The 42,958-nt window shown below is 61.7% G+C and carries 38 protein-coding genes, 1 pseudogene and 1 riboswitch; of the genes and pseudogenes, 26 read left to right on the top strand and 13 right to left on the bottom strand.

All coding sequences use genetic code 11. The features are described from left to right. Positions 1–435 (top strand): annotated as a pseudogene (locus tag DYL59_RS27080) (glycosyltransferase family 2 protein); the annotation flags it as partial. Positions 436–486: 51 nt separating this feature from the next. After that, entirely contained in the window at positions 487–1,572 is a 1,086-nt protein-coding gene (locus tag DYL59_RS27075; RefSeq protein ID WP_135291899.1) for a glycosyltransferase, read from the top strand. On the opposite strand, the gene DYL59_RS27070 is transcribed toward DYL59_RS27075, so the two are convergent. Then, positions 1,561–2,127: a BUD32 family EKC/KEOPS complex subunit gene (locus tag DYL59_RS27070; protein ID WP_193557585.1), complete on the bottom strand. Its 567-nt coding sequence runs from the start codon at positions 2,125–2,127 to the stop codon at positions 1,561–1,563. The two genes, DYL59_RS27075 and DYL59_RS27070, sit on opposite strands and share 12 nt — an antisense overlap. A 147-nt stretch (positions 2,128–2,274) precedes the next feature. Between DYL59_RS27070 and DYL59_RS27065 the strand changes: the two genes are divergently transcribed. The 6 genes from DYL59_RS27065 to DYL59_RS27040 all read left to right on the top strand — a co-directional run bounded on the left by DYL59_RS27065 (position 2,275) and on the right by DYL59_RS27040 (position 9,175). Further along, the gene (locus tag DYL59_RS27065; protein ID WP_135291897.1) at positions 2,275–3,453 is read left to right on the top strand and encodes an O-antigen ligase family protein; all 1,179 of its coding nucleotides are present in this window, start codon (positions 2,275–2,277) and stop codon (positions 3,451–3,453) included. 8 nt (positions 3,454–3,461) lie between these two features. Then, positions 3,462–5,270, top strand: a complete 1,809-nt coding sequence (msbA, locus tag DYL59_RS27060) for a lipid A export permease/ATP-binding protein MsbA (protein ID WP_135291896.1) — start codon at positions 3,462–3,464, stop codon at positions 5,268–5,270. Positions 5,271–5,422: 152 nt separating this feature from the next. After that, positions 5,423–6,127: a sulfotransferase family 2 domain-containing protein gene (locus DYL59_RS27055; RefSeq protein WP_135291895.1), complete on the top strand. Its 705-nt coding sequence runs from the start codon at positions 5,423–5,425 to the stop codon at positions 6,125–6,127. Further along, entirely contained in the window at positions 6,120–6,728 is a 609-nt protein-coding gene (gene cysC / locus DYL59_RS27050; protein WP_135291894.1) for an adenylyl-sulfate kinase, read from the top strand. The genes DYL59_RS27055 and cysC overlap by 8 nt, the downstream gene beginning before the upstream one ends. A gap of 103 nt (positions 6,729–6,831) precedes the next feature. Next, on the top strand, positions 6,832–8,256 hold the full coding sequence (hldE, locus tag DYL59_RS27045) for a bifunctional D-glycero-beta-D-manno-heptose-7-phosphate kinase/D-glycero-beta-D-manno-heptose 1-phosphate adenylyltransferase HldE (protein ID WP_135291893.1): 1,425 nt from the start codon (positions 6,832–6,834) through the stop codon (positions 8,254–8,256). Beyond that, a complete protein-coding gene (locus tag DYL59_RS27040) occupies positions 8,249–9,175 on the top strand; it encodes an NAD-dependent epimerase/dehydratase family protein (RefSeq protein ID WP_135291892.1) in 927 nt (308 codons plus the stop codon). Before hldE ends, DYL59_RS27040 begins: the two co-directional genes overlap by 8 nt. A gap of 146 nt (positions 9,176–9,321) precedes the next feature. On the opposite strand, the gene DYL59_RS27035 is transcribed toward DYL59_RS27040, so the two are convergent. The 4 genes from DYL59_RS27035 to DYL59_RS27020 are packed head-to-tail and all read right to left on the bottom strand — an operon-like array spanning position 9,322 to position 12,699. Continuing rightward, on the bottom strand, positions 9,322–10,281 hold the full coding sequence (locus DYL59_RS27035; protein WP_135291891.1) for a metal ABC transporter ATPase: 960 nt from the start codon (positions 10,279–10,281) through the stop codon (positions 9,322–9,324). 42 nt (positions 10,282–10,323) lie between these two features. Continuing rightward, entirely contained in the window at positions 10,324–11,136 is an 813-nt protein-coding gene (locus tag DYL59_RS27030; RefSeq protein ID WP_135291890.1) for an aldo/keto reductase, read from the bottom strand. Then, positions 11,133–12,308 (bottom strand): NAD(P)/FAD-dependent oxidoreductase, encoded by a 1,176-nt coding sequence (locus DYL59_RS27025; protein ID WP_135291889.1) that lies wholly within the window; start codon positions 12,306–12,308, stop codon positions 11,133–11,135. The genes DYL59_RS27030 and DYL59_RS27025 overlap by 4 nt, the downstream gene beginning before the upstream one ends. A 55-nt stretch (positions 12,309–12,363) precedes the next feature. Beyond that, positions 12,364–12,699: a DMT family transporter gene (locus DYL59_RS27020; protein WP_024073051.1), complete on the bottom strand. Its 336-nt coding sequence runs from the start codon at positions 12,697–12,699 to the stop codon at positions 12,364–12,366. 103 nt (positions 12,700–12,802) lie between these two features. Here DYL59_RS27020 and DYL59_RS27015 point away from each other — a divergent pair, with 103 nt between their 5' ends. Together DYL59_RS27015 and waaA are read left to right on the top strand one after the other, a co-directional pair. After that, positions 12,803–13,693: a LysR family transcriptional regulator gene (locus tag DYL59_RS27015; RefSeq protein ID WP_135291888.1), complete on the top strand. Its 891-nt coding sequence runs from the start codon at positions 12,803–12,805 to the stop codon at positions 13,691–13,693. 23 nt (positions 13,694–13,716) lie between these two features. Further along, positions 13,717–14,994: a lipid IV(A) 3-deoxy-D-manno-octulosonic acid transferase gene (waaA, locus tag DYL59_RS27010; protein WP_135291887.1), complete on the top strand. Its 1,278-nt coding sequence runs from the start codon at positions 13,717–13,719 to the stop codon at positions 14,992–14,994. Positions 14,995–15,115: 121 nt separating this feature from the next. On the opposite strand, the gene DYL59_RS27005 is transcribed toward waaA, so the two are convergent. Further along, positions 15,116–16,555 carry a TolC family outer membrane protein gene (locus tag DYL59_RS27005; RefSeq protein WP_135291886.1) on the bottom strand — a complete coding sequence of 480 codons (1,440 nt, stop codon included), beginning with the start codon at positions 16,553–16,555 and terminating at the stop codon, positions 15,116–15,118. A gap of 195 nt (positions 16,556–16,750) precedes the next feature. Then, a riboswitch (TPP riboswitch) is annotated at positions 16,751–16,856 on the top strand. Positions 16,857–17,008: 152 nt separating this feature from the next. Between DYL59_RS27005 and thiC the strand changes: the two genes are divergently transcribed. Continuing rightward, on the top strand, positions 17,009–18,898 hold the full coding sequence (thiC, locus tag DYL59_RS27000) for a phosphomethylpyrimidine synthase ThiC (RefSeq protein WP_135291885.1): 1,890 nt from the start codon (positions 17,009–17,011) through the stop codon (positions 18,896–18,898). A gap of 146 nt (positions 18,899–19,044) precedes the next feature. Continuing rightward, the gene (gene cytX / locus DYL59_RS26995) at positions 19,045–20,334 is read left to right on the top strand and encodes a putative hydroxymethylpyrimidine transporter CytX (protein ID WP_135291884.1); all 1,290 of its coding nucleotides are present in this window, start codon (positions 19,045–19,047) and stop codon (positions 20,332–20,334) included. Here cytX and DYL59_RS26990 read toward each other — a convergent pair. Next, positions 20,303–21,040 (bottom strand): RsiV family protein, encoded by a 738-nt coding sequence (locus DYL59_RS26990; RefSeq protein ID WP_135291883.1) that lies wholly within the window; start codon positions 21,038–21,040, stop codon positions 20,303–20,305. The two genes, cytX and DYL59_RS26990, sit on opposite strands and share 32 nt — an antisense overlap. Positions 21,041–21,232: 192 nt before the next feature. Between DYL59_RS26990 and DYL59_RS26985 the strand changes: the two genes are divergently transcribed. The 8 genes from DYL59_RS26985 (at position 21,233) to DYL59_RS26950 (ending at position 30,183) form a co-directional block, all read left to right on the top strand. Next, on the top strand, positions 21,233–21,850 hold the full coding sequence (locus DYL59_RS26985; protein ID WP_122485475.1) for an NUDIX domain-containing protein: 618 nt from the start codon (positions 21,233–21,235) through the stop codon (positions 21,848–21,850). Then, positions 21,841–22,290 (top strand): DUF1249 domain-containing protein, encoded by a 450-nt coding sequence (locus DYL59_RS26980; protein ID WP_135291882.1) that lies wholly within the window; start codon positions 21,841–21,843, stop codon positions 22,288–22,290. Before DYL59_RS26985 ends, DYL59_RS26980 begins: the two co-directional genes overlap by 10 nt. 97 nt (positions 22,291–22,387) lie before the next feature. After that, positions 22,388–23,203, top strand: coding sequence for a 3',5'-cyclic-AMP phosphodiesterase (gene cpdA / locus DYL59_RS26975; RefSeq protein WP_135291881.1), 816 nt, complete (start codon positions 22,388–22,390; stop codon positions 23,201–23,203). A gap of 204 nt (positions 23,204–23,407) precedes the next feature. Then, positions 23,408–24,016, top strand: coding sequence for a YqiA/YcfP family alpha/beta fold hydrolase (locus DYL59_RS26970; RefSeq protein ID WP_135291880.1), 609 nt, complete (start codon positions 23,408–23,410; stop codon positions 24,014–24,016). Between the two features lie 45 nt (positions 24,017–24,061). Beyond that, complete coding sequence (gene parE, locus DYL59_RS26965; RefSeq protein ID WP_135291879.1) at positions 24,062–25,966, top strand: DNA topoisomerase IV subunit B; 1,905 nt, start codon at positions 24,062–24,064, stop codon at positions 25,964–25,966. Beyond that, complete coding sequence (locus tag DYL59_RS26960; RefSeq protein WP_135291878.1) at positions 25,966–26,961, top strand: esterase-like activity of phytase family protein; 996 nt, start codon at positions 25,966–25,968, stop codon at positions 26,959–26,961. The genes parE and DYL59_RS26960 overlap by 1 nt, the downstream gene beginning before the upstream one ends. 70 nt (positions 26,962–27,031) lie before the next feature. Further along, positions 27,032–29,296 (top strand): DNA topoisomerase IV subunit A, encoded by a 2,265-nt coding sequence (gene parC / locus DYL59_RS26955; protein WP_025999681.1) that lies wholly within the window; start codon positions 27,032–27,034, stop codon positions 29,294–29,296. Positions 29,297–29,472: 176 nt separating this feature from the next. After that, positions 29,473–30,183, top strand: coding sequence for a PqiC family protein (locus DYL59_RS26950; protein ID WP_167496722.1), 711 nt, complete (start codon positions 29,473–29,475; stop codon positions 30,181–30,183). A 220-nt stretch (positions 30,184–30,403) separates the two neighbouring features. Here the strand turns inward: DYL59_RS26950 and DYL59_RS26945 are convergent, their stop codons facing one another. Further along, positions 30,404–31,909, bottom strand: a complete 1,506-nt coding sequence (locus tag DYL59_RS26945) for an AhpA/YtjB family protein (RefSeq protein ID WP_135291876.1) — start codon at positions 31,907–31,909, stop codon at positions 30,404–30,406. A gap of 133 nt (positions 31,910–32,042) precedes the next feature. Between DYL59_RS26945 and serB the strand changes: the two genes are divergently transcribed. Beyond that, positions 32,043–33,257 carry a phosphoserine phosphatase SerB gene (gene serB, locus DYL59_RS26940; RefSeq protein ID WP_122485466.1) on the top strand — a complete coding sequence of 405 codons (1,215 nt, stop codon included), beginning with the start codon at positions 32,043–32,045 and terminating at the stop codon, positions 33,255–33,257. A gap of 141 nt (positions 33,258–33,398) precedes the next feature. Here serB and asd read toward each other — a convergent pair whose 3' ends face one another. Genes asd through DYL59_RS26925 form a run of 3 tightly spaced genes read right to left on the bottom strand, consistent with a single transcriptional unit; the run spans position 33,399 to position 36,685 of the window. After that, positions 33,399–34,259: an archaetidylserine decarboxylase gene (gene asd / locus DYL59_RS26935; RefSeq protein ID WP_135291875.1), complete on the bottom strand. Its 861-nt coding sequence runs from the start codon at positions 34,257–34,259 to the stop codon at positions 33,399–33,401. 17 nt (positions 34,260–34,276) lie between these two features. Beyond that, a complete protein-coding gene (locus DYL59_RS26930) occupies positions 34,277–35,092 on the bottom strand; it encodes a rhodanese-like domain-containing protein (protein WP_135291874.1) in 816 nt (271 codons plus the stop codon). Between the two features lie 57 nt (positions 35,093–35,149). Further along, positions 35,150–36,685, bottom strand: coding sequence for an HDOD domain-containing protein (locus tag DYL59_RS26925; protein WP_135291873.1), 1,536 nt, complete (start codon positions 36,683–36,685; stop codon positions 35,150–35,152). 167 nt (positions 36,686–36,852) lie between these two features. Between DYL59_RS26925 and motA the strand changes: the two genes are divergently transcribed. From motA to DYL59_RS31465, 3 genes are all read left to right on the top strand, one after another. Next, positions 36,853–37,704 carry a flagellar motor stator protein MotA gene (motA, locus tag DYL59_RS26920; protein ID WP_010213623.1) on the top strand — a complete coding sequence of 284 codons (852 nt, stop codon included), beginning with the start codon at positions 36,853–36,855 and terminating at the stop codon, positions 37,702–37,704. Positions 37,705–37,707: 3 nt separating this feature from the next. Then, positions 37,708–38,724, top strand: a complete 1,017-nt coding sequence (gene motB, locus DYL59_RS26915) for a flagellar motor protein MotB (protein WP_135291872.1) — start codon at positions 37,708–37,710, stop codon at positions 38,722–38,724. 66 nt (positions 38,725–38,790) lie between these two features. Beyond that, complete coding sequence (locus DYL59_RS31465; RefSeq protein WP_167496721.1) at positions 38,791–39,186, top strand: hypothetical protein; 396 nt, start codon at positions 38,791–38,793, stop codon at positions 39,184–39,186. Between the two features lie 138 nt (positions 39,187–39,324). Here DYL59_RS31465 and rsgA read toward each other — a convergent pair whose 3' ends face one another. Continuing rightward, positions 39,325–40,356, bottom strand: coding sequence for a small ribosomal subunit biogenesis GTPase RsgA (gene rsgA, locus DYL59_RS26905; RefSeq protein ID WP_048727582.1), 1,032 nt, complete (start codon positions 40,354–40,356; stop codon positions 39,325–39,327). 108 nt (positions 40,357–40,464) lie between these two features. On the opposite strand from rsgA, the gene orn reads away from it, so the two are divergent. Further along, positions 40,465–41,007: an oligoribonuclease gene (gene orn / locus DYL59_RS26900; protein WP_003171343.1), complete on the top strand. Its 543-nt coding sequence runs from the start codon at positions 40,465–40,467 to the stop codon at positions 41,005–41,007. 173 nt (positions 41,008–41,180) lie between these two features. Continuing rightward, positions 41,181–41,798 (top strand): trimeric intracellular cation channel family protein, encoded by a 618-nt coding sequence (locus tag DYL59_RS26895; protein WP_193557586.1) that lies wholly within the window; start codon positions 41,181–41,183, stop codon positions 41,796–41,798. Here DYL59_RS26895 and queG read toward each other — a convergent pair. Beyond that, positions 41,795–42,859, bottom strand: a complete 1,065-nt coding sequence (gene queG / locus DYL59_RS26890; RefSeq protein WP_135291871.1) for a tRNA epoxyqueuosine(34) reductase QueG — start codon at positions 42,857–42,859, stop codon at positions 41,795–41,797. The two genes, DYL59_RS26895 and queG, sit on opposite strands and share 4 nt — an antisense overlap. Positions 42,860–42,958: the final 99 nt, after the last annotated feature.

Here is a 42,958-nt window from a genome sequence, read left to right as displayed (position 1 = left end):
ACGGTTCTGGAATTGCGCCCGGATATTCTTCAGGTGTGGCTGCGTAACTTTGTCTACGATTTACAGGTACACAGCCCTTATATCCGCCTGGGGCCGCGTGAACTCATTGGCGCGGTGCCCTGTTACCCACTGATTTCCGATAAGCCGGAGTGGCAGGCATTTTCCCTGAACCCCGGTTTACGGCGGCTCAGGGAGTACGCCTTATGTGCCCCTTATGCGGGGTTCGAGGGGGAGAAGGGGTTGTCCCGGCGTTATGCCGAGTTGAACTTGACGGCCGTGACCCTTGAGGGGGATGCGGTGCTGCATACCGGTTTTGGTTTGCACGTGTCGACGTCGGCCGAGCGCTTGAACAAGGCACGGCGCAAGCGGCGTGAGCGGATCAAGCTGGTGGTGATGCTGTTGGTGGGCATCGGCATTGGCTGGTTTATCGATTGAACGTTTCACCCCCCACGCCTCCAGAACGTCGCAGAAGGTCGTTATCCGTCAATGAGCATCCTTAACATCATGTGGGCCGGTGGCGCTGCATTTGCTTCAGTGCAGAAGGTTCATCGGCAAGTGCTTGCCAGTTTCGATTGCGGTGCACCGGTTTATCACTGGTTGCTGCAGGGTGGTGCGCAAGAGGGTGAAGAGGCGGTCGAGTGGAAGCTCTCGTCCGCCCAACTCAAGGGCCGTCACCTGTGGAAATTGCTGATTCCACGCATGCACGCGCGGTTTAGCCGGGCCCTGCCGCTGGACGTCAAGGTGGTGCTGCTCGATGGCATCGGCGTTGCGCGGGCGCTGCTGCCGGTGCTCAAGGCCTTGCCCGAAGTGCGGGCCGTGGTGTTGTTTCATGGTGAGACGCGCCTGCGTAGCACTGATCGGCAGTTGTTCGCACAGTTTTCAGAGGCCCGGCTGACCGTGGCGGCGGTGTCCCAAACCCTGGCCGCGTCGCTGCAACAAGGTTTGCAGCGGCCGGTAGCCGTGCTGCGCAGCGCCTTCGACCCAGATGCTTTTCGCGCCGCGATGCTGCCCCGTGACCAGGCGCGTGCGCGACTGGGCGTATCCCCCGGCGATGGGCCGGTAGTGGGGGCCGTGGGCCGGTTGGTGGACAGCAAGGGGTTCGCCTGTTTGCTGGACGCCTTTGCCCGTGTTTTGGTGCAACGGCCTGGTTCACGGCTGGTGATCGTGGGCGAGGGAGAGGGGCGCGCAGCCCTTGAGGCGCAGATCGAAGGCTTGGGGTTACAGGGCAAGGTGTTCCTGCCTGGGCATTTGGACGAAGCGGCGAGCTTGTATCGTGCGTTCGACTGGATGGCGATTCCGTCGTCGTCGGAGGGCCTGGGGTTGGTGCTGCAAGAGGCGGTCATGGCCGGGGTGCCGGTGTTGACCAGCGAGCTGGCGGTGTTTCGCGAGCAATTGGCCGACACCGGCTGGTACGCGCCGGTCGATGACGTCCAGGCGTGGGCGCAATTGCTGGAGCGCGCCTTTTGCGCGGATGCCGGCGCCGTGGTGGCTGCTCAGTCAGAGGCCTTGGCGCCGGAACAGGCCTGGCAGGATTTCACCACCACAGCCCGTCAGCTGCTATCAACCCGGTAGCAGCGCTTGCTCCAGTGCCTGCATTGGAAAGCGTTCGTTCAGCTTCTCGCGCGCAATATAGCGGGCGAAGTGCTGCAGGTTACGCCTGACCAGTGCCGGGCTCAGCGGGGCGCGCAAAAAGCGCATGTCTGCCACGTCAATCAAGCCCATCTGGTTGTCGGGTGTCACCACCACATTGCCCAGGTGCAGTGAGCGGAAGTAGATGCCCGCTTCATGCAACCGGCGAATCAGTGCCACCAGCGGTTCAAGGTTGTGCTGCCAGTCGAAGCCTTCCTGGTTGGACAGCTGGCGCAGGGTCTCGCCCGGCAACGGACGGTACAGCACGGCTGTCATGCCGGGTGCGTCCAACTGATAGCTTGCAAGGACGGTCAGGGTGGGAATGCCGCGTTTTTGCAGTTCAAGCGCGTTGTCGATGAAGCGCTTGGAGTACGGGCGAAACAGGGCAGATGAAAAAAACCGTTTGCGGCGAAACAGTTTAAGAATGTTCCCGTCCGTCAGCAGGTAGACTTTGGGGCCGTAGCTGTCCTTCTCCAGGATTCTGGCGTCGGCAATCATCGTATTTAAAGCGGCTTGGGGAAGCCTTGAGCATTGCATCGTCGAAAAGCCTTGTGGAAGTCGCGGGCGCAGTGATCGGCAATGATGCCGAAAAGTTAGAACTTTAACCATGCCGGGTTGGCAGGTTAGCCGTATTAGGAGCGGGTGATGCAAGCAAGTCGTTGGGCGCAAGGGTGGATGTGTTTTGGGTTGCTTTGGTTTTTATTGGCTATCGCCTTCGCGCCAACCAACAAGATTTATCAACAAGGCTTGACGCTGTTTCTCTGGCTGCCGGCCATGGTGTTCGCCTGGTCGGCCCGTGAGCGGCTCAAGGAGGTTTGGCGCCAGCAGCGTTGGACTTTTCTGATGATCGGCCTACTGGCGGTCTGGGGGTTGGTCAGCTTGTCGTGGACCAATACCGAAGACCCTTCGCGTGAGACCAAGCGCCTGCTCTATATCGGTGTGTTCCTGCTGTTTTTCCCCGTGCTGGCTAACGGTCAAAGCGAACGGGTGATCCGCGTGATGCAATGGGGCGGCTTTGGGCTGGCCTTGTCGTCGCTGGTGGCGATCATCAAGTTCTACGGTGTGGAGCACAACCCCTGGTCTGCCCGCCTTGAAGGCCTGGGTCAATTGGCGCACCCGATCTTGGGCGCCTATGTGATTGGCCTGGCAGCGGTCTGGTTACTGCACTGGGTGCCGCGTGGTCGTTGGATGCAGGTGGGGTGGGTGCTGTCCGTCGGGTTCCTGGGCCTGTTCGTGGTGCTGAGCCAAAGCCGTGGCGCTGCAGTTGCATTGCTGCTGACGGTGGTGGCCATGCCTGCCTGGTGCCGTGATCGGCGTACCGCTGTACTTGCCATCGGTGCGGTGGTGGCGGCGCTGGCGGTGTTCTTCGCCATGCAATCGCTGATGCTGGCCCGTGGCGTTTCCTACCGACCACAGATATTCATGGCCGCCCTGCAGATGATTTCTGAGCGCCCTTGGACCGGCCTGGGGTTGGGCGGTGACTACAAAGTGTTTGCCGAAGGCCTCTATTTTGATCATTCCCATAACCTGTTCACCCACGTCGCTATCGAACTGGGCCTGCCGGGTCTACTGCTGTGGTGCGGTTTGTGGTTCGGCGTGCTGTGGCAAGCCTGGAAAGCCCGCGACACGCTCTACGGCAAGGGCATCATCGGCATGTGGGTGTTCTCGTTCCTGGCCATGCAGTTCGATGCGGCGAGCCTGACCGGCACCCCGCGGGCCGAGTGGTTCATCTCGTGGCTACCGGTCGCGCTGGCCAGTGTGTTGGTCTGGGCTCGGGCCAAACCTGGCGCTTGTGATAAAGTTGCCGTCCTACCTAATCAGTGAGCTCAACAATGAGTGATGCACCGCCTAAAGCGGAACAGGAATCCAGCCTGAAAATTTATTTCAGGCTGCTGGGCTATGTGAAGCCGTATATCGGCATGTTCCTGGTGAGCATCGTCGGTTTCGTGATTTTCGCGTCCACCCAGCCCATGCTGGCCGGGATTCTCAAATACTTCGTTGATGGCCTGAGCAACCCGGACGTGGTGTTTTTCCCCAGCGTCCCCTACCTCAAGGACCTGAAACTGCTGATGGCCGTGCCGCTGTTGATCGTGTTGATCGCCGCGTGGCAGGGGCTGGGGTCGTTTCTGGGCAACTACTACCTGGCCAAAGTCTCCCTGGGGCTGGTCCACGACCTGCGGGTGCAGCTGTTCAACAAGCTGTTGGTACTGCCCAACCGCTATTTCGACACCCACAGCTCCGGGCACCTGATCTCGCGCATCACCTTCAACGTGACCATGGTCACCGGCGCCGCCACCGATGCGATCAAGGTGGTGATTCGTGAAGGCCTGACGGTGGTGTTCCTGTTCGGCTACCTGCTGTGGATGAACTGGAAGCTGACCCTGGTGATGCTGGCGATCCTGCCGGTCATCGCCATGATGGTGGGCAGCACCAGCAAGAAATTCCGCAAGCAAAGCAAGAAAATCCAGGTGGCAATGGGCGATGTGACCCACGTGGCCTCGGAGACGATCCAGGGCTACCGCGTGGTGCGCAGCTTCGGTGGGGAAACCTACGAAGAGCAGCGCTTTGCCAAGGCCAGCATGAGCAACACCGAAAAACAGATGCGCATGACCAAGACCGGTGCGGTCTACACCCCCATGCTGCAACTGGTGATCTACACCGCCATGGCGGCGTTGATGTTCCTGGTGCTGTTCCTGCGCGGCGATGCGACTGCCGGTGACCTGGTGGCCTACATCACGGCGGCGGGCCTGCTGCCCAAGCCGATCCGTCAGCTGTCGGAAGTCAGTTCGACCATCCAGAAGGGCGTCGCCGGTGCCGAAAGCATCTTCGAGCAACTGGACGTCGAGCCAGAAGTGGACACGGGCACCGTCGAAAAAGACCGGGTCAGCGGCCGCCTGGACGTGCGCAACCTGAGCTTCACCTACCCCGGCACCGAGCGCGAAGTGCTCAAGAACATCAGCTTCACCGCCGCGCCGGGCCAGATGGTGGCGCTGGTCGGGCGCTCGGGCAGTGGCAAGTCCACCCTGGCTGCGCTGATTCCCCGGTTCTATCACCATGAAACCGGCCAAATATTGCTCGATGACGTGGAGATCGAGGACTACCGCCTGCGCAACCTGCGCCGGCACGTGGCCCAGGTGACCCAGCATGTGACGCTGTTCAACGACACCGTGGCCAACAACATCGCCTACGGCGACCTGGCCGGTGCGCCGCGTGCAGACGTCGAAAAAGCCGCCGCAGACGCCTATGCCATGGACTTCATCGCCGAGCTGCCCAAAGGCCTGGACACCGAAGTCGGTGAAAACGGCGTGCTGTTGTCCGGCGGCCAGCGCCAGCGCTTGGCTATCGCCCGTGCACTGCTGAAAAATGCCCCGCTGTTGATCCTGGACGAAGCGACCTCGGCGCTCGATACCGAGTCTGAACGTCATATCCAGGCAGCGCTGGACAAGGTCATGAAGGGCCGCACCACCCTGGTGATTGCCCACCGCCTGTCCACCATCGAGAAAGCCGACCTGATCCTGGTGATGGATCACGGCGAAATTGTCGAGCGTGGTACACATGTTGAACTGCTGGCGATGGGGGGCTATTACTCGCGCCTGCACGCCATGGGGTTGGATGAGCCGGCAACGGCCAACATCACCTGACAGGACGGGGCGCGCAATGCGCCCCGTTTTTTGTATCGAGCCCCTTACAGGCTTGACCAAAGCTAAATAGTTCGCTGCCTATCGTTTGCTATGTTGGCCTTCTCGATTCGAATGACGAACGAGAGGGCTAACCTTCTTGCGTGGGTAATGGAATGTTGCAACGTCTGTTCTGGAAGCTTCTTCCCAAACCTCAGCGGGTGTTCTTGCTGGGGCGTTTGTCGGTGGTGGATCGCCAGGCGGTGAACAAATCCCTGTCGGCACTCACCATGCTGCCGTCGGCGTTCGAGCGGCATAACTGCGTGTTTATCCATGTCCCCAAGTGCGCCGGCAGCAGTGTCTGTTCGGCGCTGCTCGACGGCCGCTGGCCGGGTCACTTGCCGTATTACTGGTACGAACAGCAGTTTCCCCGGCACTGCGCGCGCAGTTTCAAGTTTGCCTTCGTGCGTGACCCGCTGGAGCGCGCCTACTCGGCGTACGCGTACCTGCGCAACAACACAATGGGCGAGCGTGACCTGCAAGCCCAGGCGCTGGTGGCCCATTACCGCGACTTCGACCACTTCGTTTCCGGCTGGCTGCACCCGGACAACCTGCGTCGCCAGTTGCACTTTGCGCCCCAGACCGACTTTCTGGTCGACCACATGGGCCAGATGGCCATGGACTTTCTTGGGCGCCAGGAGTCGTTGCAGCAAGACTTCCAGCATCTGTGCGAGCGCCTGGGCGTGGACACCTCCCTGCCACATTTGAATGTTTCCCTGGAGCGGCGCAGCGAACCGGTCAGGGACTTTTGCACCCTGCGCACGCGCCGCCTGGTCAGGCGTGCCTATCAACGTGACTACGAGGTCCTGGGTTATGAATAGCCAGTCGCTGTCTGCCGCTTCGGCTTCGATCCGCCCCTTCGCCTTGTCCCTGTCGGTGGCTGCACGGGCCGCGCTCAAACAGCAGCAACCCTGCTGCCTGTGGCTTACCGGGTTGTCCGGTTCGGGCAAGTCGACGTTGGCCAATGCCCTGGAGGTGCAACTCAACGAACAGGGCCGGCACACCTTCGTACTCGACGGCGATAACCTGCGCACGGGTTTGTGCAATGACCTGGGCATGACAGATGCGGCGCGCAAGGAGAACATCCGGCGTATCGGCGAAGTGGCGCGGTTGATGGTGGATGCGGGTTTGATCGTGATCGTCTCAGCCATTTCGCCGTTTCGCCTCGATCGGGCAACCGCCAGGGCATTGTTCGGGCCGGAGCAATTCTTTGAGGTCTACATCAGCACGCCGTTCGACGTGTGCGCGCGGCGCGACCCTAAGGGGCTTTACCGCCTGGCGCTGGAAGGGCGCATCAAAGCGTTCACCGGCCTAGACAGCCCCTATGAGGCGCCGGTCAACGCAGACTGCGTGATCAATACCGACGAGGTCCAACTTAAGGACGCCGTGGAGCATATTCTGGCCGCTTTGTTTAAAAAGTGATCAGTTGCGTGGCCCGATGTCTTACAGATAAAGCTCTGGAACTAGGCAGCGCTCACCCTGTGCTAATATCGCGCCCCTGTTCATTTTGTATGTGGGTTGCTCCATGAAGTTGTCCATGCCGCGATTCGATCAAGCCCCTGTCTTGGTGGTCGGCGATGTCATGCTCGACCGTTACTGGCATGGTGGTACCTCACGGATTTCCCCTGAGGCGCCGGTACCGGTAGTCAAGGTCGAGCAAATCGAAGACCGTCCAGGCGGCGCTGCCAACGTTGCCCTCAATATTGCCGCCCTCGGCGCCCCGGCCTCCCTGGTGGGGGTGACCGGCGACGACGAAGCCGCCGACAGCCTGGCCAACAGCCTGCGCGGCGCCGGCGTGCGCGCGCTGTTCCAGCGCATTGCCCACCAGCCGACCATCGTCAAGCTGCGGGTCATGAGCCGCCACCAGCAATTGCTGCGTATCGATTTCGAAGAACCCTTCGCCACCGACGCCCTGGCCCTCAGTGGCCAGGTCGACGAACTGCTCGAAGGCATCAAGGTGCTGGTGTTGTCCGACTACGGCAAAGGCGCCTTGAAGAATCACCAGGCGCTGATCCAGGCTGCCAAGGCCAAGGGCATCCCTGTGCTGGCCGATCCCAAGGGCCGCGACTTCTCGATTTATCGCGGAGCCAGCCTGATCACCCCGAACCTCAGCGAGTTCGAAGCCATCGTCGGCGGTTGCGCCGATGAGCACGAACTGGTGAGCAAGGGCGCTGCGCTGATGGCCGACCTCGACCTGGGCGCCCTGCTGGTGACCCGTGGCGAGCATGGCATGACCCTGCTGCGTCCGGACCACCCGGCGATGCACCTGCCGGCGCGGGCCCGTGAAGTGTTCGACGTTACCGGTGCCGGTGACACCGTGATCTCCACCCTGGCCGCGTCCATCGCCGCCGGTGAAGAACTGCCCCATGCCGTGGCCCTGGCCAACCTGGCGGCGGGCATCGTGGTGGGCAAGTTGGGCACTGCGGCCATCAGCGCGCCTGAACTGCGCCGTGCGATCCAGCGCTCCGAAGGCTCCGAGCGCGGTGTGCTGACCATCGAACAATTGCTGCTGGCGATTGACGATGCGCGCGCCCATGGCGAAAGCATCGTGTTCACCAATGGCTGTTTCGACATCCTGCATGCCGGCCATGTGACCTACCTGGAGCAAGCCAGCGCCCAAGGCGATCGCCTGATCGTCGCGGTCAACGACGACGCCTCGGTCAGCCGCCTCAAAGGCCCGGGCCGTCCGATCAACAGTGTTGACCGTCGCATGGCGGTGCTGGCCGGCCTGGGCGCGGTGGACTGGGTGATCAGCTTCCCGGAAGCGACCCCGGAAAACCTGCTGGCCCAAGTCAAGCCGGACGTGCTGGTCAAGGGCGGTGACTACTCGGTTGACCAAGTGGTCGGTGCCGATATCGTCAGCGCCTACGGCGGCAAGGTTAAAGTGTTGGGCCTGGTGGAGAACAGCTCGACCACGGCCATTGTCGAGAAGATCCGTGGCAATGACTAAGTGGGTTCTGATCACAGGCGGTGCGGGCTTTATCGGCTCGCACCTGGTGGACGCGTTGCTCGCCAAGGGCTATGGCGTGCGGGTGCTGGATGACTTGTCTACCGGCAAGCGCAGCAACCTGCCGTTGGATAACCCGCTGGTCGAATTGCTCGAAGGCAACGTAGCCGATGCCGAACTGGTGGCGCATGCCGCCGTCGGCGCAACCGCCGTGGTGCACCTGGCCGCAGTGGCCTCGGTGCAAGCCTCGGTGGATGACCCGGTCAGCACGCACCAGAGCAACTTCGTCGGTACCCTGAATGTCTGCGAAGCCATGCGCAAAGCCGGCGTGAAACGCGTGGTGTATGCCTCCAGCGCCGCGGTGTATGGCAACAACGGCGAAGGGGCCTCGATTGACGAAGAGACCACCAAGGCACCGTTGACGCCCTATGCGGCCGACAAACTGGCGGGCGAGCACTACTTTGACTTCTACCGTCGCCAGCATGGCCTGGAACCGGTGATCTTCCGCTTCTTCAATATCTTCGGGCCGCGTCAGGACCCGTCATCGCCGTATTCCGGCGTGATCAGCATTTTCAGCGAACGTGCCCAGCAGGGCCGGCCGATTGCCGTGTTTGGCGATGGCGAGCAAACCCGTGACTTCATGTACGTGGAAGACCTGGTGGACGTGCTGGTGCAGGCTATTGAAGCACCGGACGCACCGTTGGGCGCGATCAACGTCGGCTGGAACCGCACCACCACCCTCAAGCAGGTGTTGCAGGCCTTGGAAGAAGTGGTCGGCAGCTTGCCCGCCGTGACTTACGGGCCAGCGCGTTCGGGGGATATCAAGCATTCGCGGGCGAATAACCAGCGGTTGCTGGCGAGTTTCACACTGCCCGAGCCCACGCCGCTAAAGGTCGGCCTGGAGCGCCTGCTCAACGGCTGACGCGATCTAAATGTGGGAGGGGGCTTGCTCCCGATAGCGGCGTGTCAGTACCAGATAGGCTAACTGACCCGACGCCATCGGGAGCAAGTCGAATCGTCGCACCGCCCCTCCCACATTTGGACATATGTTGGGCTCAAGATTTGCCCTTATTGGCTGGCCTTCTTCTTCGGCGTTATCTTGCGCAGCACGCGCTGTGCCAGGCGCTTGAGCTTGGACTCTTTTTCCGGCTCCGCCAAACCTTGCTGGCGCAGCCAGTCCTTCCAGCGAATCCGTTCATCGCGCACCAACCAACCCTCTTGCTGGGCGAAGCTTTCGGCCAGGTACAAGCCGCGCGTGCTGGCCGGGTACAGCTGATCCTTCTTGACGGTATACAGCTCGGCCAGCGGCTGGCCGTCTTTGAGTGGCATCAGGTACAGGTCTGGACGCTGGCGGTCCAGGCGCGCTACCAACTGATCACCTTCCAGCCGTTCATCCACATGAAACAGGCTCAGGGACTTGGCTTCCTTGGGCACTTCCAGGCGCAGGTCGTAAATCAGCTGCAGGGAGGCGGTGGGCAGGTGCACGTAGGCCCGTGGGCGTTCGATCAACTGGGTGGTGGCACAGCGCACCGGGCGCGCCGCACCAGACAACGGACTGAGGCGAAACGGCAGCGCTTCGCGGTAATGCAGTGCGGCGGAGTAGGGCGCCGGTAGCCAGGTGTCGTTGAAACGCCCGCCCAGCCAGCCCTCCGGCGTTTCCAGCAGGCACTCTTCGGCAATCTCCTGGATGGCGGTGTGCAGCGGCAGGTTCAGTTCGTGGGCCGGGACGTACCCGGAGATCAGTTTGAGCACCACATCGCCACGGTCCTGGCGGCGTTGGCGCACCAGTACCCAGTAATCGCGGTTCTGCCAATGCAGGGTCAGGCGCACCGAAACCCCGAGGTTTGCAAGCTCCAGGGCGAAGCGCTCAGCGTCCGGCACCTCGACCGGTTTACGGCGTTGCAGGGTCTGGGCGAAATTGAGCGGCATGCCGACGCTCTGGTAGCTCAGGCCTTCGGGGGTGGCTTCGACGTGCAGCGGCAGTGTCTTGAAGTTGCTGGGGTTTTTTCTTATGAGCGTTCGCGGCATGTCGGCTCCTTCCTTGCGACGGGGGCGGCCGCGTCGGCGGCATCAGAGTTGACGAATGACCTTGGCAGCAGTCGCCACGTTATGGGCCAGGTGCAGCGGATTAATGGTCCCGACAATAGCACTGGCAACACCCGTTTGCGCAAACAACAACATGAAACTGGCATGTATTGGATCCACGCCGGGTTCCAAGCAAACATGGCCACTGGCCAGGGCTTTTTTTACCAGGATGCCCTTGCCGTGGGCTGCCGCATAGTCAATGACGGCTTTCTCGGCCCGTTCGTTCAAATTGTAGGTGACCATCGCGCAATCACCCTGTTCCAGAGCCTTTACACCGCCCTCGACGGTTTTGCCGGAGAACCCGAAACCACGGATCTTGCCTTCCTGTTTCAGCGCCGCCAGGGTGTGGTACACCTCGCAGTCGTTGAGGATGTGCAGGTCGTTGCCGTCGGAGTGCACCAGTACCAGGTCGATAAAATCAGTTTCAAGCCGTTTCAGGCTGCGCTCAATCGACAGACGAGTGTGGGCCTCGCTGAAGTCATGGCGGGACACGCCGTTTTCGAACTCTTCACCCACCTTGCTGACAATCACCCAGTCCTTGCGCTGGTCACGCAACAGCGGGCCCAGGCGCTCTTCGCTCATGCCATAGGCGGGCGCTGTATCGATCAGGTTGATACCCAGCTCGCGAGCCTGGCGCAGCAGCATGCGAGCCGCGTCGTCATCGGGGATCTGGAAGCCATTGGGGTATTTCACCCCCTGGTCCCGACCCAGCTTGACGGTGCCAAGGCCCAGCGGTGACACCCAAAGGCCCGTGCTGCCCAGGGGGCGATGCAGGTCGTGCAAGGTTGGCAGGCTCATGGCAACAGTTGCTCCCAGGCAGGTACGCCGATGGCGGGTTTTGGCAACTCGGGCAGCGGCTCGGTGGCGCTTGGACGGATGCCGTCACGTTCGAGGCTGTTGATCACTCGGTCGGCGAAATCGGGCGCAAGGGCCAGTTTGGTCGGCCAGCCCACCAGCAGGCGGCCCTCTTCAAAGACAAAGGCGTTGTCGGGACGGGTCAGCCCTGTTTGCAGGGGTTCGGCGCGGTCGACGCGCAGGGTGGCCCACCGGGTTTGGCTCATATCGATCCACGGCAGCAACTGCGCCAGCTCTTTTTGTGCGGTGGCGATCTGTTCTTCGGGTGTGCGCGCTACACCGTCAGCCTCGGCAATATCGCCGCCCAGGTACCACACCCAATTGCCATCTGCGGCGGGGTGGGTGGTGACGGTGATGCGCGGCTTGGTGCCGCCGCCCAGGCAGTGGGCGTACAGCGGCTTGAGGCCTGGGCCCTTGGCAATGATCATGTGTAGCGGGCGCTTTTGCATGGCTGGCTTGCTCAGGCCCAGTTCGGTCAGCAGGTCTGCGGTGCCACCCCCTGCGCTCAAGACGATGCGCTGTGCGCGAATGTCGCGGCCGTCCACCTTCAGTCCCACCAGCTTGTTGCCTTCGAGCAGTGGTTCGATGTGTTGCCCGGCGAGCAAGCCATCGCCGGCCAGTTGCGCCAGGCGTTCGATCAGGCTTGGCACATCGACCACCAACTCTGCCAAACGGTAGACCTTGCCCTTGAAGCGCCCGTCTTGCAGGGCCGGCGGCAAATCGTCGCCCTTGACCTGGTCCACACGGCCGCGCACGGCCTTGCTGGCGAAGAAACTGGTGAGGTTGCCGGCGATAGTGCCCGGGGACCACAGGTAATGGGCTTCGGACAGCAGGCGCACGCCGGTCAGGTCCAGCTCGCCGTTGCCCGCCAGGGCCTCGCGCCAGCGGCGCGGCATGTCGGCAATGGCTTCGGAGGCGCCGGTGAGGGCGCCGTGCAGGGCGTATTTTGCACCGCCGTGGATGATCCCCTGGGACTTCACGCTTTGCCCGCCGCCCAAGGTGGCGCTTTCCACCACCACCGTGGAAAACCCTTGGCGACGCAGGCGTGCGTTCAGCCAGAGGCCGGCAACCCCGGCGCCGACAATCAGGACGTCGGTGGAAATAACGGATGGCATGGGCGACCTCAGTGTTCAAGACAAGAGGCGCAGTATACAGGCTGTTGAGGGGTGGTCAGTGCCCGGCGGTTTTCGAGAACAGCTGAATCACCACCACGCCCAGCACAATCAGGCCCATGCCCAGCATTGCCGGCAGGTCGAGCTTCTGACCATAGATAAACAGCGCTGCGATACTCACCATCACGATGCCCATCCCGGCCCACACCGCGTAGGCCACGCCCACCGGCACAGTGCGCACCACCAGGGTCAGCATCCAGAACGCCACACCGTAGCCGACGATCACCAGCAGCAAGGGGATAGGCGTGCTCCAGCCCTTGATGGCTTTCATGGATACGGTGGCGATCACTTCCGAGCAGATGGCGATGGCCAAGTAGTAGTAGGCAGGGTTCATGGGGTAATCCTCGGTGTGATGCGCGTTTGATAAGGTCGGCATTTTAGGGCTTTGTCAGATGGGGTAAAGTCATTACCTATCCGAATAAAAGATGGGTTGAGCCATGAGCGTGCAATGGAACCTGGAGCAGATGCGCCTGTTTGTCAGCGTCGCCGAACAGCGTTCGTTTTCGGCCGTGGCGCGGGCGCAGCGCAAGGCGCAGTCGGCAGTGAGCAATGGCATCGCCTTGCTGGAGGCTGACCTTGGGGTAAGCCTGTTCGAGCGTAGCAGTGGTCGTCAGCCGCGCCTGACCGAAGCGGGCTCAGTGCTGCTGGAAGAGGCCCGGGAAGTGCTGCGCCAGTGTGAGCGCCTGAACGGCCGGGCGCTGTCGTTGATGCGTGGCGAAGAAGCCTGCCTGCGCCTGGCCCAGGACGAGGCGATGCTGTACCAGCCGGTACTCGATAGCCTGGACGCCCTGGCGGGCCAGTTTCCCAACCTGGAGGTGCAGATTTCCAGTGCCGCCCAGGGCGATGTCGCACGCAAGCTGGTTGAGCGCAAGGCCGACCTGGGCATGTTGTTCTACCACGACCAGATCCCCGAAGCGCTGGAGCGTCGGGTGGTGGGCAGTGTGGAGATGGTCACTGTGTGTGGCCGCAACCATCCGCTGGCCCGGCAAAAAACCGTGGACTGCCAGGGCTTGGCGCAATATCGGCAGTTGCTGATGTCGACCCAGACCAGCGTGTATCCCGGCAGCGAAGCCGCCAGTCCGCAGGTCTGGCGGGCCGACAGCTTCTACGTGCTGGCCGAATGGCTGACGCGAGGCCTCGGTTGGGCTTGGTTGCCCCGGCATGTGGTGCAATACCCAACCTATCAGAACCAGATGGTCGAACTCGACAGCGAATGGACCCCGCCTGCCTTGGTGGTGGAGCTGGTTTGGCGCCGTGATGAACCCCTTGGGCCGGCCGCGCGCTTTTTGGCTGAACGTTTTGCCGAGTGCCTGCGGGCGATTGACTGAAAAAGCCGATAAACTCCGCCGCCATGAATAGAACTCTCTACAGCTGTCTGTTTTACCTGGCGCTGCCGTTGGTGGCTTTACGTCTGTGGCTGCGCGCGCGCAAGGCGCCGGCCTATGCCAAGCGCGTCAGCGAGCGGTTTTCCTACGGCCTGCCGGTGTTGCAGCCGGGCGGGATCTGGGTGCATGCGGTGTCGGTGGGCGAGAGCATTGCCGCCGCGCCCATGGTGCGTGGTTTGCTGGAACGCTATCCGACGCTGCCGATCACGGTCACCTGCATGACGCCCACCGGGTCCGAGCGTATCCAGGCACTGTTCGCCAATGAGCCACGCATCCAGCACTGCTACTTACCTTACGACTTGCCGTGCGCTGCCAAGCGTTTTCTGGATCGAGTGCAGCCCAAGCTGGCGGTGATCATGGAAACCGAGTTGTGGCCCAACCATATCCACGCCTGTGCCCAACGCGGCATTCCGGTAGCACTGGCCAATGCGCGGTTGTCGGCGCGCTCGGCCAAGGGCTATGGGCGTTTCGCCAAACTTACCGCGCCAATGCTGGCCGAAATGAGCCTGTTCGCCGTACAGACCCAGGCCGAAGCCCAGCGCTTCCTCAGCCTGGGCGCCCGCCCTGAGGCCGTGGAAGTCACTGGCTCGATCAAGTTCGACCTGACCATCGACCCCGAACTGCCCGTGCGCGCCGCCGCGTTGCGTGACCAGTGGGGCGCCAGCGAGCGCCCGGTGTGGATCGCCGCCAGTACCCATGAAGGCGAAGACGAAGTAGTACTCGCGGCCCATCGCCAGTTGCTCGATAGCTACCCCAACGCCTTACTGATCCTAGTGCCGCGTCATCAGGAGCGATTCGGCCCGATGTTCGAGCTGAGCCAGCGCGAAGGGTTTGCCACCGTGCGTCGCTCCACAGGCGAGCCGGTTACCGCGCAAACCTCGGTGTTGCTCGGCGATACCATGGGCGAGTTGCTGTTTCTCTATGCGCTGGCCGACAGTGCTTTTGTCGGCGGCAGCCTGGTGGCGACCGGTGGGCATAATCCGCTGGAGCCGGCAGCGTTGGCAAAACCTGTGATCATGGGGCCCCATGTATTCAACTTCCTCGAAATCACCGCGATGATGCTTGAGGCCGGGGCGTTGAGGCAGGTGGATGATGCTGAGGGGCTGGCCGAAGCGGTGCGGCAGTTGTTTGAGCTGCCTCAGGATGCGGGCAAGATGGCGCAGGCAGGGTTGAAGGTGATGCAGGCTAATCAGGGGGCTTTGAAGCGTCTGTTGGATGGCCTCGGCAGACTGCTGACCCACTGACAACAGAGGTCAAATGTGGGAGGGGGCTTGCTCCCGATTGCGGTGTATCAGCCACCAGATGCAGTGACTGACACTCTGCTATCGGGAGCAAGCCCCCTCCCACATTGGTTTTGCGGTGTGCTTAATAGCTTGGGCGGGCCTTGAGTTGCTCGGCAGCTGCCTTGGCCAAATCCGGCGGCAAGAAGTCCCGGTCCGGGTTGTAGTCCGCCTTTAGATACCGCGCCAAATCCTGCAAATCCCCCGGGTTCAACGTCCCCGCCGCCTGCTTCAAGCGCAGGTTGTCGAGGATGTAGTCGTAGCGGCTGTTGTTGTAGTTGCGCACCGACGAGTACAGCTGGCGCTGGGAATCGAGCACATCGACGATGTTGCGCGTCCCCACCTGGTAACCGATTTCCGTGGCTTCCACGGCGCTCTGGTTGGAGATGATCGACTGGCGGCGCGCCTGCACCTGTTCCACGTCGGTGTTAACCGCACGGTGCAGGTTGCGGGTGTTTTCCACCACCTGGCGGCGCAGGCCTTCGCGTTGCTGCTCGGTCTGGTCCAGGCGTGAGTAGGACTCGCGCACCTGCGAACTGGTGAGGCCGCCGCTGTAGATCGGGATGTTCAGGCGCAAGCCGACGGTGCGTTGTTCCACGTCGCCCCGATACGGCGTGCCAAAGGCATTCGGGTTGCTAAAGCCCAGCGCGTCGTTGTCACCGCGTTCGTACTGCGCCACCGCGTCGAGGGTTGGCGCGTGCCCGGCCTTGCGTTGCTTGAGGGTTTCTTCGGCGGCGGTGACGGCGTAGTTGCTGGCGAGCAAATTCAGGTTCTGGCGGCCGGCGGTTTCGACCCAGGATTTGGCGTCGTTCGGCAGCGGCGGCAGCACTGGCAGGGAGTGGACGATGCCCTGGATCGAGTTGTACTGGCGGTTGGTCAGGGTGATCAGCGCTTCAAAGGCGTCTTCCACCTGGCGCTGGGCCAGGATCCGGTTGGCGCGGGCAGTGTCGTAGCTGGCCTGGGATTGCAGCACGTCGGTCTTGTCCGAAAGGCCGACGTCAAAGCGCTCGTTGGACTGGTCCAGTTGGCGCTTGAACGCATTTTCTTCGGCCTTGGTCGAGGCCAGGTTGTCCTGGGCGCGCAGCACGGCGAAGTAGCTTTCGGCGCTTTGCAGGATCAGGTTCTGCTCGGTGGCCGACAATTGCAGGGCGGCCTGCTCGTTGGTGGCTTCGGCGGCCTGCAATTGGAACCAGCGGTCAGCGCGGAACAGCGGCTGGCTCAAGGTCGCCCGCCACGAATGCGCATCGCGGTTGGCCGTGGCCGACGGCTGGGAGATCTGGGTGCGTACATTGTTGCTGTCGGCGCCGGCCGACAGGTTTGGCAGCAGCCCGGCGCGGGCCTGGGGCACCACTTCTTTTTGCGCGCCATATTGGGCGCGCGCGGCCGCCAGGTCGGCGTTGTTGTTCACCGCTTCCTGATAGACGCTGACCAAGTCAGTGTTGGCGGACAAGGGCGCTTCTGCTGCCCAGACCATTCCGTTGGTCGCACAAGACACGGCAAGCGCCAGTGAGAGTTTGCGCAGCATGAGGCGTTCCCTGAATAAATATTACGGCGATAATTTGTCGGCCAAGGCTACGGCGACAGTTCCAGAGCGTCAAGCCTTGAAGCCGTAGCCGAGTGTAGTGGCGCGATCACGGCACAACAATCCTGCAATTACGCCATTCATCACGCTGAATGAACCGCCATTGGCAATTTGCCTGCGCCATGGTCTAGACTGGCCGCGTTCTTGTCGGGGTGCCTTGTTGGAAGGCTGAGATCGGTAAATACCGGATCCCGTTGAACCTGATCAGGTTAGCGCCTGCGTAGGGAACAAGATTTCTCGTCACCCGGCGAGTCCTCTTGTGCTTCGTCCGGGTTGTTGTTCATTTATTGAACAGCTCTCGTGCGCCAAGCACAGCACTGGTTTCAGTGCGTCCATCCGTCACAGGTTCGCTCCGACAAAAATCCACCGCCTGGATAAAAAGTTGGAGAGCCCGTGATGACGACAAAACTAAAAAATACCGTGCACCTGAGTGAATCGGCCAAGGTCGATTCCGGCTCCGTGCAGCCCTTTACCCGCTCGCAAAAAATCTACGTGCAGGGCACCCGCCCGGACATTCGCGTGCCGATGCGCGAGATCAGCCTGGACGTGACCCCCACCGATTTCGGCGGTGAAATCAATGCGCCGGTGGTGGTGTACGACACCTCCGGCCCCTACACCGACCCCAATGTGATCATCGATGTGCGCAAAGGCCTGGCCGATGTGCGCTCGCCGTGGATCGAAGTGCGCAACGACACCGAACGCCTGTCGGGCCTCAGCTCGCACTTTGGCCAGCAGCGCCTGAGCGATGCCGAACTGACCGCGCTGCGCTTCGCCCATGTGAAGAACCCGCGCCGCGCCAAGGCCGGTGCCAACGTCACGCAGATGCACTACGCGCGCAAAGGCATCATCACCGCCGAGATGGAATACGTCGCCATCCGCGAAAACATGAAGCTTGAAGAGGCCCGCGCCAGCGGCCTGCTGGACCAGCAACACGCTGGCCATAGCTTTGGCGCCAGCGTGCCAAAAATCATCACCCCGGAATTTGTGCGCGAAGAAATCGCCCGTGGCCGCGCCATCATCCCGGCCAACATCAACCACACCGAACTGGAGCCGATGATCATCGGCCGTAACTTCCTGGTGAAGATCAACGGCAACATCGGTAACAGCGCCCTGGGTTCGTCCATCGAAGAAGAGGTGGCGAAACTGACCTGGGGCATTCGCTGGGGCTCGGACACTGTAATGGACCTGTCCACCGGCAAGCACATCCACGAAACCCGCGAGTGGATCATCCGCAACTCGCCGGTGCCGATTGGCACCGTACCGATCTACCAGGCCCTGGAAAAAGTCGGCGGTGCTGCCGAAGACCTGACCTGGGAGCTGTTCCGCGACACGTTGGTTGAGCAGGCCGAGCAGGGCGTGGATTACTTCACCATCCACGCCGGTGTGTTGCTGCGCTACGTGCCGCTGACCGCCAAGCGTGTGACCGGCATTGTGTCCCGTGGCGGTTCGATCATGGCCAAGTGGTGCCTGGCGCACCACAAAGAGAACTTCACCTACACGCATTTCGACGAAATCTGCGAAATCATGAAGGCCTATGACGTCAGCTTCTCCCTCGGCGACGGCCTGCGCCCAGGCTCGATTGCCGACGCCAACGACGCCGCCCAGTTCGGCGAACTGGAAACCCTCGGCGAGCTGACCAAGACCGCCTGGAAGCACGACGTGCAAACCATGATCGAAGGCCCTGGCCACGTGCCGATGCAGTTGATCAAGGAGAACATGGACAAGCAGCTTGAATGCTGCGACGAGGCGCCGTTCTACACCCTCGGCCCGCTGACCACCGACATCGCGCCGGGCTACGACCACATCACTTCCGGCATCGGTGCCGCGATGATCGGCTGGTTCGGCTGCGCCATGCTCTGCTACGTCACGCCCAAGGAGCACCTGGGCTTGCCGAACAAGGATGACGTGAAGACCGGGATCATCACCTACAAGATCGCGGCCCACGCGGCAGACTTGGCCAAAGGGCATCCGGGCGCGCAGATCCGTGATAACGCCTTGAGCAAGGCGCGATTCGAGTTCCGTTGGGAAGACCAGTTCAACCTGGGCCTGGACCCCGATACTGCGCGTTCGTACCACGACGAAACCCTGCCGAAGGACTCGGCCAAGGTGGCGCATTTCTGCTCGATGTGCGGGCCGAAATTCTGCTCGATGAAAATCACCCAGGAAGTACGCGAGTACGCGGCCAACCAGCGCATTGAAGCGGTGGATGTGGATGTGGCCAAGGGCTTGGCGGAGCAGGCGCAGCGGTTCAAGCAGGAAGGGAGCCAGCTGTACAAGAAGGTCTGATCCGGGATTGGAGGTGCCTGTACCGGCCTCTTCGCGAGCAAGCCCGCTCCCACATTTTGAACTGTGAACACATTCAAAATGTGGGAGGGGGGCTTGCCCCCGATAGCAATCTCCCAAACAAAAAATGCCCCTCAGAGATAACACCCTTGAGCATTCAACCGAGTACCTACTCCCCTGATATAGCAGTGCCGAGCGACAAAAGAGTCTTCGGCGCCCGCGACCTCTTCTCCCTCTGGTTCTCCCTCGGCATCGGCCTGATGGTCCTGCAAACCGGCGCCTTGCTCGCGCCGGGCTTGGGCTTGTCTGGCTCGTTGTTGGCGATCTTCCTCGGCACCCTGGTGGGCGTGCTGCTGCTGGCCGCCGTCGGCGTGATCGGTAGCGACACCGGCCTGTCCGCCATGGCGGCCCTCAAGCTTAGCCTCGGCGCCAAAGGCGCCAGCCTGCCAGCACTGCTGAACCTGCTGCAGCTGATCGGCTGGGGCTCATTCGAAATTATCGTGATGCGCGACGCCGCCAGCCTGTTGGGCGCGCGGGCGTTCAGCGAGGGCAGCCTGCTGGCCAGCCCGTTGTTGTGGACGCTGTTTTTCGGTGGCCTGGCCACTTTGCTGGCGGTGAGTGGCCCGCTGACGTTTGTGCGCCAGATCCTGCGCAAATGGGGCATCTGGCTGCTGCTCGCGGCGTGCCTGTGGTTGACCTGGAACCTGTTCGCCAAGGTCGACCTGGCCGCACTCTGGGCCCAGGCCGGTGACGGCTCGATGCCGTTTGCAGTGGGGTTTGATATCGCCATTGCCATGCCGCTGTCGTGGCTGCCACTGATCGCCGATTACTCGCGCTTCGGCAAGCGCGCCAAAAGCGTGTTCGGTGGCACCGCGTTGGGCTTCTTTATTGGTAATTTCTGGCTGATGAGCCTGGGCGTGGCCTACACCCTGGCGTTTGCGCCGAGCGGTGAGGTGAATGCGTTGTTGCTGGCTTTGGCCGGCGCTGGCTTGGGGATCCCGCTGTTGCTGATCCTGCTGGACGAGTCAGAGAACGCCTTCGCCGATATTCATTCGGCGGCGGTGTCCAGCGGCATTCTGTTGCGGCTGAAGGTCGAACACCTGGCCCTGGCCATTGGTGTGATCTGCACCTTGATCGCGTGTTTTGCGCCGTTGGCCCAGTACCAGAACTTCCTGTTGCTGATCGGCTCGGTGTTCGCGCCGCTGTTTGGCGTGGTGCTGGTGGACCATTTCATCCTGCGCCGCCGTGGCCAGGGTGTGGTTGCTGCGCTGCGTTGGCCGGCGCTGTTGGCCTGGCTGGGTGGCATCGCCACCTACCATCTGCTGGCCAATCTGTATCCGGATGTCGGCGCGACCCTGCCGGCGCTGGTGCTGGCAGGGCTGTTGCAGTTCATCCTGGGGCGGGCTTTCAGTGGCGCACGGGGACCAACTGAGGGTTGAGGATGCCTTCCAGCCGCGAATAAGGGATCTGCAGCTCGACATGGCCCAAGGCATACGGCGCAATGGTGGCGGTGGGGTACTTGAGGATCACGCCACCGTAGGTCAGCGCCACGTTCGGGGTTTTCTGGAAGTGGTAGGTTTTGACGAACTCCGGTTCCAGGCTCAGGCGGGTGCTGATCAGCCAGCTGTTGTGGGACACCTGGGCGGCTTTCCAGAACGCGTCCTCTTTGCCGGGCAGCAGCATGTCGGTCAACGTCAGGGCTTTTTGCTGCTGGCGTGAATAGTTGATGAACCCGCGCCCCGGCTCGCCGTGGGTGACGCCCTGGTCCAGGTAACTGGACAACTCGATGATCACCAAGCCGTCATGCTGCTCCCGTACCTTGGCCTGCAAGTACATGCTGTTGCGCGGCGCGGCGGTGCGTAAAAATTGCTCGCTGTAAGACGCAAGGCTGGTGGGCAGCGGGTCGGCCTGGGTCATTTCCAGCAGGCGCTGTTCGATCAAAGCGTCCAGCTTGGGTTCTTTGGCGAAGTGTACGGTGTCGATATTTACCAGTGGGCAGTCAGCGCTGGCGCAGCCGGGCTTGCTTTGCTCGGTGGCGTCGCGGGTGGCTTCCAGCGGGGTGCGCCAGCTCGGTTGGAACAGGCTTTGACAGGCACCGAGGGTCAGGGCGATGCAGGCCACGGAGGCGATTTTCAAAAGCGACATGGGTGTCCTTCGTCTAACGATAAGAGCGAAATTGTGCAGCTTCGACTGCCAACAAAGCAGTCAGTTCGCCACTAAACTCATTTGAGCGAGTTTGACGCCCGCCGTCTATCCCGGCAACTGGAAAGGGGCTGCACCAAGGGGCACGAGCGCGTTAGGATGGCGCCAATTGCGCAGGCACAACGAGGAAGGGATATGACGGACTTTGCAAAATCGACGCCGAGCAAAATCGAGATTGTTCAGCGCGATAATGCTTTCAAGGGCTTCTATCAGCTCGATCGCCTGCAACTGCGCCACGAGAAATTCGACGGCGGCATGAGCCGGGTGATCAACCGCGAAGTCTTCGTTCGTCATGATGCGGTGTGTGTGTTGCCCTACGACCCGCAGCGCGACGAAGTGGTGTTGAACGAGCAATTCCGCATCGGCGCCATGGGCCGTACCGACAACCCCTGGCTGATCGAGATGGTCGCCGGCCTGATCGACAAGGACGAGCAACCCGAGGAGGTTGCGCACCGCGAAGCCGAGGAGGAAGCTGGGCTGACGTTCTCCGCGCTGTGGCCGATCACCAAGTATTTCCCATCGCCCGGCGGCAGTACCGAATTTGTCCACCTGTACCTGGGCCGCTGCGACAGCACCGGGGTAGGGGGCGTCCATGGATTGGAAGAAGAGGCTGAAGATATCCGCGTCACCGTTTGGGCCTTCGAAGATGCCCTGCAAGCGGTGCGTGACGGCAAAATTTCCAACGCAGCCAGCATTATCGCCCTGCAATGGCTTGCGCTTAATCGCGCGGAAGTGAGGGGGTTATGGCAGTAAAGGCACGGGAACGTTATCGAGTCGACCTGATCGGGCTGCAAGCCGCCTGCGAGGCCAACTATGCGCGGCTGATGCGCTTGCTGCCCGACATGCGCCACGCCCCGGCGGCGCGGCGCATCGGCGTGACCCACGGCGACCAGATGCTCGGCGTGCTGACCCTGGAAGTCATCGTCAACTGCCCCTATACCACCACCCTGCGCGTGCGCCAGGAGCACAGCCTGCCATGGTTGCCGGTGCCGCAGTTGGAAGTACAGGTGTACCACGATGCCCGCATGGCCGAAGTGGTCAGTGCCGAACATGCACGGCGCTTTCGCAGCATCTATCCTTACCCGAACGTGTTCATGCACCAGCCCGATGAGAAAGCACAGCTCAATGTGTTCCTCGGTGAATGGTTGAGCCACTGTCTGGCCCTGGGCCACGAGTTCGAAGTCGTGCGGTAGATGTGAACTGTGTCTGTTTCCCCAGGTTTCCTCTTTGTGTCCTGCCCAGCATAATCACGCCAACCGTCCATTCCTGTGATTGCCTTGGGAGAGCGCCTTGCCAAGCGTATCCACCGTGAACCCCGATGCGCCGGCGTTGCTGGTGCAACTGTCCGACAGCCACCTGTTTGCCGAGGCCGACGGCACGTTACTGGGCATGAATACCCGCGAGAGCCTGCAACGGGTGATCGAGCGCGTGCGCGTGCAGCACCCGCGCGTCGATTTGATGCTGGCCACGGGGGATCTGTCCCAGGACGGAACGCTCGCGTCCTATCAGCGTTTTCGCGACATGACCCGGCAGATCGACGCACCGGCTCGCTGGATCCCCGGCAATCATGATGAGCCACACATCATGCTCCAGGCCGCCGAGCACAGCGATTTTCTGGAGCCGGTGGTCGATATCGGCAACTGGCGCATCATCCTGCTGGACTCTGCCGTGCCGGGCTCGGTGCCCGGTTATTTGCAGGGCGCGCAACTGCAGCTGCTGGCCCAGGCCCTGAGCGAGGCGCCGGGCCGTCACCACCTGGTGTGTTTTCACCACCATCCGGTGTCCATCGGCTGTGCGTGGATGGAGCCCATCGGTTTGCGCAACCCCGAGGCCCTGTTTGCCGTGCTGGATCGCTTTCCTCAGGTCAGGGCGGTGCTCTGGGGCCATGTACACCAAGAGATCGATAGCGAGCGCAATGGCGTGCGGTTGTTGGCCTCGCCGTCCACCTGTATCCAGTTCGCGCCGGGCAGTGAAGACTTCAACGTCAGCGACCAGGCGCCGGGGTATCGGTGGTTGCGGTTGCACGCCGACGGGTGGTTGGAGACTGGCGTGGAGCGGGTGCAGGGCTTCGAATTTACCGTGGACTACGGCAGCAACGGCTACTGAGGACTGTGAACACGGTCAAAATGTGGGAGGGGGCTTGCTCCCGATAGCGCAGGGTCAGGCACTGTATCTGTGTCTGATCCATCGCTATCGGGAGCAAGCCCCCTCCCACATGGGTTCTAAGGTGTCCTGTGGATTGAGGTCATCACACAAAGCCTCTATCCCTGTAAACTGCGCCTCTTTGGCTTAAGTCACGGAGAGCCCGGCATGTCCGCTTCGATCCTGTATATCCACGGTTTCAACAGTGCGCCGGCGTCCACCAAGGCCAGTCAACTGATCACGGTGATGGGTGCCCTAGGCCTTGGCGACCAATTGCGCGTGCCGGCCCTGCATCACCATCCCCGTCAGGCGATTCCTCAGTTGGAAGCGGCCATTGCTGAACTGGGGCGGCCACTGCTGGTCGGCAGCTCACTCGGCGGCTACTATGCAACCCATCTTGCCGAACGCCATGGCCTCAAGGCGCTGCTGGTCAACCCGGCGGTGAGCCCCCATCGGATGTTCGACGGCTACCTGGGCCCCCAGAAGAACCTTTACACCGATGAAACCTGGGAACTGACCCACGACCACGTCACGGCCCTGGCCGAGTTGGAAGTGGCGGCGCCCCAGGAGGCAGCGCGTTACCAGGTGTGGCTGCAGACTGGCGATGAAACGCTGGACTACCGCCTCGCCCAACAGTATTACCGGGCCTGTGCCTTGCGCATCCAGGCCGGTGGCGACCATGGTTACCAGGGGTTCGCCCAGCAATTGCCGGCGCTGCTCAGCTTTGCCGGCATTGGCGCAGATCAGTATCAATCCTTCGATTTTTCGTCACTGTAAGAATCGCAGGTCATTTTTTAATCGAACGACTCACGACGAGACCCCATGGCCACTCCCAGCGCTAGCTCTTATAACGCCGACGCCATCGAAGTCCTCTCGGGCCTCGACCCGGTGCGCAAACGCCCCGGCATGTACACCGACACCAGCCGGCCGAACCACCTTGCCCAGGAAGTCATCGACAACAGCGTCGACGAAGCCCTGGCCGGCCACGCCAAGTCGGTGCATGTCATTCTCCACGCTGACCATTCCCTGGAAGTGTCCGACGATGGTCGCGGCATGCCGGTGGACATCCACCCCGAAGAGGGGGTGCCAGGCGTCGAGCTGATCCTCACCAAGCTCCATGCGGGTGGCAAGTTCTCCAACAAGAACTACCAGTTCTCCGGTGGCTTGCACGGTGTGGGTATTTCGGTGGTCAACGCCTTGTCCACCCTGGTTCGGGTGAAGGTAAAGCGCGACGGCAACGAGTACCAGATGACCTTCGCCGATGGCTACAAGGCCACCGACCTGGAAGTGATCGGCACCGTCGGCAAGCGCAATACCGGCACCAGCGTGTATTTCGCGCCGGACCCTAAATACTTCGACTCGCCAAAATTCTCCATCAGCCGCCTCAAGCACGTGCTCAAGGCCAAGGCCGTGCTGTGCCCCGGCCTGTTGGTGACCTTTGAAGACAAAGGCACCGGCGAGAAGGTCGAGTGGCATTACGAAGATGGCCTGCGCTCTTACCTCGAAGACTCCGTCAGCGATTTCGAGCGCCTGCCCAACGAGCCGTTCTGCGGCAGCCTGGCCGGTAATAAAGAAGCCGTCGATTGGGCCCTGCTGTGGTTGCCCGAAGGCGGCGACAGCGTGCAGGAAAGCTACGTCAACCTGATCCCCACGGCCCAGGGCGGTACCCACGTCAACGGTTTGCGCCAAGGCTTGCTGGATGCCATGCGCGAGTTCTGCGAATACCGCAGCCTGCTGCCGCGTGGCGTGAAGCTGGCGCCGGAAGACGTGTGGGAGCGCATTGCGTTCGTGCTGTCGATGAAAATGCAGGAACCGCAGTTCTCCGGCCAGACCAAGGAGCGCCTGTCGTCCCGCGAGGCGGCGGCGTTTGTTTCGGGTGTGGTCAAGGACGCCTTCAGCCTGTGGCTCAACGAGCACCCTGAATTGGGCCTGGCCCTGGCGGAGCTGGCGATCAACAACGCTGGCCGGCGCTTGAAGGCCAGCAAGAAGGTCGAGCGCAAGCGCATCACCCAGGGCCCGGCATTGCCCGGCAAACTGGCCGATTGCGCCGGGCAGGACCCGATGCGCTCCGAGCTGTTCCTGGTCGAAGGTGACTCCGCCGGCGGTTCCGCCAAGCAAGCGCGGGATAAAGAATTCCAGGCGATCCTGCCGTTGCGCGGCAAGATCCTCAACACCTGGGAAGTCGACGGCAGCGAAGTGCTGGCCAGCCAGGAAGTGCACAACATCGCCGTGGCCATCGGCGTAGACCCGGGCGCGGCCGATATGAGCCAACTGCGCTACGGCAAGATCTGCATCCTCGCCGACGCCGACTCCGACGGCCTGCACATCGCCACCTTGCTGTGTGCGCTGTTCGTGCAGCACTTCCGCCCGTTGGTGGATGCCGGTCACGTCTACGTCGCCATGCCGCCGCTGTACCGCATCGACCTGGGCAAGGAGATTTTCTATGCCCTGGACGAGGCCGAGCGCGATGGCATCCTCGACCGCCTGGTGGCCGAGAAGAAACGCGGCAAGCCACAGGTCACGCGATTCAAAGGCCTGGGTGAAATGAACCCGCCGCAATTGCGCGAAACCACTATGGACCCGAACACCCGGCGCCTGGTGCAGTTGACCCTGGAAGACTACGCCGCCACGTCGGAAATGATGGACATGCTGCTGGCCAAGAAGCGCGCGCCAGACCGCAAGTCCTGGTTGGAGTCCAAAGGTAACCTGGCCGAGGTGTTGGGCTGATGCGCACAGGTTTCGCCCTGGCGATCCTGATGTTGAGCGGGCTGGCGGCCACCCAGGTGGTTGCCGCGCCCGTGGCTGAGCTCAAACTCGTGTCCGAACACGCCGTTGATGGCATGCGTGGCGGCAACCTGTCTGGCCTGGCCCTGTGTGGCAAGGAACTGTGGACAGTGTCCGACCGCGACGATGACCAGATCTACCGCCTGGATATCAGTGCGCCGACCTGGCAGGCCGAAGCCGTCAGCATCGATGTGCCGCCGGTGCCGGAGTCGGGTTTGCCCTGGGGGTTGCGTTCGCGCACCAAGGCCGCCTCGTTCATTCGCGGTGGCGACCTGGATTTCGAAGGTATCACCTGTGATGCCGCGGGTAACCGCTACGTTGTCAGCGAAGCCCACGCGGCGGTGCTGCAAGTGCCGGTCAACGGCGCACCCGAGTGGTTGAAGATTGCCCCCGGCATGGTGCGCGAAGCCCGCGCCAGTGGCATGTTGCTGCACTTCAACGCACTGTTTGAAGGCGTGGCGATCAACCCCGAGGGCAACCAGATCTGGCTGGCGGCCGAACGTGAGCGGCGCGGGCTGATTTCCATCAAGCGTCCACAGAGCTTGTGGGCGTGCGAGGGCCCCTGCGTGTTGCTGAGCGAGGCCGGCCAGGAAATGCAGCCGGCCGCGTTCACGGGGGCCAAGGCCGTGTCCAAGGACTTCGCCGACCTGGCGCTGTTCAACGGCAAGCTGTTTACCCTGGAGCGCAATGCGTTTCAGATTTGCCGACGTGATGCAGTCACGGCCAAGGTCGAGCTGTGCTGGTCGTTTGCCGACGAAACCCTGACGCCCGAGCGCAGTTATCCCCAGGCCTACGGCCTGGCCGAAGCCCTGGTGGTTGACGCAGACGGCGCATGGCTGGGCATCGACAATAACTTCGGCGCCCGCGCCGATGGTGAAAAACGCCCGGTGGTCTACCGTTTTGCCGCCCCGGCCGGTGGCTGGAGTGCCCAGCCATGACGAATGAATTTCCTGAATTGACCCGACGCCGCGACATTTTCGCTGCGTCTTACCAAATGATGAGGCCCGCATGAGTGACATCCTCGCAGACAGCTTAGACGGCGTAGAACGCCGGTCGCTGGCTGACTTCACCGAAAATGCCTACCTCAACTACTCCATGTACGTGATCATGGACCGTGCCTTGCCGCATATCGGCGACGGCCTCAAGCCCGTACAACGGCGCATTATCTACGCCATGAGTGAGTTGGGCCTGGACGCCGATTCCAAGCACAAGAAGTCGGCGCGTACCGTCGGTGACGTACTGGGTAAGTTCCACCCCCACGGCGACTCCGCCTGCTATGAAGCCATGGTGCTGATGGCCCAGCCGTTCAGCTACCGCTACACGCTGGTGGACGGCCAGGGCAACTGGGGTGCGCCGGATGATCCCAAGTCTTTTGCCGCCATGCGTTACACCGAAGCGCGCCTGTCGCGTTACTCGGAAGTACTCCTGAGCGAACTGGGGCAGGGCACCGCCGATTGGGGCCCTAACTTCGACGGTACCCTTGACGAGCCTTTGGTGTTGCCGGCACGTTTGCCCAATATCCTGCTCAATGGCACCACCGGCATCGCCGTGGGCATGGCCACCGATGTGCCGCCCCACAACCTGCGGGAGGTCGCCACGGCCTGCGTGCGCTTGCTGGATGAGCCAAAGGCCACGGTCGAGCAACTCTGCGAGCATATCCAGGGCCCGGACTACCCGACCGAAGCGGAAATCATCACGCCGCGCGCCGACCTGCTGAAAATGTACGAAACCGGCAAGGGTTCGGTGCGCATGCGCGCCGTGTACCACATCGAGGATGGCGACATTATCGTCACCGCGTTGCCGCACCAGGTCTCTGGTGCCAAGGTGTTGGAGCAGATTGCCGCGTTGATGCAGGCCAAGCCGTCGAAGTTGCCACAGGTTGCCGACCTGCGCGACGAGTCGGACCATGAGAACCCCTGCCGTATCGTGATCATCCCGACCAACAGCCGGGTCGATCACGAAGTGCTGATGCAGCACCTGTTTGCCAGTACCGACCTTGAGTCGAGCTACCGGGTCAACGTCAACATCATCGGCCTGGATGGCAAGCCGCAGCTGAAAAACCTGCGCAACCTGCTGGTGGAATGGCTGGAGTTCCGCGTGCAGACCGTGCGTCGCCGCCTGCAATTCCGCCTGGACAAGGTCGAGCGCCGCCTGCACCTGTTGGACGGCTTGTTGATCGCCTACCTCAACCTGGACGAAGTGATCCACATCATCCGTACCGCCGAACATCCGAAAGCCGAGCTGATCGCGCGTTTCGAACTGAGCGAGATCCAGGCTGACTACATCCTCGACACCCGCTTGCGTCAGTTGGCGCGACTGGAAGAAATGAAACTGCGCGACGAACAGGACGCGCTGCTCAAGGAACAAGCCAAGCTGCAAGCCCTGTTGGGCAGCGAAGCCAAGCTGAAAAAGCTGGTGCGCAGCGAGCTGATCAAAGATGCCGAAACCTATGGTGATGATCGTCGCTCGCCAATCGTCCAGCGTGCCGAAGCAAAAGCTCTGACAGAAACCGAGCTGCTGCCAAACGAGAAAATTACCGTCGTTCTGTCGGAAAAGGGTTGGGTTCGTTCCGCCAAGGGGCATGATATTGACGCCACCGGTTTGTCGTACAAGGCCGGTGACGGGTTCAAGACCGCTGCGGCTGGGCGTTCCAACCAGTTTGCGGTGTTTATTGACTCGACGGGGCGCAGCTATTCGGTGCCGGCCCACACCTTGCCATCGGCACGGGGGCAGGGCGAGCCGCTCACCGGGCGCCTTACGCCGCCTCCAGGGGCGAATTTCGAGTGCGTGCTGCTGCCGGACGATGACGCGTTGTACGTGATCGCGTCTGACGCGGGCTACGGCTTTGTGGTCAAGGGTGAAGACCTGCAGGCCAAGAACAAGGCGGGCAAGGCGTTGTTGAGCTTGCCGAACAACGCCAAGGTGATCCTGCCGCGCCCGGTGGACGATCGCGAGAGCAATTGGCTGGCATCGGTGACCACCGAAGGGCGCTTGCTGGTGTTCAAGATCAGCGACCTGCCACAGCTGGGCAAAGGCAAGGGCAACAAGATTATCGGGATTCCTGGCGAGCGCGTGGCCAGTCGCGAAGAGTACGTGACCGACATCGCGGTAATCCCGGAAGGTGCGACCCTGGTGCTGCAAGCCGGCAAGCGTACGCTGTCGCTACGGCCGGACGACCTGGAGCACTACAAGGGTGAGCGTGGACGACGTGGTAACAAACTGCCGCGTGGCTTCCAGCGTGTAGATGCTTTGTTGGTCGAAACGCCCGTTTAAGGCGTATTAGAGCCCCCGATCTACGATTTAACGCGTAGATCGGCGCTTTGGCGCTGGAGTCATGGCGCATATTCACGGATGATATGGCCTTTCCAGCGCCGGCGTGGCCGAGCGTGTTTAGGTTATTTTTAGTATTACATTGTGGTTCGCCTTGTGGCAGCCACCTGGATGGGATGATGACTGCTCCACGCCTTCCTTTTATTTTTGTACTCGCTGGCCTCTTGGGGCTGGCGGGTTGCAGCACACACCAACCGGTGTCGCTGTATCAGCTGGACAGCGGAAGTCCAGCGCAGCCAGAACAAGCGGCTGGCATGGCCGTTTTGCTCGGCCCGGTCGTCGTCGCCGACTACCTGCAACGCGAAACCCTGTTGCAACGTCAGAACGACGGCAGCCTGCAAGGTTCCACAGATGGTCGTTGGGCGGGCAGCTTGTCGTCCGATATCAACCAGTTGGTCTTGCGCCAAGTGGCGGGCCATCTGGACAGCCAGCGCGTGGTACTGGCGCCGGGTCCCGGTGGTTTCAGCCCTGACGTTCAAGTGCTGTTGACCATCACACGCCTGGATTCCGGTGTTTCCCAGCCGGCCATCCTGGATGCGCAATGGCGCCTGATCGACCGCCGTGGCCAGGTGCGCGACAACCGCATCGTGCACCTGCAGGAAGAGCACACCGGCACCACGGCGTCCCAGGTCCAGGCCCAGGGCGTGCTGTTGCAGCACCTGGCGCAGCAACTGTCGGTGGCCCTCAAGCCATTGGCCAACCAGCCACCGATTGCCGAGGCGCCGCGTAAGCAGGCGCCTGCGCAGACGGCCAAGCCGTCCGAGCCGCAAAAGCCGAAGATGCCGATGGCCACGCCGATCCGTACGGATATGGAAGTGTTCAGGTTCTAAGCTCAACCGCAGATACAAAAAAGGCCCGCTGACTCAGCGGGCCTTTTTGTTGTACGCGATTCGTATGGCGCTGAAGACCAAATGTGGGAGCGGGCTTGCTCGCGAATGGGGCGTATCAGTCGACACATCAGTGACTGAACCACCGCTTTCGCGAGCAAGCCCGCTCCCACACAAGCCCCTTCCTACACAAACCCACTGTGCAGTGGGGTTTCAGTGCTGCTCAGGGCTTGCGAGTCTCGTGCATCCGCGCCAACTGCCGCTCCAGCATCGACGGATACGGCTCCATCAACCGCTCCACGCAACTTGCCCCCTCAGGGCTGGCAATCGGACGGATACGCGCGCGCTGGCGGATCAGCGTGTCTTCGCTGATCTTGCGCTCCACCAGCAGCAGGTTGCGGCTGTGTTGGGACAGGGCCAGGGCATCCTGGGCGATTTCGGTCAGCAGCAGGTCGATCTGGCTCATGCCGAACAGATCGTCGCCTACCGTCAGGCCCAGTTGCAGTTGCAGGGTGATGCCGCTGTCGGCCACTTCGATCTGCAGGGCATGGCCCAGGGCGCGCAGTAGCTCGCCGCAGCAGATGGCGTTGGTCAGGTAGTCTTCGCCGCTGTCTTCGCTGTGGAACAGCATCAGTGTGCTGCCGTCGTTCAAGGTGTGCAGCTCGCTCTGGTACAGCGACGCAGCCTGGTCCAGGCAGTCACGGTAGCGCTCCAGCAACTCGGTGAGGCGGGCGCGGGGCAGGCGGCGCAGTTGGTCCTGGGAGCCCAGTTGCACGGCCAGCACGGCGCTGTACTGGGGCTCGGCACTTTTTACCGGGGCCGGTTTAGGCGCCGCTGCTGGTGTGCCGGCCGAGGTGTCGCGCAGGTCGGCAAAGGGGTCGTCGTCGTCCAGTTCGTCTTCTTCGGCCTGGATCGCCTTGCGGGTGGCCGGTTTGAGCCCTGCAATCGGGGCGTTTTCGGCGAAGCTCGGCTCATCGACATCGAACTCGGGTTCATCGTCGTATTCTGGCTCGGGTTCAACTTCACGCACCACCGGTTCGGGGGCGAAGCTGGCGTGGAGCTGGCGGGCGAGGTCGCCGATTTCGTCCTGGCGGTCGGTGGCCGGGGTGTGTTCGTCGATATCCCGCAACCAGATGCGCAGTTGCATCAAGGGCGTGGAGATATGCCGACCCAGGCGCAGGCTCAAGGCCAGTGCCAAGGCCAGCAGGATCGCACTGAGGATGCCCATGCTTTGCAGGCTGATGGTCATCGGCTGTTGGAACTGTTGCATATCGAGGCTGATACGCAGTTGGCCGGCCTTCACATCCTGGAACGTGATGTTGCTCTGGTACAACCCTTCGGCTTCACCCAGCAGGCCGTTCTTCGGGCGCTGCCCGGCTTCGGCCATGATGCGGTTGTCCACGCTGTAGATGGCGGCGTGGGCCACCAGCGGGTTCTTGGTCAGGTTGTTGAGCAGCACGTTGAGGCTGAGGATGTCGTTGGACACCAGCAGCTCAGTTGCCGAAGTGGCGGTCTGCGTGGTCAGGCTCTCGCCCAGGGCGTCGGCCTGTTCGTGCATGGCCTGCTTGAACTGCAAGCCCATCACGCAGGCATAGATCACCAGGGCCAGGGCGACCAGGATCACGTTATGGCTGGCAATGCGTAATGCGATCGGTACACGGCGGTGGCGCAGTGCCCGGAAGATCAGCAGGAAGAAGTTATCGGTTTTTACTGGCGTGGGCCGGTTCACTTGCGCTCGGCTCTTGGTCCGTGAAGTTGACGCGCAGTATAGCGACAGCCCTAGAACCGGCAAAGCGCTGGCTGTGCCCGATGGTCACTGAAAGTGGGTAGAATGCGGTTTTTTTCCAGCCTGGGGGTGCGCCTTGCGCGAAATTGTCCTGATTAACATCACCGGTGAAGATCGTCCGGGTCTCACTGCAGCCATTACCGGTGTTCTGGCCCAGGGTGGTGTGAACATTCTCGACATTGGCCAGGCGGTGATCCACGACACCCTGTCGTTCGGCATCCTGGTTGAGATCCCAAGTACCGAACAGGCGTCCTCGGTGCTCAAGGACATCCTGTTTACGGCCTACAAGCTGGATCAGCAGGTGCGTTTCACCCCGGTCTCCGAAGCCGATTACCAGCATTGGGTGGCCGGCCAGGGCAAAAAGCGCCATATCGTGACGCTGCTGACCCGCAAGGTGACGGCCGAGCAGTTGCAGCGCGTGAGTTCGATCACCGCGCAATACGGCTTGAATATCGACCATATCGACCGTCTGTCGGGTCGCATGCCCCTGGACACCCCGGCCGACCAAGGCAAGGGCTGCATCGAGTTCTCCGTGCGCGGTGAGCCGGCTGACCCTCAGGCGCTGCGCGCCGAGTTCCTGAGCGTGGCCCAGGAGCTGAATGTCGATATCGCCTTCCAGGAAGACTCCCTGTTCCGTCGCAATCGCCGTCTGGCGGTGTTCGACATGGACTCCACCCTGATCGAGGCTGAGGTCATCGACGAGTTGGCCAAGGCTGCCGGCGTGGGCGAGCAGGTCTCGGAAATCACCGAGCGCGCCATGGCCGGCGAGCTGGACTTCCGCGCCAGCTTCAAAGAGCGCCTGGCTTTGCTCAAGGGCCTGGACGTGAGCGTGCTGGACTCCATCGGCGCTTCCCTGCGCCTGACCGAAGGCGCCGAAACCCTGTTCGCCGAACTCAAGCGCCTGGGCTACAAAACCGCGATCCTGTCCGGCGGCTTCACCTACTTTGCCAAGCAGTTGCAGGCCAAGCTGGGCATCGACTACGTGTTCGCCAACGAGCTGGAAGTGGTAGATGGCAAGGTGACCGGCGTGGCCGTGGAGCCGATTGTCGACGCACAGCGCAAAGCGGACTTGCTGAAGGAATTGGCCCACAAGGAAGGTTTGCGTCTGGAGCAGACCATTGCGGTGGGCGATGGGGCGAATGACTTGCCGATGCTGGCGATTGCCGGATTGGGCGTGGCGTTCCGCGCCAAGCCGTTGGTGAAGCAGTCGGCCAAGCAGGCGATTTCGACGCTGGGGTTGGATGGGGTGTTGTATCTGCTGGGCTTCCGTGACCGTGATGGTCAGCTGTAACCCGATCTTACTGTAGGAATACAGTCAAAATGTGGGAGGGGGCTTGCTCCCGATAGCAGAGTGTCAGTCAGTACATGTGTTGACTGATCCACTGTCATCGGGAGCAAGCCCCCTCCCACATTTGGTCCCACTAGTTTCAGATCAGGCTTTTGGCAGCCCCATACCCTGGCCCATCTGCACCGCAGTGCCTGCTGCCAACTCTTCAGCCCACTTCACCTGATCCGGCCCGAACAGCACGATCGCGGTCGAACCCAATTTGAAGCGACCCAGCTCAGCGCCTTTCTCCAAATGAATCGGCGCACGCGCAGCTTCGTCATAACGGAAAGTTTTCAGCTCGCGTTTCGGCGGCGTCACCAAACCCGCCCATACGGTTTCAATCGACGCCACAATCATCGCGCCCACCAACACCACCGCCATCGGGCCGCGTTCGGTGTCGAAAATGCAGGCAACGCGTTCGTTACGCGCAAACAACTCTGGCACGTTTTCGGCGGTGGTCTGGTTGACCGAAAAGATGCGCCCAGGGATGTAGATCATTTCGCGCAAGGTGCCGGCCAGTGGCATGTGCACGCGGTGGTAGTCCTTCGGCGACAGGTAGACCGTCGCAAAATCACCGCCCATGAACGGCGCCGCCACGGCGGAGTCGCCACCCAGCAACTCCAGCACGCTGAAACTGTGGCCCTTGGCCTGGAACACGCGGCCGTGCTCAATCGGGCCGAGTTGGCTGATGGCGCCATCTGCAGGGCTCAGCACCGCGCCAGGGGTTTGGTCCAGCGGGCGGGCGCCCTCTTTCAATGCGCGGGTGAAGAACGCGTTGAAGTGCTCGTAGGCGGTCACGTCTTCAACCAGGGCCTGGGACATGTCCACTTGATAGCGCTTGGCGAACCAGGTGGTGAAGGCGTTCTTGAACCAGCGCACGCGGCACTCGGCAACGCAACCGGCCAGGCGCGACAGCAAGTGGTGCGGCAGCAAGTACTGGCTGAGGATAAACAACTGCTTTTTCATTGACTGTCCTTTAAACCTTAAATCTCGACGGGGGTGTCGGGGTGGTTGCCCCATTCGCCCCAGGAACCGGCATAACCTTTGACTCGCGGATAACCGAGCGCCTTGGCCACCAGGTAGGTGAAGCCAGAGCGGTGGTGAGTCTGGCAGTGGGTGATGATTTCTTTATCTTTGGTCAGCCCGAGGTCTTCGAGGATCTGCGGCATGTCGCGGCGGATACGCAGGTTGCGCGCCTTGTCCATGCCGGCGGTCCATTCGAAGTTCACCGCGCCGGGAATGTGGCCGCCCTTGGCTGCGAGAACCTTTTCGCCGGCATACTCCAGCGGGCCGCGAGCGTCCCAGATCCCCAGGTCGGCGGCGCCGAGGCGGCTTTGCAGGTATTCACGGGTGGCGGTGGGGCCGTCATGCAAGGTGAGGCTGACTGGGCCGCCGACGGGGGTGGGCACCTCGGTGGAGACTGGGCGTTTTTCTTCCAGCCAGGCCAACAGGCCGCCGTCGAGGTAGTGGTATTTCTGATGGCCGATCACGTCGAGCATCCAGATGAAACGCCCGGCCCAGCCGCCGCCCTCGTCGTCATACACCACATACGTGGCATCTGGCGTGTGGCCCAGTTCGCCGAAGAGTTTTTCCAGGTCGGCCTTGTGGGGCAGCAGGCCGGGTGCCGGCGGCTGGCCCAGTTGGGTGCGCTTGGGGTCAACGAAATGCGCGCCGGGGATATGCCCTTCGGCGTAGCGGGCGGCACTGGTGAGGTCCACCACAATCAGGTGTTCGGCATCGAGGCGACCAAGCAGGTCGCTGGATTCGATCACCAGCGGCAAGCCAGAGAAGTCAGGCATGTGAGGTCTCCTGGGCACAAATGTTGGCGATAAAGGACCGCGATTGTAGCGCAAGCATCAGGCGCTGCGGTTGGTAAAGCAGTGCAGGGCCTTCTCGATGCATTGGGCGGTTTTGCCGAAGGCCTGCACGGTGGTTTCCGAAAACGGTCCGCCGCCTTGGTCGGCCACCATCAGCATCACCACCTTGCCATTGCAGCTCAGGGAACGCAGCAGCAGGTGTTCACCGCTGAACAGACGACGCAGGATCGGCGGCAGCAGCGCCGAGAATTGGGCGTGGTTGTCCGGGTTGAGGCGCACCTGGGCCGACTTCTCAAGCAAGCGCTGCAGCAAGGTGCTGTTGACCACGTCCAGGCTCAGGTTGGCGGCATCCTTCGGCAGGCCGTCGACCTGATGCACGCGCAAGGTGCTTTGGGCGCGATCGGTCATCAGCAACATGACCCGTTGCATGCCGCTGGCGACGAGGGCTTCCTTGGCACAGGTGGTCAGGTGCATGGCGTTGGCGAAGCGGCTTGGCTCCACCAGCAATTCGGTGCAACGCTTGCGCCAGATGGCCAGGGCCTCGGCGGTGGGTGGCGGCGCTGGCAACAGGCCGCGATGGATCTTTTGTACGTGCCACGGCCAGATCAGCGACAACGCCGGGTGCCAGAGGTCTGGCATCAGTGTGCTGCGGGCGCTGGTTACCGCCTGTTGGTGAACCTGTTGCTGCACTTCGCCCAAAGGCTGTTGCAGGTACAGCGCGGTGAGGTATTGCCAGCGTTGGGTGTGCGGGCAGGTCCAGGATTCCTGGGCCGACATCGCCAGGCCGTTGGCCAGCAACACGGTATTGGCCGGCTGGTTCAGCCAGCGGCGCAGGTTGGGTTCGGCATCGAGCAATTGCTGATGGCGCAGCGGGTCGTCCTCGCGGGCGATATGCAGGGCCTTGACCAGCAGACGCTGTTCGCCCAGCAGCAGGGTGTAGCCCTGGGAAACCCAGATCGGCAGGTGCCAGGCCTCGGTCAGGCCCAGGCACAGGTCCAGCAGACGTACGCCGAACAGTTCCTGCTCGACCTGCCGCGCCGATTGGCCCTTGTGGATAACCCGCAGTTCCCATTCTTCGAGCAGCTTGGGATAGGCCACTGCCATCGGCCACAACGGTGACAGAAACAGCAGGCTGCCCCAGTGAATGTCCTGCCACAGCCGGGCCAGACGGCTGCCGAACAAGCCATTGGCTTGCTGGGAAGCGTGCTGGCTCACCAGCAACAGTTGGCGCAACGCCACGGGAATCTCTTGGGCGGGCACCGAGGGCAGGCGCGCCAGCAGCTCTTCGGCGCGCTTGAGGCCCAGGCGGTTGAGCGCCACTTCGAGGTTTTCCGCCGGTTCCGCCAGGCTGCCCTGGGTATGGCTGTTGGCCTCGCGCATCACGCTGAGCACCAGGGCCGGGCTGTTTTGCATCAGTTCTGCAATATCTCGCAACGAACTGCGGCTGTCGCGGATGGCTTTGCACACCCGGTCATGGCTGGCCTGGGGGACGGGCAGCAGCACGTCGTCCAGGCGCTTGATCCAAGCGGCGAGAGAGTTGGGTTTTGCAGTTGGGACTGTCGTTTCATTAGCCATGATTGGGGCGCGATCATCAATTGCGGTCAACACGCCCAGAGCGGGCCGAACTGGCTTTTCGCCTTAACGGGCTATAGTCTGGCGCAGTTTTGCCGATAAGTAGAACAAGAGTTTTCCAGTTTCCCTAAATATGTCCATGAACCCGACGGCGCAAGTACTCATCTCCTATGGCTAAAATTATCGGCATCATTGTCGTCTTCGCAAGCGTGCTCGGCGGGTACGTCCTGTCCCACGGTAAAATCGCTGCGCTGATCCAGCCTTTCGAGGTGATGATCATTGGCGGTGCCGCACTGGGTGCGTTCCTGCAGGCGAACCCCGGTTACATGACCATGCATGTGATCAAGAAGTCGCTGGGCATGTTCGGTTCGCGCTTCACCCACACCTTCTACCTGGAAGTGCTGGGCCTGGTGTACGAGATCCTCAACAAGAGCCGCCGCGAAGGCATGATGGCCATCGAGGCCGACATCGAAGACGCCGCTGCCAGCCCGATCTTCGCCAAGTACCCGGCCGTGCTCAAAGATGAGCGCATGACCGCCTATATCTGTGACTACCTGCGCATCATGTCCTCCGGCAACATGGCTCCCCATGAGCTGGAAGGCCTGTTCGACATGGAACTGTTCAGCCTTAAAGAAGAATTGGAACACCCCTCCCACGCCGTGACCGGCATCGCCGACGGCATGCCAGGCTTCGGTATCGTGGCCGCGGTACTCGGTATCGTCGTGACCATGGCCTCCCTGGGCGAAGGCGACCAGGCGGCCATCGGCATGCACGTAGGTGCGGCACTGGTAGGTACCTTCTTTGGTATTCTCGCGGCCTACGGCTTTTTCGGCCCGCTGGCGACCTCCCTGGCCCATGATGCCAAGGAAGAAATCAACCTGTACGAGTCGATCAAGGCCAGCCTGGTAGCGTCCGCTTCCGGCATGCCGCCATCCCTGGCCGTGGAGTTCGGTCGCAAGGTGCTTTACCCGAAACATCGCCCGAGTTTTGCCGAGTTGGAACAAGCGGTTCGCGGTCGCTAAGCCATGGAAAACAACCAGCCGATAATCATCAAGCGCGTCAAGCGCTTCGCTGCGGGGCACCATGGCGGCGCCTGGAAAATCGCTTTCGCCGACTTTGCAACGGCGATGATGGCGTTCTTCCTGGTGCTGTGGCTGATGTCCACCGCTACGCCGGAACAGAAGATCGCCATTGCCGGTTACTTCAAAGACCCCATTGGCTTCTCGGAAAGCGGCACGCCCTTTGTGATCGACCTGGGCGGCTCGCCGCAGTTGGCGCCTGAGCGCACCATCAACCCGGAAATCAAGACCGAAGCGCCCCAGGAAAAAATTCCCATCGAGCGCGACACCGTCGAGTCCATGGCTGAGCAGGTCGAGCAAGAGCGCCTTGAGCTGCTGCTGCAAGAGCTGCAGACCAAGGTCGAGGAAAACCCGCAGTTGCTGAAGTTCAAGGACCAGATCTCCTTCGAAATCACCCCTGAAGGGTTGCGCATCCAGATCACCGACGCCGCCAACCGGCCGATGTTCGACTCTGGCAGCGCACGCTTGAAGCCGTACTTCGAAGACATCCTGCTGGCCATGGCTGACACCATCAAGGCGGTGCCGAACAAGATCAGCATCAGCGGCCACACCGATGCCAAGCCGTATGCAGGCCAGGGCGATTTCGGCAACTGGGAACTCTCGGCCAACCGCGCCAACGCCGCGCGCCGTGCGCTGGTAGCGGGCAGCTATCCGGACCCGCAAGTGGCAAGGGTGGTGGGTTTTGCTTCGTCGCAGCTGTTTGATCATGAAGACCCGTACAACCCGGTCAACCGCCGGATCGATATCGTGGTGCTGACCAAAAAGGCCCAGCGTGCGATTGAGGGTGATCAGCCGCAACCGACGCCAGCCCCAGGTGCCGCCGCTCCCGGCTCGGCCCCGGTCGACCCGAACGCACTGCCGCCGAACCAGGAGCCGCTGCCAGCCCATGAACTGCGCCAGAAGCTGAACCTGTTTGATGACGGTGGGGTGAAGGACCCTACGGTGCCTAAATCAGGTTCCTAAGCTACACATGCAACAAGGCCGCGATCATCGCGGCCTTGTTGTTTCTGCCGTTGTGTAGGAGCGAGCTTGCTCGCGAAAATCTCCAACGCTAACGCGTGTATCCAGGATGCCCGCGTTGTTCTTGGGTTTTTCGCGAGCAAGCTCGCTCCTACCGAGGAGTCAGAGTGGCAGATAGGCTTTGACGCCACTGATGACGCCTTGCATGTCATCGCTGGCAAGGCGAGGTACGAAATATTCTCGGCCTTTCGTGCGGGTTTTGCGATGAAGTTTGTCGAGGCGTTCGAAGCTGACGGTGTAAATCATGTCGCATTTCACCCACAGCTCTTTATAACCGTCCGACTGAAGTGGGTTGTTGCCATTCGGCACGCGGTGGAGCTTGCTTCGCCCCTTCTGCGCCGCTGGATCAACCCCGACAAGGACCCAGACTCCTGCCAGCGTTCGCTGGTGACGGAGCGATTATGAGCATCAGAAATTCTGAATTCAAACGGGCTTGTGTCGACGGGCCACCCAGTTGCGCTGAATTCTTGATGCCAAGCCCCCATTAAATCAATGGAGTAGCGAGTGCCTTGCCTTGATTTATGTGTATCAAGAATTGGCCGCTCAGTAACTACTCTCCGGCAAGCTCGCAATGATCGACCGATAGCTGTTCATCCGCTGTTGCTGCACACGGCCATCTTCCAGCGCCTTGAGCAACGCACAACCCGGCTCGCGGTCGTGTTTGCAGTCGCGGAAGCGGCAGGTGCCGATCAGGTCGTTGAACTCGATAAAGCCCGCTTCCACATCACTGCGGCTGACGTGGCCGAGGCCAAATTCACGAATGCCTGGGGAGTCGATCAACTCGCCGCCGCCAGGGAAGTGGAACAATCGCGCGGTGGTGGTGGTGTGGGTACCCTGGCCGGACAGTTCCGACAACGGGCCCACGCGGGTTTCGACTTCCGGCAGCAGGCTGTTGACCAGCGAGGACTTGCCCACGCCAGACTGGCCGACAAACACACTGATGCGGCCATCCAACTGCTGTTGCAGCTGTTCCATGCCGTTACCGTGATGGGCCGAAACCTCCAGCACCGGGTAACCCAGGGTGCGGTACACCGCCAACAGCGCGTTGAGCGCCGGGGCGTTCTGTTCGTCGATCAGGTCGAATTTGTTCAGCAGCAACAGCGGGCGAATGCCGGCATGCTCGGCGGCGACCAGGTAGCGGTCGATCAGGTTGGCATGGGGCTCGGGCAGGGGCGCGAACACGATCACGATCATGTCGACGTTGGCCGCCACCGGCTTGAGTTGGCCGCGGCTGTCTGGGCGGCGCAGTTCGGTGGTGCGTGGCAACTGGGCGACGATCACGCCAATACCCTGGTTGCCGGCACGCCACACCACTTTGTCGCCGGTGACCAGCGCAGGCAGGTTGGCACGCAAGTGGCAACGGAACACCTGGCCTGCGAGTTCGCCTTCCAGCGCCTCGACTTCGACCTGCACCCCAAAGTGCGCGATCACCAGGCCCGTTTGCTCGGGGCCCAGGTCGCCGCCCTCAAGCGCTTCCACGGCGGATGATTCACGTTTGGCGGCGCGTGCGGCGCGTTCACCTTGAATCTTTTCGATGCGCCAGTTTTGGCGGCGATTGAGCTGGCGTTTGGCCATTGGTGTTCCGTGTCGATAATGCAAGGGTTAGGTAAAACGGTCGCGAGTCTAGCACGCCCCCGCCTGCTAAACTGCGCGGCTAAGTCCAGGTGCCAAGAGAATCAAGCCATGCAAAACCCACAGAACCTGATTTGGATCGATCTGGAAATGACCGGTCTGAACCCTGATACCGACGTCATCATCGAGATGGCCACCATTGTCACCGACAGCAACCTCAATACCTTGGCCGAAGGTCCGGTGATCGCCATCCACCACAGCGACGCCGTGCTGGCCACCATGGACGAGTGGAATACCCGCACCCACGGCAACTCCGGCCTGACCCAGCGCGTGCGCGACAGCCGTATCAGCATGGCTGAAGCGGAAGCCGAAACCATCGCGTTTTTGGAAAAATGGGTGCCCAAGGGCAAGTCGCCCATCTGCGGTAACAGCATCTGCCAGGATCGCCGCTTTCTCTACACCCACATGAAAGGCCTGGAAAGCTACTTCCATTACCGCAACCTGGATGTGTCCACGCTCAAAGAGCTGGCTGCGCGTTGGGCGCCGGAAGTCAAAGACAGCTTCCATAAAGGCAGCACGCATTTGGCGCTGGATGATATTCGCGAGTCGATTGCCGAGTTGCAGCATTACCGCAAGCATTTCATCAAGGCTTGATCATGTTGCGCCTGGTCCGGCGCCATCGCAGGCAAGCCAGCTCCCACAGTTGACCGCGTTCCAATGTGGGAGCGGGCTTGCTCGCGAAGGGCGCGACGCGGTCTTTCGCCAAGTGCCCCCTTTTGGTGCCATCAGCAAATGATTAGACTGCCGGCCTCAATGCAAGGATCGCCATCATGCTGCTGATGCTCTACCTCATCGCCATCACCGCCGAAGCCATGACCGGCGCGCTGTCGGCCGGGCGGCGCGGTATGGATTGGTTTGGCGTAGTACTGATCGCCTGTGTGACGGCGTTGGGCGGTGGCTCGGTGCGCGATGTGCTGCTGGGGCATTACCCGCTGACGTGGGTCAAACACCCGGAATACCTGGTACTGACTTCCGTCGCGGCGCTGCTGACGATCTTCATCGCGCCGCTGATGCGCCGCCTGCGCTCGCTGTTCCTAGCGTTGGACGCCGTGGGTCTGGTGGCCTTCACCCTGATCGGCTGCATGACCGCACTGGAGATGGGCCATGGCATGCTGGTGGCTTCGGTCAGCGGGGTGATTACCGGCGTATTCGGCGGCATCCTGCGGGACATCTTCTGTAACGACATCCCGCTGATCTTCCGCCGCGAGCTGTACGCCAGCGTGTCGTTCCTTGCCGCCTGGTTCTACCTGCTGTGCCTGTACCTGGAACTGCCCAGCGAACAATCCATCTTGCTGACGCTGTTCAGCGGCTTTCTATTGCGGCTGCTGGCGATCCGTTTTCACTGGGAAATGCCCAAGTTCGTCTACAACGACGACGTGCATTAACGCGTGGCGTGCTGGTTGAGTGCCCATTCCACATGTTCGCGCACCAGTTCGGAGGGATAGTCGCGCCGCGCTTTCAGGGCTTCCAGCACCGGGATGCTTGATGGCGCATTGCCCAGGCCGACCGCCAGGTTGCGCAGCCAGCGCTCATAACCGGCGCGGCGCAGGGGCGAACCTTCGGTGCTACTGAGGAATTTGTCCTCATCCCACATAAAAAGCTCGGCCAGTTCGGCGTTATCCAGGTTGTGGCGCGGCTTGAAGTCGCTTTCGCCGGTGGGGCGGGCGAAACGATTCCACGGGCAAACGATCTGACAGTCATCGCAGCCGAATACCCGGTTGCCGATCAGCGGGCGCAAGTCCTCTGGAATGGCGTTTTTGAGCTCGATGGTCAGGTAGGAAATGCAACGCCGCGCGTCCAGCACATAGGGGCCGACGAAGGCATTGGTGGGGCAGATGTCCAGGCAGGCGGTGCAGCGTCCGCAGTGTTCAGTGCTGTGGGGTTCGTCCACCGGCAAGGGCAGGTCCACAAACAGCTCGCTCAGGAAAAAATAGCTGCCGGCCTTGCGATTGAGCACCAGGGTGTTTTTGCCGATCCAGCCCAGGCCCGCCTGTTCGGCGATGGCTTTTTCCAGCACGGGCGCGCTGTCGACAAAGGCCCGGAAGCCGAACGGGCCGATCTGCGCCTGGATGCGGTCAGCCAATTGCTGCACGCGCTTGCGGATCAGCTTGTGGTAGTCGCGGCCCAGGGCGTAGCGGGAGATATAGGCCTTTTTCGGCTGGGCCAGCAGTTGGGCCATTTGCGTGTCGCCGGGCAGGTAGTCCATGCGCAGCGAGACCACGCGCAGGGTGCCGGGCACCAGTTCGTCGGGGTGCGAGCGCTTGCTGCCGTGGGCGCCCATGTAGTCCATCTCGCCGTGGTAGCCCGCGTCGAGCCAGCGTTGCAGGTGTTGTTCATGCTCAGCCAGGTTCAGGCCGCTGATGCCGACTTGTTGAAAGCCCAGTTCGCGGCCCCAGTCTTTGATCGATTGGGCGAGGGCGGGCAGATCGGAGGTAATAGCAGGCATGAGACACGGGAAACCACAGGTTAGATGCGTATAATTCTGCCAGACATCGGAGCTTGAAGACGCATGCCGCAGACAAAACACGAAATTCCCGACGTTCAG

It is taken from the genome of Pseudomonas kairouanensis (genome assembly GCF_004682055.1).
Lineage (GTDB): Bacteria > Pseudomonadota > Gammaproteobacteria > Pseudomonadales > Pseudomonadaceae > Aquipseudomonas > Aquipseudomonas kairouanensis.
The sequence above is the reverse complement of the archived record's forward strand: the minus strand, read 5'-3'. Positions and strand labels throughout refer to the sequence as shown.

Bases quoted from the DNA above. Each gene is read 5' to 3' on its own strand.
- DYL59_RS27075 (WP_135291899.1), top strand. From the start codon at position 487: ATGAGCATCCTTAACATCATGTGGGCCGGTGGCGCTGCATTTGCTTCA.
- DYL59_RS27070 (WP_193557585.1), bottom strand. From the start codon at position 2,127: ATGATTGCCGACGCCAGAATCCTGGAGAAGGACAGCTACGGCCCCAAA.
- DYL59_RS27065 (WP_135291897.1), top strand. From the start codon at position 2,275: ATGCAAGCAAGTCGTTGGGCGCAAGGGTGGATGTGTTTTGGGTTGCTT.
- msbA (WP_135291896.1), top strand. From the start codon at position 3,462: ATGAGTGATGCACCGCCTAAAGCGGAACAGGAATCCAGCCTGAAAATT.
- DYL59_RS27055 (WP_135291895.1), top strand. From the start codon at position 5,423: ATGTTGCAACGTCTGTTCTGGAAGCTTCTTCCCAAACCTCAGCGGGTG.
- cysC (WP_135291894.1), top strand. From the start codon at position 6,120: ATGAATAGCCAGTCGCTGTCTGCCGCTTCGGCTTCGATCCGCCCCTTC.
- hldE (WP_135291893.1), top strand. From the start codon at position 6,832: ATGAAGTTGTCCATGCCGCGATTCGATCAAGCCCCTGTCTTGGTGGTC.
- DYL59_RS27040 (WP_135291892.1), top strand. From the start codon at position 8,249: ATGACTAAGTGGGTTCTGATCACAGGCGGTGCGGGCTTTATCGGCTCG.
- DYL59_RS27035 (WP_135291891.1), bottom strand. From the start codon at position 10,281: ATGCCGCGAACGCTCATAAGAAAAAACCCCAGCAACTTCAAGACACTG.
- DYL59_RS27030 (WP_135291890.1), bottom strand. From the start codon at position 11,136: ATGAGCCTGCCAACCTTGCACGACCTGCATCGCCCCCTGGGCAGCACG.
- DYL59_RS27025 (WP_135291889.1), bottom strand. From the start codon at position 12,308: ATGCCATCCGTTATTTCCACCGACGTCCTGATTGTCGGCGCCGGGGTT.
- DYL59_RS27020 (WP_024073051.1), bottom strand. From the start codon at position 12,699: ATGAACCCTGCCTACTACTACTTGGCCATCGCCATCTGCTCGGAAGTG.
- DYL59_RS27015 (WP_135291888.1), top strand. From the start codon at position 12,803: ATGAGCGTGCAATGGAACCTGGAGCAGATGCGCCTGTTTGTCAGCGTC.
- waaA (WP_135291887.1), top strand. From the start codon at position 13,717: ATGAATAGAACTCTCTACAGCTGTCTGTTTTACCTGGCGCTGCCGTTG.
- DYL59_RS27005 (WP_135291886.1), bottom strand. From the start codon at position 16,555: ATGCTGCGCAAACTCTCACTGGCGCTTGCCGTGTCTTGTGCGACCAAC.
- thiC (WP_135291885.1), top strand. From the start codon at position 17,009: ATGACGACAAAACTAAAAAATACCGTGCACCTGAGTGAATCGGCCAAG.
- DYL59_RS26990 (WP_135291883.1), bottom strand. From the start codon at position 21,040: ATGTCGCTTTTGAAAATCGCCTCCGTGGCCTGCATCGCCCTGACCCTC.
- DYL59_RS26985 (WP_122485475.1), top strand. From the start codon at position 21,233: ATGACGGACTTTGCAAAATCGACGCCGAGCAAAATCGAGATTGTTCAG.
- DYL59_RS26980 (WP_135291882.1), top strand. From the start codon at position 21,841: ATGGCAGTAAAGGCACGGGAACGTTATCGAGTCGACCTGATCGGGCTG.
- DYL59_RS26970 (WP_135291880.1), top strand. From the start codon at position 23,408: ATGTCCGCTTCGATCCTGTATATCCACGGTTTCAACAGTGCGCCGGCG.
- parE (WP_135291879.1), top strand. From the start codon at position 24,062: ATGGCCACTCCCAGCGCTAGCTCTTATAACGCCGACGCCATCGAAGTC.
- DYL59_RS26960 (WP_135291878.1), top strand. From the start codon at position 25,966: ATGCGCACAGGTTTCGCCCTGGCGATCCTGATGTTGAGCGGGCTGGCG.
- parC (WP_025999681.1), top strand. From the start codon at position 27,032: ATGAGTGACATCCTCGCAGACAGCTTAGACGGCGTAGAACGCCGGTCG.
- DYL59_RS26950 (WP_167496722.1), top strand. From the start codon at position 29,473: ATGACTGCTCCACGCCTTCCTTTTATTTTTGTACTCGCTGGCCTCTTG.
- asd (WP_135291875.1), bottom strand. From the start codon at position 34,259: ATGAAAAAGCAGTTGTTTATCCTCAGCCAGTACTTGCTGCCGCACCAC.
- DYL59_RS26930 (WP_135291874.1), bottom strand. From the start codon at position 35,092: ATGCCTGACTTCTCTGGCTTGCCGCTGGTGATCGAATCCAGCGACCTG.
- DYL59_RS26925 (WP_135291873.1), bottom strand. From the start codon at position 36,685: ATGGCTAATGAAACGACAGTCCCAACTGCAAAACCCAACTCTCTCGCC.
- motA (WP_010213623.1), top strand. From the start codon at position 36,853: ATGGCTAAAATTATCGGCATCATTGTCGTCTTCGCAAGCGTGCTCGGC.
- motB (WP_135291872.1), top strand. From the start codon at position 37,708: ATGGAAAACAACCAGCCGATAATCATCAAGCGCGTCAAGCGCTTCGCT.
- rsgA (WP_048727582.1), bottom strand. From the start codon at position 40,356: ATGGCCAAACGCCAGCTCAATCGCCGCCAAAACTGGCGCATCGAAAAG.
- orn (WP_003171343.1), top strand. From the start codon at position 40,465: ATGCAAAACCCACAGAACCTGATTTGGATCGATCTGGAAATGACCGGT.
- queG (WP_135291871.1), bottom strand. From the start codon at position 42,859: ATGCCTGCTATTACCTCCGATCTGCCCGCCCTCGCCCAATCGATCAAA.